This is a genomic window from Enterobacter hormaechei ATCC 49162 (assembly GCF_001875655.1).
Classification (GTDB): Bacteria; Pseudomonadota; Gammaproteobacteria; order Enterobacterales; family Enterobacteriaceae; genus Enterobacter; species Enterobacter hormaechei.
The window spans coordinates 967,597-1,021,504 of the sequence record NZ_MKEQ01000001.1; the positions used below are offsets into that span (position 1 = coordinate 967,597).

Here is a 53,908-nt window from a genome sequence, read left to right on the forward strand (position 1 = left end):
CGCCTTTTCTGTGGCGTGGTTATTTTTATTTGGTCAAAGAGGAAATTATATGAAACGTTTGCCCTTGCTGGCAGCATTACCCTTGCTTTGCGCGTCACTGGCTTCCGCCGCGCCCCTGATGTCCGTGGGCTACTTCAATGGCGGTGGCGATGTTACCGCCGGACCGGGTGGCGATATCAATAAACTCGACGTCCGCCAGATTACTCACCTCAACTACTCGTTTGGTCTGGTCTATAACAACGAGAAAGACGAAACCAACGCCGCGCTGAAGGATCCGGCAAAACTGCATCAAATCTGGTTATCACCAAAGGTGGCATCCGACCTGGCCTTAATCCCCACCCTGCGTAAACAAAATCCGAACCTGAAAGTCCTGCTTTCCGTTGGCGGCTGGGGCGCGCGTGGTTTTTCTGGCGCAGCGGCAACCAAAGAGAGCCGTGCGGTGTTTATTCGCTCCGCGCAGGAGATCGTCAATAAATACGGCCTGGACGGGATCGATTTGGACTGGGAATATCCGGTCAACGGCGCGTGGGGACTGGTCGATAGCACCCCTGCCGACAGGGATAACTTCACAGCGCTGTTAAAAGAGATGCGTGACGCGTTTGGTAAGAAAAAGCTGGTCACGATCGCGGTGGGCGCGAATGCGGAAAGTCCGAAAAGCTGGGTGGATGTGAAAGCCATTGCCCCTCTGCTCGACTACATCAACCTGATGACCTACGACATGGCATACGGGACTCAGTACTTTAACGCGAATCTGTATGACTCCAGTGCCTGGCCGACGGTGGCTGCCGCGGACAAATACAGCGTCGATTTTGTGGTGAACAACTACCTGGCCGCCGGGCTTAAGCCGCAGCAGATGAACCTCGGGATCGGTTTTTATGGCCGCGTACCGAAGCGTGCCGTTGAACCGGGCATCGACTGGAGCAAACCGGACGCGCAAAACAATCCGGTGACACAGCCCTATTTTGGACCGCAGGAGATCGGCCTGTTTAAATCGCTTGGCTATGATCTGACCAAAGACACCTACGTGAAATACAACGATATCGTCCGCAAATTGCTGAACGATCCGCAGAAACGCTTTACCGAGCACTGGGACGATCAGGCGAAGGTGCCGTGGCTGTCAGTGAAGTCTGCCGACGGGAAGGCGCTGTTTGCAATTTCGTATGAGAACCCGCGTTCCGTGGCAATCAAAGCGGATTACATCAAGGAGAAAGGTCTGGCCGGTGCCATGTTCTGGGAGTACGGGGCTGACGATGAAAACCAGCTCGCGAAACAGCTGGCGAAGTCGCTCGGGATCCCGCACTAAGGTGCCGGGTGGCGGCTTCGCCTTACCCGGCTTACATGGAACCTTTATTTGAAAGTCGCAATCGGCTTCGGCGTAATGCCGAAGTCTTCTTTTAGCTCACGCTTGCTTTTCATCACCATCTGACCGTTAGTGTCGATAGTCATATGCTGTGCGTCGGTATTGTTACGCGCCTGCCATAGCATCACCAGCTGCAAACTGTTCTCTTTTTGTTCAGGTGTGAGGGCCACACCGTCCGGCCATTTTCCCAGTTCAACGGCCGTCACCAGACGCTGATACACCTCCGGGGTCATGCCTGCAATCATGTCATCAATATTCATGATCTCTCCCTTTCAAAGGAATAATTTGCTGAATCGTTTTTTCAACCCTGGGTCTGGTCGCCGTTTTCGTCATCGGTAAAGCTCATGGAAGCCGAATTGACGCAGAAGCGCTCCCCCGTCGGCTGCGGGCCATCCGGGAAGACATGCCCGAGATGGGCGTCACAGTTCCCGCAGCGAATTTCGGTGCGCACCATGCCGTGCGAGGAGTCCGTCAGGTAACGGATCGCATCGTCGCTGACAGGCTCGTAAAAGCTTGGCCAGCCGCAGCCAGAATCATACTTAGTATGGGAGTTAAACAGCGGTGCATCACACACCAGGCAGTGGTAGACGCCTTCCCGTTTGTTGTGCAGCAAACGCCCGGAAAACGGCGGTTCTGTGCCGTGATTTTGCGTCACGTAAAACTGCATCTCTGTAAGGTTTTTTTTCAAATCGTCGGGGTTACGTTGGTTCGACATATGCTTACATCTCGCTGTTGAAACAGACATCTTTTAACCCAGATTCTAACAAAACATTAACACCCGCGCGTACACTTTTGTTCTAAACTTATGTGTCGCAAAAAGGCGGTCAGGCAATTGTGATCAATTTCACATTTTAATCCTGCGAGGCCTTTAAAATTCCGGGCGCAGCCCCCATGTGGTTGCTAGCTCAAAGGGAAAGTGAGGCGAGTCAGTCGCACAAACGTTAGTCACAGGATTGATTTGTCGCAATGATTGACACGATTCCGCTTGACGCTGCGTAAGGTTTTTGTAATTTTACAGGCAACCTTTTATTCACTAACAAATAGCTGGTGGAATATATGACTATCAAAGTAGGTATCAACGGTTTTGGCCGTATCGGCCGTATTGTTTTCCGTGCTGCTCAGAAACGTTCTGACATCGAAATCGTTGGTATCAACGATCTCCTGGACGCTGAATACATGGCGTACATGCTGAAGTACGACTCAACTCACGGTCGTTTCGACGGCACCGTTGAAGTGAAAGACGGCCACCTGGTTGTTAACGGCAAAACCATCCGCGTTACTGCTGAGAAAGACCCAGCTAACCTGAAATGGAACGAAATCGGTGTTGACGTTGTAGCTGAAGCTACCGGTATCTTCCTGACCGACGAAACTGCACGTAAACACATCACTGCGGGTGCGAAGAAAGTTGTTCTGACTGGTCCTTCCAAAGACAACACCCCAATGTTCGTTCGCGGTGCAAACTTCGAAACTTACGCTGGCCAGGACATCGTTTCCAACGCATCCTGCACCACCAACTGCCTGGCACCGCTGGCTAAAGTTATCAACGACAACTTCGGCATCATCGAAGGTCTGATGACTACCGTTCACGCGACCACTGCGACTCAGAAAACCGTTGATGGCCCGTCTCACAAAGACTGGCGCGGCGGCCGTGGCGCGGCTCAGAACATCATCCCATCTTCTACCGGTGCTGCTAAAGCAGTAGGTAAAGTACTGCCAGAACTGAATGGCAAACTGACTGGTATGGCGTTCCGCGTTCCAACTCCTAACGTATCCGTTGTTGACCTGACCGTTCGTCTGGAAAAAGCTGCTTCTTATGAAGAAATTAAGAAAGCAATCAAAGCTGCTTCCGAAGGCCCAATGAAAGGCGTTCTGGGTTACACCGAAGACGACGTTGTATCTACCGATTTCAACGGCGAAGTGTGCACTTCCGTGTTCGATGCTAAAGCAGGTATCGCACTGAACGACAACTTCGTGAAACTGGTTTCCTGGTACGACAACGAAACTGGCTACTCTAACAAAGTACTGGACCTGATCGCTCACATCTCCAAATAAGTTGAGATGAGTGCTTGATCCTAAAAGGCGACTTCGGTCGCCTTTTTTATTGTTTTCAGACAGAGGATTGCTTAATGATTAATAAAATTTTTGCACTTCCGGTAGTCGAACAACTTACCCCTGTGCTCTCCCGCCGTCAGATTGACGGTGCCGATATCATCGTCGTTGATCACCCGCGCGTTAAAGCTTCCGTCGCGCTTAATGGTGCCCACCTGCTCTCCTGGAAACCAGAAGGTGAAGAAGAAGGCCTGTGGCTGAGCGAAGCCACCTCGTTCAAAAAAGGGGCGGCGATCCGTGGTGGCGTACCCATCTGCTGGCCATGGTTTGGCCCGTCAGCGCAGCAGGGATTACCCTCTCACGGTTTCGCCCGTAATCAGCAGTGGACGCTCAAAGCCCACAACGAAGATGAAAACGGCGCGGTGTTGACCTTTGAACTTCAGGCAAATGATGAAACGCGCGCCCTGTGGCCGCACGAGTTCACGCTATATGCCCGCTTCAAGCTGGGTAAAACCTGCGAAATTGAACTGGAAGCGCACGGCGAATTCGAAACCACGTCCGCCCTGCACACCTATTTCAACGTAGGCGACATTCAGGCCGTTAAGGTGAGCGGCCTTGGCGATACCTTTATCGACAAAGTGGATAACGCGAAAGAAGGCAGACTGGACGACGGCGTGCAGACTTTCCCGGATCGTACCGACCGCGTGTACCTGCACCCGGAAGCCTGTAGCGTAATCCATGACGGCGCGCTGAACCGTGGCATCGAAGTGGTTCATCATCACCACAGCAACGTGGTGGGCTGGAACCCTGGCCCTGCCCTTTCCGTCAGCATGGCGGATATCCCGGATGACGGTTACAAGACCTTCGTGTGTGTGGAAACCGCGTGTGTGACTGCGCCGCAACAAACCAGCGAAGAAAAACCATCCCGCTTAGGCCAGACGATCAAGATTGTGAAGCGCTAATATTTTCTGCCGCATCATGAAAAAACAAACGGGGCGCAAGCGCCCCGTTTTAATGCATCACGTTCTGGTCAGAACTTGTAGGTCACGCCCACAGAGAAGATACCAGACCAGGACTTGTCGACCATCGGGCTGTCTTTCACTTCATCGCTCAGACGAATGTAACGGCCAGTACCGTATACATTCCAGTCACCGAGGAAGTTATACGAGGCGGTGAGTTCCAGGTACGGATCCCAGCCATCATCCGCGCTGTAGCTCTTCAGACCACTGCGGCGAGACTCCGCTTTAGACACGCCATAGTAGTAGTCGTTGTAATTCTCGCTGCTGTACTGCACACCGATACCCGGCGTCAGCGTCAGCGCACCGTTGGTATAGCGATAAAGCCACGCCAGATCCCAGATGAAGCCGTTGCTGTTGTCCAGGGTATCGCCCGCCAGCGCCGTGCGCAGGAAGCCATACTCGGTATTATGGACGTAAGAAAGCCCCGCCATCAGTGAGCTTCTGCGTTTGTCCAGCTGACGAAGCGCATTGCTGTCGCTGTCGCCTGGTTTAAAGTGCGTAGGATCGTAATAGGCCATGATGGAGAGCTTATCGGCCGTGTCGTTCCAGAGATAGTAGCCGCCGCCCAATCCACGGAACCAGAAGTTATCGCCTTCATAGGTGACAACGGGGATAGGATAAACGTCGCGGTCATACTGCTTGTACGGGCTGTTAATCACGCCAGCACCCGCGCCAACAGTCCACTGGCTCTCAGCCTGTACGGTGCTCGCTGCGGTAGCGGCAAAGATGCCCAATGCCAGAAGTTTGAGTTTGGTCACAATCCATTCTTTCCTGTAGTCAAATAATCAGCGGGTGAAGTGTAACCGCCATTCCCGTACATCCCAAAATTTTTTGCGCGCTAATCTATTTGATTAACCCGTTATTTTTCATTTTTCAGATGACATCCCGCTTTCATTTATGTGACCGATAAATGAAAAACCCGCTTTTCGCTTATAACCGCAGTGGAAATTTTTGGATGAGTTATTGATATGTCATTGAAAGTAGATTTTATCCGTATGCAAGTTTTGCAATTGCCATCTACGCTTTACTTTAAGAAGAGGTTTTGCTGAACACCCTGCGGTTCATAGCCTTCGACCTGGCACACAGGTTGCTGCTCTGGCAGTGCGGTGCGAAAAATTCTCTTCCGGGAGCCTCCACTACTCATACGAACGGCTCTTATCCTGTGCTAAAAAACGAAAGGACGGCATGCCATGAATATATTCGATCACTATCGCCAGCGCTACGAAGCTGCCAAGGACGAAGAGTTCACACTGCAGGAGTTTCTTACCATTTGTCGGCAAGATCGCAGTGCCTATGCCAATGCGGCAGAACGGCTATTGATGGCTATTGGTGAGCCAAACATGGTTGATACTGCCCTGGAGCCACGGCTTTCCCGTCTCTTTTCGAACCGGGTGGTCGCCCGCTACCCGGCGTTTGAGGAGTTCTATGGCATGGAAGATGCCATAGAGCAGATCGTCTCCTACCTGAAGCATGCCGCTCAGGGGCTGGAAGAGAAGAAACAGATCCTCTACCTGCTGGGGCCTGTCGGTGGGGGTAAATCTTCCCTCGCTGAACGGCTGAAAGCGCTGATGCAGCGCGTGCCAATCTATGTGCTGAGCGCCAACGGCGAGCGCAGCCCGGTCAATGACCACCCGCTGTGCCTGTTTAACCCGCAGGAGGATGCGCAAATTCTGGAAAAAGAGTTTGGCATTCCGCATCGCTATCTCGGTACGATCATGTCGCCGTGGGCGGCAAAACGTCTGCATGAGTTTGGTGGGGATATCACTAAATTCCGAGTTGTGAAAGTGTGGCCGTCTATCCTTGAGCAGATCGCCATTGCCAAAACTGAACCCGGTGACGAGAACAACCAGGATATCTCGGCGCTGGTGGGTAAAGTTGATATCCGTAAGCTGGAACATCACGCGCAAAACGATCCGGATGCCTACGGCTATTCCGGTGCGCTGTGCCGCGCCAACCAGGGGATTATGGAATTTGTCGAGATGTTTAAAGCACCGATCAAAGTGCTGCATCCGCTGCTGACCGCCACCCAGGAAGGCAACTACAACGGGACGGAAGGTATTTCTGCCCTGCCGTTTAACGGGATTATCCTCGCTCACTCGAACGAATCCGAATGGGTGACCTTCCGTAACAACAAAAACAATGAGGCGTTCCTTGACCGTGTGTATATCGTCAAAGTGCCTTATTGCCTGCGGATCTCCGAAGAGATCAAGATTTACGAAAAACTGCTCAACCACAGTGAGCTGGTGCATGCACCTTGCGCACCGGGAACCCTGGAAACGCTGTCGCGCTTCTCGATCCTGTCGCGCCTGAAAGAGCCGGAAAACTCCAGCATCTACTCGAAAATGCGCGTCTATGACGGTGAAAGCCTGAAAGATACCGACCCGAAAGCGAAATCGTATCAGGAATACCGCGATTATGCGGGGGTCGACGAAGGAATGAACGGTCTGTCGACGCGTTTCGCGTTTAAGATCCTCTCCCGCGTCTTTAACTTCGACCATGCGGAGGTGGCCGCCAACCCGGTGCATCTGTTCTATGTGCTGGAACAGCAAATTGAACGTGAGCAGTTCCCTCAGGAGCAGGCTGAACGCTATCTGGAGTTCCTGAAAGGCTATCTGATCCCGAAATATGCCGAGTTCATTGGCAAAGAGATCCAGACCGCCTACCTGGAATCCTATTCCGAATACGGGCAGAACATCTTCGACCGGTACGTCACTTACGCTGACTTCTGGATCCAGGATCAGGAGTACCGCGACCCGGATACCGGCCAGCTGTTTGACCGTGAATCCCTGAACGCGGAGCTGGAAAAAATTGAGAAGCCAGCCGGGATCAGCAACCCGAAAGACTTCCGAAACGAGATTGTGAACTTCGTGCTGCGCGCCAGAGCGCATAACAATGGCCGCAATCCGAACTGGACCAGCTACGAAAAACTGCGCACGGTTATAGAGAAGAAAATGTTCTCTAACACCGAAGAGCTGTTGCCGGTCATCTCGTTTAACGCCAAAACCTCAACCGACGAGCAGAAAAAGCACGACGATTTTGTCGACCGTATGATGGAGAAGGGCTATACCCGCAAACAGGTCCGCCTGCTCTGTGAATGGTATCTGCGCGTGCGTAAATCGTCTTAAAACAAGTGCCCGGTAGCGCCTGTGCCTGCCGGGCCAACAAAAACGCAAGTTGGCAAATGCAGTACGGGGGATATATGACCTGGTTTATTGACCGGCGTCTTAACGGCAAAAACAAGAGCACGGTGAATCGCCAGCGCTTCTTGCGCCGTTATAAAGCGCAAATTAAACAGTCGATCTCCGAGGCCATCAACAAACGCTCGGTGACCGACGTCGACAGCGGCGAATCCGTCTCCATCCCTAACGATGACATCAGCGAACCGATGTTTCATCAGGGGCGTGGCGGCCTTCGCCATCGCGTGCACCCAGGTAATGACCACTTCGTCCAGAATGACAGAATCGAGCGGCCACAAGGCGGAGGCGGCGGTTCTGGCAGCGGTCAGGGGCAGGCCAGCCAGGACGGAGAAGGCCAGGATGAGTTCGTCTTCCAGATCTCAAAAGACGAATATCTCGACCTGCTGTTTGAGGATCTGGCCCTGCCGAATCTGAGAAAGAATCAGCACCGCCAGCTCAACGAATACAAAACCCATCGCGCGGGCTATACCGCTAACGGGGTGCCCGCCAACATCAGCGTGGTGCGTTCTCTGCAAAATTCGCTGGCGCGACGCACGGCAATGACGGCAGGTAAGCGGCGCGAACTGCGCGAGCTGGAAACCAGCCTGAAAGTGGTGGAAAACACCGAACCGGCGCAACTGCTGGAAGAGGAGCGCCTGCGTAAAGAGATTGCCGAACTGCGGACGAAGATCGACCGGGTGCCGTTTATCGACACCTTCGACCTGCGCTACAAGAACTACGAAAAACGTCCGGAGCCTTCCAGCCAGGCGGTGATGTTCTGCCTGATGGACGTGTCAGGCTCAATGGATCAGGCCACCAAGGATATGGCTAAGCGTTTTTATATTCTGCTCTATCTGTTCCTGAGCAGAACATATAAGAACGTGGAGGTGGTCTACATTCGCCATCACACTCAGGCAAAAGAGGTGGATGAACATGAGTTCTTCTACTCGCAGGAGACCGGTGGCACCATCGTGTCGAGCGCTCTCAAGCTGATGGATGAGGTGGTGAAGGAGCGCTACGATCCGGCGCAGTGGAATATCTACGCCGCGCAGGCATCGGATGGCGATAACTGGGCGGATGACTCGCCGCTGTGTCATGAAATTCTGGCGAAGAAGATCCTGCCGGTGGTGCGTTATTACAGTTACATTGAAATTACCCGTCGCGCCCACCAGACGCTGTGGCGTGAGTATGAGCATCTGCAAGCGATGTTCGATAACTTTGCGATGCAGCACATTCGCGACCAGGATGACATCTATCCGGTCTTCCGGGAACTGTTCCAGAAGCAGAGTTCGACAACCTCCAATTAAATGTTATTAATCAGCCAGTTAACTATGTTTTTCTGGCTGATTTTATTGCATTTCCATCCTCATTTTTCTCCATGTTTTTCATTCACTTAAATTTTATTTTGGGGAATGCGATTTTGAAGAAGTGATTATGCAAAACTTCCTTTGAGCTTTAGGATGCCATCATGGGATGGAGGTTAAAATTCTCTCGTTCCGACCAAACCACACAAAAAACCAGCCGCTTATGGCTGGTTATTTGTCAGTGAAGCATGGGGAACTTTCTATATTGCAGGGCAATCATCATCTAATGCACGATTGATGAAGAACGTCACCCTACCCAGCACTTCCACTTCTTCAAGCGCTGATCCCTCAATCGCTTCACCATCATCCGTAATTAGCGCCTTGCCAATGAGTTTTGCAAACTGCGTGTGGCCGTCGCACAAAATTAACAATACATCTCCTGGCCTTTTTTTCATGGCTGGCTCAATGACTGCAAACCCAACATCTGTTTCAAGCACCCTGCTTTCGGCCCCTATGTTGCACAGAACGGATGGAGAAAGTTGGCGTTCGACGTAATCGGTAGCAGGTGATGCAAATCCCATCAGAGGACCCTCCCCATGTTTCTCAGGATCCAGTACCGGTTATCACTACCGTTTGTCGTCTTGTCAGCGAAGCCTGGCTGATTGCGCTCTATCCATGCATTGGCGTCGGCTCGGGTGAAGTGCCAGTTAAAACCACGCAACTTTTCTATAAAGCTGTCTGTTCTCAGGTAGCGGTAGCCCTTTGGGTTAAGCTCTATGGCCGCAACAAAGGCGGCCTGAATATCTGAAATTCGGGGCATAATCTGCACTCCCTTTATTACTGTGTTTATATACAGTAGTTTCAAATGGAATGCAGATCAATTTGGGTTCGCCTATTAATTTTTAAGGCTGAATGTCCCCAGGCTGCTCTGTCAGTTCAAGAGAAGCTTCGGAAGCTCTTGTTTTCCAGATGCTATCCTTTGGCATATCGAGGCGAACGTCGATCCAGCTATTGGCAGGAACATCTATAGGAGCCCCTTTCGTTTTAACAATTTCGCCTTCTTCGCTGAGTATGTATTTCCGCTTAAAAAGCCGAATCGTCAGCCCACCGCTTTCTGTCTGCTCTGCTTCAACAACACCCAGTTCCCCCATACCGCCAGGGTCCATTGGCGGCAGCAGCTGCCAGCCTTCTGATGCCAGGCCATCCGAACCGGTAAGAATATATACCCCAACTTCCAGCCGAGAGATTTTGATCCCTTCAGCCTCGGCGTTCGCCGTACCGCACCCGCACCAGACAAAACCTGGTTCATCTATATCAGTGCGTTGACATTCCTCCTGGCTTTTCACAATACGGGCAACCGGTGAAGCAGCCTTAAGAGTTCCATCGCTGGCTTTGGTGGTATTACCATCATCGTAAACTTTTCGCCAGGCATTGAAACTGAGAGCCTCTCGAGTGCGCCAAAAGAAACCAATTTGCCCCCTGGCTGCAAACTGTGCAGCATAACCTGCATCGGTATGGTGAGATGCATTTATTCCAAAAAATAATGTATTTTGAGCTGGAGCGTCGGTCTGACTGGAAACGAATGAGGATCTACCTTGCCTTGCAATATCTCCCCAGGAAATTGAGTTTACACCTCCAGCGCCAAGACCCCATGCACCGTTAATCAACGTAACCCCGACTGTGGTGTCAATTGTGGAGGATTGAGCCTCTTTCGTTGCGCTACTTCCCAAACCGAGGTTTGTGCGAGCGTCAGCAGCATTCTTTGCAGCTGTTCCGCCCTGGCTGATACTGAGTGCGGTAGTCAGACCGCTTAGGCTGGTTATATCATTGTTAGCCCCTTTTTTAGCCAGTGACTTCTGACCCGGCACGGTAAGGGCAGTGCCGTTGATAGTAATGGTGACATCAGATGTCCCGTTCATTACATCAGCGAACCCGCTCATGTAGCGCTGGTACATCGTGAAGGTTTCAGCGATATCCTGCGCCAGCCCATCCACGCTCAGACTGTCACTCAGAAGAATGGCAAACCGGGTTCCAGCGGGAACAGTTGGGTTAGCTGCTGGCGTTACGGTGAGACTTGTTGCGCTGCCGATGGTGGTAATCTGAAATACCTGCACAGGGCTGGTCATTGCAATAACGGTACAGCCGTTACGAATAAGAGAACCAGCAGCAGTGAAGTTTGTGCCGGTACCTGTAAGGGTGTTTCCGCTGATGGCGATAGTGCCAGTAGTATAAATCATGTTTTCTCCAGGCAATAAAAAACCCCGCCGGAGCGGGGTTTGTTCAAAACTGAATGGGTTAGTGGCAGGTGGTGCTGGTGAACGTGTTGGCGCTCACCCAGGTCCAGTTAAAGGGATAACCGGCGCGGTACTGTGTCTGATTGTTTTGTTTACGGACTCCGTAGATCTGGACGCTGCTTTCTTGTCCACCGACCAGGGCTGTTCCGGTGCATACGGGTTGCTGCTTCTCAATAACGCCAGCGCAACCGGAGAGCAATACCGCTACCGCCAGGCAAAGAATCATATTTTTCATAGTGGTTATATCCCAGGGCATTCATGAAACTACACAATAACAATATGAATCAATGGGATATAATTGATTTGATAGATCAATTATTCAAAATTGATCGCTAAAAACGATCAATCATAATTGGCGCAGTTAATGGCCATAATCACGTTCCTCAGATTCGAATAAGCGACGTTCTGAAGGTTGCCGCCGGGGGTTGTCTGCGGCCTGGCGAATATCCGCGTATTGCTTCCCTCAAGTTTTGCCATGCTCTTGTATATGGCCGAGTAGGGCTGCGGTTGACCGCCAGCCGATACAACCCCGGTAATTAGTCCCAGCATGGCAGGCATGCAGGCCCACTTCCCCGCCAGAGTTGTATTGATGTTGTATCCTGAGCTGGCATCCACCCCGGCGGTACCGAGGGTGACAACATCGCTCAGCGTGCGCGTTTCGTTTGTTAAAATCAGCGTCCCTGATGCATCCCACACAGCCAGCCCGTAGTCTGGCTTTGTCTGCGGGAAAATAGAGAAAAAATAAACGTACGCTGTGCCGGTTGCATTCGGTCTGAGAAAATCAATCGTGATGGTGTTCCCGCTTATCGTCTGAGTGATTTCGACCTCAACCGTGCAATGAACGAAGGCGACAACAGGCTGGCCTGCGGGGAATGTGTGCGTCACTTTGGTATTGAACCCCGATGTTCCCTGAAGTGCCGCTGTCTTTCTCGCCTGAAGAGCGATTGGCGAGCTGTTCGCGGTCACCCATACTTCCCCGCTCGTGGTCGTCAGTAAAACGCCATACTCCGCCATTTATGCCCTCTCGATCTGGAAAATGAGATAAGCCGCTGCCGCAGGCTCAGTCCCTGCTGAGTAGTCGGTATCGCCTGCTGCTGACACTGTTGCTGTTCCCCCTGAAATGGTGATCTTCCTCCGACTCGTACCAAACTGATCGCCGTTCATGCTCTGAAAATAGGTCAGCCTGCAACCCGGTGGAAGCGCTACGGTGTAAGAGCCTGTTTTCTGGTTCTGGGCCAGCTGGAGATAGCCACAAACGCTGACAGGCTTAACGCCATAGTTATTTACATTGCCTGAGGCGTCCCATGTCTGAACACCATATTCCGCCATCCAGTCCTCCTGAAAAAAAAGAGGCCCCGTAAGAGACCTCCCGTTACCATGTTCCCGTGATTCTCCCGATCTGCACCCTCAACACATTGTTGGCATCCTTGACACTGATCGTTTGATTAGTCTGCTTCATGGCTCCCTCACCAGCTGTCGAACCGTAGTTCTCAAACGTACCTCCCTTATCCAGCCTCCATCCGACTGAGCCAGCGACATAGTTATTGGACTGGATGTAGTGGCCAATCTTGGCGTTGCCGATGGTGCCGTCCTGAATGAGGGTTTCCCGGATAAACACCTGCCCGTTCTGGATAACGAACGGCAGTGTAACCGCTCCCCCCGCCTGCGCCATGACGGCGAAGCGATCCGCCAGGAACAGCACCTGCGACTGCATGCCCGATGGAGTGTTTTCTACACCGATCCCCATTCCGGCGGCATACTGCTTTCCATTCGCGTCCACGGCAACCTTGATGCTGTACATCGCCTTCAGGTCGCCGTTGACGTTCGCAATGGCCTGCGCGTTGGTGGTGATCGCTGAAGTGTGCCCGTTGATGGTCGCCGTGATGCCGTTTATCTGCGTGGCGGTGGCCTGCTGGTAATCCGAGAACGTCTGATTCAGGCTGTTGATGGATGCCTTGTTGCCGTTCACGTCAGTCTGCAAACTTAGCAGCGAACGTGCTGTTGCCTCCCTGTCGCTTGCCATGACGTTATCAATACGATCGATACCGGCCTTGCTGTCACCGTACTGCGCGCTGAGTCTCACCTGCTGATCAACCTGCGCCAGCGTACTCGTTATTAGCGCGATAGCGTTATTCTGAATGCCGCCGCTGGCAGTATCGGTTCTTGCTCCCAGCTCCTCCAGGCGGGATGCCATTGATGAAGTCGTGTCGGTGACAACCTGTCGCAACGTGGTGATATCAGCAGTGTTTTGTGAGCTGGCTTGTTCAGCTGCATCTGCCTTACCTGATGCAGCGTCAGCTTTACTCGAAGCCGAATCAGCTTTATCAGAAATGACCTGAGTGCTCGCAGTGAGCTGATCAACAGCAGTAGCCCTTGCCTGAGCTTCATCTGACAGAGCCTGCCTTACCTCGGTAACTCCCGCCTCGTTCTGCGCAGTTTTTGCCTCAAGACGGGTAACATCCGTTACGCGCGCCTCCGTTTCAGTAGCGATCACCTCCCGGAGCTGTTCGAAGGTCGCAGAGTTAGCGCCCTGCTGGGCTGTCTGCCGCACGACAACATCAGCAATAGCAAGCGCGTTGCCGATGATTGCTTCTGCTGTCTGCTTATTCGATCCAACCGCCGCTGCAAGACCGTTTGCATTCTCTTTGATTGCATCAGCCAGTTCTGCGAACTTTTCACTGCTCTCCACCGCGCTCTCGATCAGGTCTTTGAACGTATCAGTCTCTTTAATCTCCTCCAGGATTGCATCGGTGATATCGGATACATCAATGCTGGCCTGCCCGCGCACAAAGTCTGTGTACCCTGATTCGTTTCCGCTGCGGTCCACCAGCTGCGCGCGGTACCAGAAAATTTGCCCTGCCTTAAGGCCCATCTGCTGATACTTGCGCTGCGGATAGGGTACGTCTGCCAGCAGCATCGCATCGTCTTCTGTCCCGGTCAGGCTGTACTGAATTTCCGTCTTCAGCGTGTCGTCGGTGTTCGCCGGGAATCCCCAGCTCAGCTCAATACCGAAAACCACATTATCAGAAGCGATGAATCCGACCGGTTTCGGCGGATTGCCCACTTTACCCGTAAGATTCACTTCTGATGATGTCGCCCAGACTGATGAAACGTCGCTGGCGTTCACCGCCCTGACGCGGACCAGATAGCGACCCGAGTAGATACCCTGCACTTCAAAACCGAGAGAAGACGTTCGGGGCACGCTTACCCAGTTTCCGCTGTCACGCCGCCATTCCGCCTCGTACGCAACTGCACCCTGAACAGCATCCCAGGCAACGCGCATGGTGGTAATCGCAATGTTCTGGTTAACCGTAGAGTAACTGTCTACGACAATATTTCCTGGTGGAGCCTGAACCCCAGGTGGAATGACACTGACTGGCCGCTCGTCAAGTCTTGCGCCGGTATCAACGGCGGAATAGATGTCAGGGTTGTAAGTCGTCCCGGTGACTTCGAAAGTGCCGTCGTTGTTGTCCCGCGTTCCCGTAACACGGAAAAGCGCTATAAACAGATCGTCAGAGTCCACACCCCAGTTACATTCAGCCTCCGGCGTTTCGCTGTAGGGTGTAGTGACAGTGACTGTGTTTCCGTTAACGGCCTGGACGGTTCTGGCCTGAGCTGTGCCTGATGGAAGATTCAAAAACAGCCGGTTCCCGGCCTTCACATCAGCGGCGCGATCGAGGGTTATGTTGCGGCCGTTAACCGCACTCACCCTGCCGCCGATAGTTCTTCCGGCCAGCTCGTTAGCAGCCACGCCGATCACCTCCCCGACAGGTGGAACGTCCATGCCCGTGCTGAAGGTCACCACCTCGCCGATACCGTTAGTGAGCAGCGCCCAGCGCCCCCGCCGGTTTGCCTCTGACTGCCTGGTGCAGCCGATCGCAGTCATTTCTAGCTGACGATAATCGAAGCGCATGGCCAGATCGTTATCGTAAACAGGCTCAGGCGTGTCTTTATAGTGGTTGGCTGGGTCTGACCAGTTCACCAGCGCGGCAGTGTTTCGGGTGGTTTCACTCGGATCCGCAAAGGTAAATTTTCCTTCAACAACGCTGGCGTGGTTATAGATGTGCCACACATCCCGTGGCATATCAGCCAGGACATACATCTTATTGTCGCCCCAGTACGTCATGCCGCGAAATATACCCGCCAGATCACGAAGTACAGTCCAGGCGTCATTACGGTCCTGGATATAAACGTTGCAACGAAAACGAGGCTCCGTCCCACTTCCGCCCTTGCCATCTGGTACCAGTTGATCGCAATACTGGGCGATGCGATAAAGTTCCCATTTGTCTATCTGAGTCGCATCGATTCTTTGACCCAGCCCGAAGCGCTCGTTCAGAATGATGTCGTAATAAATCCAGGCAGGGTTATCCGTCCACGCCCATTTAAATACGCCCTCCCATTTACCAGAATAAGTGCGGGTTTCGGGATCATAAGTATCAGGTACACGGATGATTCGCCCTTTCGGATTGCACACAACCTGAGGAATGCCATTAGGGAACTGCTTTGCGTCAAACTCAACATACAGCAGCGCTGTGTTAACGTAGCGAAGTTTGGCGTCAATAATTTCAGTAACGGCCACAACGCGCATGGTGTCGACGATATTCACGCTCGTGGAATCCGGCGTGATTCTGCGAACCCGCAACTGCCATCCAGTCGAGGCTTTCGGAAGATTGACGCGGTGACTGCGCTCATAAAGCGACGTGGTTTTGTCATCAACAGCACCGTTAACCACCGTTTCATACGGCCCGCCATCGACCGACAGATCGATAGCATACTCGACGCGGGTGCCGACTTTATCACCGTTGTTTTTCTGGAGTAAAAGAGTTGGCCATCCCAGGCGAATTCGCAGCGCAGAGAGCTGCGTGTTGGATACCGCGCGCACGTACGGCACAGCCTGTTTCAGCTCGTATGAAACCTGAAGTTCGTTTTCAATGCCGGGGAAGCCCTGAATGTAGTCCTGGTCCTGAGTACCGGAACGGAACTCATATTTCACATTATTGAAGTTATAACTTCCGTCGGCGTTCTGAAGAGGCGTGTAGGAAGATGAGTCACCAAGAAAAATGTTTTTACCATCAAGCCCGCCAGCGAACTCACCCTCTCCAAGCGCAATCAGCACCTTTGCCCTTGCAATGGACTGAATGCTGTCCGGTGCTTCAACGGGTGTTCGGGTCTGATTGCTGCCACCTTTACCGCGGCCTTTGATGATTGTCGTCGTCATATCGCGTCCATAAAAAAGCCACCGTCAGGTGGCTTGCAGTACGTGGTTTGGTTTATTGCTGATCTTCTGCATAAACCCCGGCGGATATAATGGCGCCGCCAATTTCCCGTTGCCCATAAAGCAGGGGAACGGGATTGCCAGATGCCGTCGTGTTAACGGGACCACCAAACGCATAAGAGGGTTTGTTATCAGGTTCCTGACGCATTCGCAGACCTGAAACCTGAGGAGAGAGCATTTGCACTACACCGCCAACGGCCATAGAACCAGCTGCGGCATAGAGTGCCATTTGTGTGCTTGCTGCCCATCCTATTGGGTTCCACCAGGTAAAGGCTGCAATTGCGGCGGCAGTAACAATTTGAAAGAGGCCCGCCCTTTTACTACCGCGTATGACAGGGATAATACGGATCTCATCGCCAGGCCCAAGAAGATCAAACTCTTCCTTGCCTATGTTTATTTGGTTTCGGAAGATGACAAAATCCAGCCCTTTCGCTCTGGTCTCGCGCAGGTAAGCATCAAATCCATCAATGGTGTTAGAAAGCGCCCTGAAAACTTCGCTGGCGGACGTTAGTGCACGGCGATGTGTCCTGCCAAATCGCTGAGCCATTGAGCCGCTGAGTTTGATAACGGTTTTTCTTTCCATTACATCAAATCCTTATAACGCAGAATTTTGATGGTACGATCACGGTAATAGCCACCGTAGGGAATACGCTGGCTTAGCTGGCCATACATGTGATGCAGTAGCATGTTGCCATCAAGCAAAATCCCGGCATGGTTAGGGACGGTGGACTGAACCTGCATGATAACCATGTCACCTGGCTGAGCGGGACCGTCGTACTCACGGAAACCGCATTCCTGCCAGTTATCCATATAGAGGTTTTCACCCTGCTCCCACCAGTGGCGATCTACGCTGTAGTTGGGCAGTTCAATGCCGTGCTCGATGCGGAAATAGTCCATGATGAGAGACCAGCAGTCTGCATACCCGAGTACAAACTGGCGCCCTGTGAGGGGTCGGTCTCCGCGAGGCATGACGGTCCGAATGTCGCCCTCCGGCCACGATGCAATAATCCACGGCAGTTCCGTGGCATCACACATCAGCATGTCGAGCTCGCTCGGCTGAGTTGTTGCCCCGTCGCCGGGATGGCTGTGGACGATCGCCACCACAGTGCCCTGCTCTTCGGCGGCCGCATAATCCTCAGGATTAAGTTCAAATTGCTCAGTCGGCGACTCAGAATTATTTTTGCAGGGGATGTACTTCTCCACCCGTCCCTTCTGGATAACCACGCCACAGCACTCTTCAGGGAAGGATGCGGCGGCATGTGCCAGAATGGCGCTAACTGTTTTGTCGCGCATAACTATCCTCTCAGAAGTGAAGCTCCAGGAAACCCGCCATAATCCAGCTGTTCATTTTCTCCGAAGCGAGGTTTACAGCCTGTTGACAGCAGTCCGGAGCAAACATCCTGTGAAGGATCGTCCACCCGGTTGCCGTCTTTATCGAACCAGCCGTTTTGCCCGGCGTAGGTGCAGCCGTTCCCCGTTTTGTACCAGCCCCGCATGCACCACGTGCACATTGGCTGAATTTGCCGAGTCGGAATGAGTTGCCCGCGCAAATCGGCTGGACTGGAAAGCTCAAACTCTACGGTTTCATCGTCTGATCCTGATTTACGGTCGATGTAATAAACCTGTTTGCGCTCCTCGTTGGGATTCGCAGTTGGGTTCCCGTCAGGAAAATTTCTTGCGTCCAGGTAGTGGGCGAAGGTGTCATGGATGATCACCTTTGCCTTAGCCATCCCCTGAAACCTTCGGCACAGCGCGCCAATCGTACCGCTGATGTTTGCCACGGTGAGAGACGGCCGTGAACTCTGGCCGTCACTGCTTACAGATATGCCGGTCAGTTCATACGGCCACGCGCCATACTCCTGCCCCTGCCACCACACCGACTTCGGCTCAAGTTTTGACTCGTCGCCGCCTGCGGCGATGATTTCCGCCTCGGTATGCGGGATTGTCTCGTTGTGAAAGCGAAGAATACCCGCACCGAACGCTGAGCCGTCCACCTCGATCAGGCGGACGCGCTTACCCGGTTCCAGTTTCTGGACATCAGATGAAATACTCATGGATGGTATGCCTGTATGAATGTGCTGCTGAGGGTGTATTTTTTGTTGCCGTGGGTAGATATCTGGAAGGATTCCGCGCGCCATAAACCTGAAGGCTCAAGCGGCGGCTTCCAGATAAATGACTTCCACCCGGCATGTCTGTTCAGAAAGTTTTTAATGGTCTGAATGTAAGCCTCGTCACCGGTAAAGCTCACGCTCCACTGAGGTGTTACCGGGTTGATACCGTCCCCGGCCACCTGCGCATAGCCATCGCCAAACTGTGCCTTTCGGGTACGAAAATTTGTATCAACCTGAGAGGCAACCTTTGGGCACCAGCTGAAGGTTTCGACTGCCATGGTTAAACTCCCTTGATTAATCGCCACAGAGGCGAGCCCGGCATGCTGGCCTGTTCGTTAATGACACCAGTGATGGCATCCTTAAGCTGCCTGCCTGCTGCTCCGGCAGTACCCTGACTGGACGCCTGTGGAGATCCGCCCTGAATATTGATATCGCCGAAGTTAACTGAAGGCACACCGCCAGAGACCTGTGGCATCCCCACTGCGCGAACAGCAAGATCACCATTAGGTGCCCGCGTGAGTGGCATAATGGCTTCAGGACCTGCCTCGCCGAAAATGCCCGCACCTTTGGCAAAAGCAAACAGCTGAGGCGTCTGAAAAACGCCATTGCTGTAAGCGCTCAGGGACGGAGAGTCGTAAACATTACCCTTCGCATTAAAGGTAAAGTTCGCGCCGGCATTCTGAATAGCGGTACCGCTGCTGGCGGTTGCGGCTGACGAGGCGCCAAAACTGAACAGTGATCCAATTGAGCTGACGCCATTAGCAACAGCCATGTTCACCAGAACGTTCTGGATGATCTTCAGTACGCTCACGCCCCAGTCCTTCCAGCTGTCAACGTTGCCATTGAGCATGTCGGTGATCGTGGTGACCGCGCCACCCATGGCCTGCTTCATGCCGTCAGCGGCCATGGAAGAATAATCAGTAGCTTCGTCCACCCAGTTCGCATAACCCTCAGACAGTCCCGTCATCCAGTCGTCACGCTGCGCATCAGAAGCTGCGTAATATCCCTCCTGGTCGCGCAGGCGCTCTTCGAGGTAGCGCTTATTAAGTGCCAGCCCCTGCTGATAGAACGTCTCGTCGATTTCACCAGCCTGACGCTGGCGGAGAAGATCGGTATTCTTCTGCTCAAACTCCTTACGCAGATTGAACTGCTCCTGAAGTCTTTCACGGAACCTGGTTCCCTGCCCGTAGCCCAGCAGTTGCGCTTCATTGGCTGCGCGGGCGCTGGCGTTACTGTCAGCAAGGTTGGCTTCGTAATTTCGCAGTTGCTCACGCAATTTAACCTGGTCAATCAGCGCAGCATTCTGCAATACCGTCTTTTTCTGGGCTTCTGTCAGAGAAGCAAGCTCCCCCTGGCTGACCTGGTATTTAACCTTCGCCAGTTCAGTATTCTGGCCTTGCAGGGCAATCTGCTCTTTTTGCTGCTTGATAAGGCGCTTATACACATCCTCGGTTTTCTCGCCTTCGGTTTTACCGCCCTTCGCCTTAGGTTTGTTGGCCTCATTATTCCGCCATTCAGCAAGGCCGTTATTAATCAACTCCTGACGGCCTGTCTGGAATTGCGGATCACTGGTTAACCCCAGGTCATCGGCTGCATAACTCAGACGCAGGCGCTCTTTTGCTTCACCCTTCAGGCGTGACAACTCCAGATCCCGGCGGCTCTTTTCGAGGGCATCAGTTTGCTTTTTGTCGAGGTCGGCCTGAGGAAGTCTGAGCGGGACGTTAGCCAGCCCCTGACGCGCCATAAGGAGCTGATTACCCAGTCCCAACAGGCGGTTAAATTCAGTATGCTGACCATTCATCATGATCATCGACTGATAAGCCGCATTCTGCCGCCAGGCTTGTTCGCGTATTAAATCATTACGCCGCCGCTCAATTTCTTCGAGAGTCTGCTGGATGCCGCGAGACTTATCTCGCATACCATTTAACTTCCCCTCTTCAACAGCGAGCTGATCTGTGGCGATGGCAATAGCTCTTAAAATATCCGCATCGTTAACGCTAGTTATACCTGGCTGTCCACGGGCTGAGTTCAACTTATCAATTTCATCTTTTAAATTTCGGACTTTTTTGGCTTGCTCATCAATCAGACGATTTTGCTCTACCAGAGCACCAACAGTCCTCCCCCTATTATCGTCTGTTTCAGACAAAGACATGCGGGAAGTTTTTTCTCGTATCTCGTCGATTTGACTGGCATATTCCTGAGCAGAACGCCGAGCCTGCTCCTGATTCTGATACATCGCATACCAAGCTCCTGCTCCCAGCATCACCAGACCCGGCACGCCGCCAATCAGGCCAAGCGCACCACTCATCAGGCGAGTGCCGACAGATGTTACGCTATTGAGATTGCTTTGAGTCGAAACACGATTTGAGATGTTACGGTTTAAAGCAGCCTGAGCGGCAGCCAGACGCCTTTCAGCGACAGCCTGAGTGTCGGCATTTTTAGCTGCTACCAGCCCTGCCTGCGCGCGTTCAAGTGCTGTTCTGGCTCGCACCTTTTCCGTAGCTGTACCACTGGCAAGAGCGGTAGTCAGTCTGGTATGGGCCGCAGTGACATTTGCTTCAGCCGCCGCGACCTTTTCTTGCTGAGCCGCCTGAACATCTGCACTTCTTGAACTCTGTACTGCTTGCTGAGCCCGATAAACTTCAGCCCTGGAAGCCGCAACAGCAGACTGCGCCGCTTTATCCTGCGCGACTGCAAGGGCAACCTCTGATTTCGCAGCTGAAATTAGCGCACCTGTTGCACTCGTGGCACTGGTTACAACTCCGCTTAGGTAGCGTGCCAGTCCCACGCCAACAAGCGCCCCAGCGACTGTTGTAATTGTTGACATATTGTCAGCAACGTCACTAAGCGCGCCGCTCACTGCTGATGAAGTAAAAGAATCAAGCGTCTGGGCAACATTATCCAATCCGCCAGACAACGCATCAGTAGCACCGGTTGCCTGGTTTACACCGCCCACCCAGGCCATGAATGAGTTAGTTACTTTTTGAAGGGATCCGGAAACCGTTTGTGGCATGCTGGCAAATTCGCCCTGCAACGCTTCTAACTGGCTCATCAAAGCTGGGACAACCTTATCAATCGTAAGCTGTCCCTGGTCAGCCATGCTCTTGAGGTCTTTACGGGCCACGCCCATTCCCGCAGCCAGAGCGCGGATTACCCGATCACCGGCTTCGTTAACGGCATTAAATTCTTCACCACGAAGAACGCCTTGTGCGAGCGCCTGGCTGAACTGAGTAATAACAGAGCTCGCCTCCTGAGTGTTAGCCCCGGAAATTTTTAGGCCGGTAGAGACAGCTTCGGTAATTTTCAGAACTTCGTCAGAGCTATAGCCGTACTCGCGCATTGAGGCGGCTGCTCGGGAAAAAAGGTTTGCGTTATCTGAAAATGCCGTGCCGGTTCTTTGGCTGATTTCCATTAACTGACGCTGTGAAGCGGCAAAATCATCAGCAGAAGATGATGCCTGTTTAAGACGAGCGTTTACGGAGTTCCACTCATCAGCAATCTGCACAATTTTACCCGTTGCAAAAGCTGCCGTAGCTGCGGCAGCAGCCCTTCCAGCAGATGCAAATCCGGCAGTCAAATCAGAGAGCGCCCTTTCGCTCTCTCTGGCAGCAGCAGCGGCCTGCCGACCGCCATTCTGCATGGTGCGGTAATAATCCTGCCCCATGCGTGAGGCGCGGGAAATTTCCGTCTGGAATGACTGCGAGTTAGCGGAAATTTTGATTATTAACTCACGTAATGTTGCCATCAATTTTCTCCAGGCGAAAAAAAAGCCCATCAACGGGCTTTTTGTTGTGATATAAACCTCATGGCTTGTCTAAAAATTCTCTCAGAGCTTCCGATTTATTGCATGAATCTTTATTAATCGTCATCCCTGCCTCTTTTTGCTTTTGACAGAAATAGTAGTAATCATCGTTTGTTTTTATATAGCCCATGATTTTAAAAAAAGCCTTTTTACACAATTCAGGATTTGCATGATCAGAGCAAATCGTAGACGTATAGCTTTGCAACTCATTTGGTTCTAATGGAGCCAGTGTTTGAGTTGCATTTGAAACACAACTGAAACCAAAAAATAATACAAATAAGACTAGTTTTTTCATTGCCTTCACCAAAATCATTAAAAAACAATCCTATTATTTTGCAGTTCATTTGTCACTGAGTTGCAGCTGTAAGTGCAGCTTCAAGCCCTGCAAACGGGTCCTTCGGTTCTGATTGCTCATCGCCACCCCATCGCAGGATCGCATCGTCCAGCGGTACTTTTGCCCCCTGCGAGCCGTAGATGGCAGAGACGAGCTGGGCGGCCTGAATGTCACCACGAATATCGCCAACCGGACTTTGCCTGTCGTACTCAATCCACATCAGAAGCTCGCTTGCCGTCATATTCTGCCGAAGCTCTGAGAGCGTGCGCCCCATCCGGAGCGCAAGCGACATCAGAAACTTTACGCCGGGGGTTGAGACTTTTCCCGCGCTTCGTCCGCGTTGTTGATCAGGTCAAGCGCCTGTTTGAGCAGGCGTGAATGGACGGGGCCGTAGATTTCACGTACCTGCTCTTCTTCGTCTACGCTGAATACCGGTTGCTTATCGGTGTCGCACAGGACGTCAATGAAGAGCACCACGTCAGCGCAAAGATTACGGTGTGCCTTTTCCGATACCGACACATTTTCATCATCAGCACCCGCTTTCACCACTTCCTGCCAGCGCAGCCAGGCTTCACCTGACGGCTCACGGAGAACCACTTTGACGCCCTCCCACTCAGGAACGGCGACCGTCTTATGACGAAAACCCGACATCTTAGCCAGGGCGAGATTTTTAATATTCTTCATGAGACCTCTCAGGAGCCAGACTCGATGTTTTCAGGCTTACCTTTCAGGCGCAGGGAGAACGTTGCCGCCACTACGCCGTTGGTACCTGAAGACCAGGTGTGCTGGCGGATTTCAGCCAGGAACTTAAAGCCCTTGCCGGACGGGAAGATAACCTGGAAAGCGTAGGTCGTATCGTTGTCATAGGCCTCACGCAAGGCGTCCTGCGCCGGATTCTTGTAGAAGTTTCCGGACAGAGAGATTTCTGACGGAGAAGGCAGGCCGTTGATGTTCTCCTGCTCGGTGGAGCAAAGCGTTGTTACGTCGATATCCTGCTTCTGCCCACCGGTGAACTGAATTTCTTTGATGGTGCAACTCAGATCGAGGAAGGTTGCGGAATCCATCGTTTCTTTGGTGGCTGGCAGGGAGGAAATAAGGATCTTCGTCAGCTGCGATTTTTCATAAAGTGCAGACATAGCTGTCTCCTGGAAAAAGAAAACCCGCCATCAGGCGGGTTCGTTGGGTGAATTAATTGTCAGGGGGTAACTTTAAAATCCAGGGTGGCACGGTAGAGCCGATAATCTGGCTCGTACCCGGGGATTTTTACCACCTCTGTAGGGGTTAACGGCTCAAGCGAAGCGAGCACCAAATCTCTCAGGGATCGTGATTCAGCGATCGAAGTGGAATACACATCGACCTGAACGGAAACCCTGCTCTCTGCCTGGCCACACAGTACGTCAGCGGAAACATCATCGACGATGGAAAAGATAATCCAGGGTGGAGAGACAGACGGTTTCCCGTCACTACCTAATGGCGCAACATAGGGGTATACCCGTCCTTCTGCCAGGGGAGAAAGCAAGGCGTAGATATTATCTTCATTCACTTGCTCAATACCTCATCAATAGCCTGATTCATCCTGGCAATGGCGACGCTGGCGGCCTCTTCCTCGCGCGTATCGTAAGCGGGTCGCACAAAAGGATGCGCAGGCATGTTCGCAGTGCCAAGCTCCACAAAGCGCCAGTAAAAGGCGTTTCTCGGGTTATTCGCCTTCATCGTGTTATCGCTGTTGCCGGTGCGCGGGTTAACGCCACGAATATGGACGCCGGAAGAAATTTCCCCGCGGCGGCGGCTTTTTTGAGTAACCACCACCACGTTTTTTTTCAGTTTTCCGGTGCGTACCGGTGCACGTGCGATCACTTCTTCCTTAAGCACTTCCGCGCCGGCGCGCGTGGCATCACGAAGAACCTTATTGTTTTCAGCGCGGCTAAGCGCCTCCAGATCCTTTGCTATGTCATTTAACCCGGAAAAATCGAGGCTCGTCTCAATCATTTTTCAGCTCCCGTTTTGCAAAGAATTTCCAGGCGAGTGCCGGTCGAATTTGCTACCGGAGGACCGATGATATTTAGCACCTGGCCTTTATACGGCCCGCTTAGCACTTCCAGACGAGAAGAGGCGTTCAGGTCAGCCCTGAAGCGCATCCATACGCGAATAGTTGCCTGCGCCGTCTCCACGCCGCCTGACAGCTGCTCTCTGCCGCTGATCCCCTTCACCTCGGCAGAAATCGGCCTGCCACCACTCCACGATTCAACCGGCTGGCCAGATGGATCACGCGAGGTTGTGAAGGTGAGAATTTTTACCCGGTGCCTGAATCGTCCCGGTTCCATCAGGAGCCCTCCTCTGATTCGGCTTTACCGCGCCAGTTGCGATGAATGAACATCATGCGTTCGGCGGCTGCATTCTCATAAAGCTGCACTTCGCTTTGTGCCGTCCGGTGTTCAAACATGTCAGCAAAGACAAGCAGAACGGCGCCCTTAACGGCGGCAGGAATATCAGCCGCAACCTTCCATGCTGGTTCATCGCACCAGCGTATGCAGTAGTCAAAAGCGGCCTGGGCGTACAGCGTGATCAGCTCGTCCCTGTCGTCTTCCTCAAACTCAATCTGCTGCTTAAACAGACTGAGGGAAATTACATCCAGAACATCTATCGCCATACGTTAAAAGGGCGGGTTTCCCCGCCCCCTCCATCATGAGCCAGAAGAGAAGGTGCCCTTGATGATTGCTGTCGGGCGATAATGCGCCAGCGCCAGACGCTCTTCGCACAGGATGGTCAGCATGTTTTTCACGAAGTTATCGCGGTCTTCACGGCTGACTTCCACGGTGGCATCCATGCGATCCCAGACCTGTGAGGCCATATCGAAACCACCTACGGTAAAGGTGCCGGCGGCCTGCGCCTTAGTCGGAACCACTGGCAGGCCCCACATGATGTTACTGGTGAAAGCCTGAGGACCACCGAAGATATAGCGGCCTTCATTGTCTTTCAGCAACGCGATGTTGTGCCAGTCGCGCGGGTTCAGGACGATACCGGAAGCGCTGAACTCAGACTCGGTCACCTGATAAATAGCGTGAGCGATAATGTCAGCGCGGGTGTCGCCGGTGGCATTCAGCGAGGTGTCATAGGCCGTTGCCACTTTGTTCAGCCCTTCCAGGTTATCCCCGGTACCGTCGCCGTTCAGCAGCTGGCCCTCTTCCTTCAGTGCCAGGCCGTACATGAGGCGGTTGTTAATGTAGGACTGAAGCATTGGCGCATCATCCATCACCTGACGTGATGCCTGCACCCAGTGCGCGATGGTCTTCACGTTCGCTGTTTGTTTGCTGAAGGTGATATCCGATTCTGGCTTCAGCGCTTTCTCTGCCACCACGTCGGCGTTATTGGTAAACACCTCTTCACGCACATATTCCAGAGCGTTACTGGAAATGCGGCCCTGAGCCAGCAGATCACGAATGGTAAGACGGCGCAGGCCTGGCATGATGATGCCTGGGATCTGCATCGGCTGGATCAGTGAGCCAGCCGAATCAGCGTCACTGCCTAATGACTTGTTAAACGTTTTCGCGCCGAAGGTGCCCTGTTTACCGTCCCATGACTTAATAAGCTCTTCAGCAGCCCGTTCAGAGAAGGATTTCTTCTCACCAGGATTCTCAGCGCCGGATGCCAGTTTCTGTTCCAGATCGAAGAGGCGAGTGCCGGATTTGGTCAGCTCTTCCTGTACTTTCATCAGGTCGGACTGCAACTGTTTAGAAACCTGCCCCGTGCTTTCGATTTCTGCTTTCTGCGCATCGAAAAGCTGGGTCATTTTCTGCTGGGATTCTTCGATAGCTTTTTGAATGAGAGCGAGTTCTGACATAATTATTTACCTAAGTTAGAAGGGAAAGATTGGATGCTCTGAAGCAGAGCTTTGATTTGTGCTTCGTTTCCGTCGCCCTCGGACTCGCTCCGAATCGCTGACTTAAACCGGGCAATTAGCCCAACTGCCTGTGATTTGGTGAGGCCGACTGAATCCCTCAGCCAGTTCTCCACATCACGGATCGTTTCAATGCCGTCGACACTTTTCATGGCTGCAATGCCGGCCTGTTCGTTGGCCGGGAAAGTGCAGACGCTTATTTCACGCAGTGCCTGGACATTCTTGAAAATTCGACCGGTGGGAATGGTGGTGTAATCATCTTTTGCAACGGAAAAGCCAACCGACATGCCCTCAACCGTACCGTGCTGCATTGCAGCTTTAAGATCAGTGGCCCCGCTGTGCCCTGGCGTTAGTTGACCGCGCACATACAGCCCTTTTTGGTCTTCTTCCAGGTTGTCCCATTTTCCAACTGGCAGTTCCCACGTCCTGTGGTTAAAAAACATCGCCACTTTTCGGGTCTGGTTTGCCAGTGCGTTTTTAAACGCCCCGGGAAGAATGATGTCGCCATCGGAATCAGTGTTATTAAAGACAGAGGCATATCCTTCAAAGATCCCCTGCTTTCCGTCACCGGTGAATTTGATTTCTGTCTCGTCGAAAGAGAGCGTTTTTACAATTTCAGGCATTACGGCCCCCATAAAAATTAAGCCCCGTCATTACGGGGCTCTTTGTTGGTTCCTAAGTCGGTGATCGGCACGTATTGCGCCTGTCGCATTGCCACATCGCCACCAGGTAATGGAGGCATGTTGTCAGTTCGACGCATCTCGTTAATGGTGCGGAGCCCAGATTCGCCCATTGCCTTCATAAAGGCTGCGCGGGATGCAGAATCGCCCCTTAACAGACCATCAAGATTATGCTCAGCGTGAATCCGGCCAACATCCTTAGCCGGGATAAGCCAACGCTGAATGCTGTTTTCCCACCGGGAGATATAGGGCTGTAGTGTGTACTGTAGAAACCCGAGATTTTGCTGCTCGATGCCTGAGCCCCAGCTCGTTGACTTCTCCACATCGCCGACAAGGTGAGGCGGTACGCCAAAGAATCGCGCCAGCTCGCTAACCTGGAATTTTCGGGACGCCATCATCTCGGCATCCTGTGGCGTTACGCCGATAGGTGAGGTGGTAAATCCTGCTTCCAGAATCCAGAGCCTTTTTTTTACAGGCCCGCCGGCGATCTCTTTAAAGTTCTCTTCAAGCTGATTTCGCTGTGGTTCGGTTAGAACTCTGTCTCCGGTCATGAGAATTTGCGGAGACTTGGCGCCATTAGCAAAGAAATCACGTTGCTGATCCTCCATCGCCACCGCCACCCCTGCCGATTTACAGGCAAAAGCAATTGGTGACAGGCCGACCAGCCCGGTGAATCCGAAGCCTTTAAGGTGAAAAATCTCTCTCTGCGAAAAGTCGGCGTATTCGCTGTCTCGCTGATAGCGATAAACCACTTTTTTTCCGACAAGTTTCACATCCATACTGGCTGATTGAAGCGGGAGAAGGCTTATCACGTCACCCGCACTGTTGCGGTCAATCAGTGCATACGCGTTACCGAAGAAACAGAGCTGCATTGTCATGGCCTCCCTGAATTCCTGAGCGGTCATGTACTGATTCGGTGAGTAGCGCAGCAGTCGCGCCAGTGGATTGCTCAAATCCACTTTTTTACGGTTGTCATTCTGGTCTGTTTCGAAGACATCAAGCGGTAAGCATGCCGTGAGCGTTGAAATCAGGCTCACGCAGCGCCACACAGTCGAAATTTGCAGTATCCGTTCATCGTTAATGGATGAATCGCCCAGGTGTCCGTGGGCCGAAACAGGCCCCGTCTGTGAGCCCTGATTTGGGGTGACTAAACGCCCGCCGACAAACCAGGACTGAAGCTTTGCCCACCAGCCGTTATTGGTTCGCAGGTCAATTGTGTATTTAGGTTCTTCCATCACATGCTCAGCGGTCGGAAAATGAAGTCATCGAAGTCACCACCTTGTTCGGTAACTTCCCCATTAGCAGCACCAACGGACATCGTCATTGCGACCATGCCATCAATACGGCCCGTTGCTTTGGATTTATCCAGCTTACGGTTGCCAGCGGCATCTTTTACGATCACCGCGTTCCAGGCACACATCGTTAATACCGGGTGCATGCCATGCCTCACCCGCCCGTTCAGCATCAGTGACTCAAGGGTGTCTACAGCTGGGCCCATATCCTTAAAACCCTGCCCAAATTCTACCAATGGAAGGTTCAGGCCGATGTCGTCAGCTTCTTTCCTGAACTGATCAATTCGCCAGCGGTCGAAGGCCATCGAGGTAATGTCGAAATCGCCAATAATTTCAGCGATGTCGGCAACCACGAATGAGTAATCGACGGAAGCACCTGGAGTGGTACGCAGAAGTCCCTCTCCTGCCCATACGTCATACGGTGCACGGTCTGTTTTTGACCTTGCTCCCAGCGTCTTTTCAGGTGTCCAGAAGAACGGGAAGATATCCCAGATGCCATCTTCTGCTTCACCAGCGATAACCAGCGCCGTTAAGTCATTCCTTGCTGAAAGATCCAGCCCCGCGTACCACTTCCTCGGCGTATTAACCGGCATGCCGCCGCACAGCTCCCACACGCTGCGGGAGATAAACGGTGATACGGTGGAAACGCGCTGGTTCAGGTTGAGGTTGCGGAATGTGTTCTCGAAGCTCGGCATTCGCGAGGCCATTTCAGCCTGGCGCGCCATGTCTTTTTCGGAACGGAAGGTTCCTAGCGCCGGGTTCGCGGCAAGCCAGGATTCTCGCTTACTGATATCAGCGTCTTTTGGCGCTTCGTAAACGTGGCAGACAATGTGCGGATCTTTCGATTTGACCGCATCATCAATCCAGATGCTTAACAGATCGGCGTCGTTCGCCGCCTGAGTGCTGATAACTATCAGTAGCGGATTCTCATGCGCGCCTTGGGCTGTGGTGATCGCATCGATAAAATCATCCTGCGGCCCCCTTACCTGCCCGGTTTCGTCCAGAATCGCCAGAACAGGCGACAGGCCGTGCGTGGTTTTACCCTCAGCAGATAACGCCTTATATTCGACATTACACGGCAGCCCGATCAGCTTTTTGCCGCTGGGCGTGATGTGCACAATCTCCTGCAACTTCGGGTTCAGGTTGACCATCTTCACCGCCAGGTTGAAAACGATGGATGCCTGTTCCCGGCTCAAAGCGCCACTGACGATCTGGGTATTCTGTACCGCTTCTGGCCCCACCAGATGCGCCAGCAGGATGCCGGCTATCAGCCCCGTCTTGCCGTTTTTTCGGGCGATGCTCAGTATCGCTTTATCGGTACCGACTGGATTGTCGTAAACCGCCAGGATGAATTCTTTCTGGAAGGGGTCAAGCCGCATGGCCTTACCGAGAAGTTTGCCTTCCGGCACAATGCAAAAGCGCTCAATGAACGCTATTACACGCTCACCTCGCGTCATAGTCTGTTATCCGTGCTTGGGAAAGGCGATCAGGTTGTCGTCCTGGTCCTGATGCCCGTTTTTGGTATTCCGTGCATCACGATCGTTCTGATTACGTTTCTTCTGGTCGCGACTTTCGCCGTTGGTTGCGTGGGAATGGATCTGGAGGTCGCGGCGCTGAGCCAGGATAGTTCGTTGTAGCTCAACAATTTGCTTGCGGAGGTCTTTAATAAGGCCTTCGTCTCGCTCCTCCCCGCGTATACGCTCTTCTTTGCGTAAATCCTTGCGTAAAACGGTGATATAGAGCTGATTATTAGCAAGTTCTACGGCGGCCAGCAGGTCGGCAGGCGTCCAGCTGTCCAGAGCTTTCGATCTGATATTGTCATGCCAGAATGGTTCGGCTTTTTTCTCCAAACCTGCATGGGACGGCGGATCGATGGTGTCCACAGCTGCATTTTTCATGGCCTGAACCGCTGCCGCCGAACTGTCGGAACGGGTTCGTTTATCTGCCATATGTCAACACCTTAAAACTAAAAAAATCGGGTTAGCGTTAAAATCAAACTTTGGCGGCGGTCATTTGGGGCAAAGGTTTTGAAGATTTGATCCCCCCCCTGCCCTGATGCGATTCATTCTCATTTGATATCATTGCATTTGAAATGATTTCACATGATAGGTAATCGACTTGCCGCCGCCGCGCTATGCCGAATGTTTGTCTACCTGTTCGAGTTTCTGATCGCCTTTCCCGTACTCGGACCACACATGCCCTGAGACGGTCAGTGTCGGTACGTTCTCGCCCACGGTGTGGGAGAACTGGATAGACGTTACGTGCTTCATCTCCACGCCATCAATCGCCAGATGAACAAACTTACCGTCTCGGTATTCAATGATGAGGTCTTTCATTACGTGCTCCAGTGAGACGCAGGATCGAGCGGGTAGCCGTTGGCATCACAGCCTATTACCGCGCCGCTCTTCTCCATTCTCTGTTTCGTTGAGTCATGATGCGCTTTGCACAGTGGCTGCCAGTTTTCTTTACTCCAGAACAGGAGCTGTGCTTTCGATATGGCCAGCGGGTTACCTGACTTAAGCGCATCTTTGAGTTTGTGGGGCTCGATATGGTCAACCACCGTTGCTGGGGTTATGCGCCCCTGCTGCTCGCACATCACACACAGTGGGTGCTGCTGGAGAAAACGCAGACGGGCCTTATCCCATCGGCTGCCATATACACGGGGCTCTTTGTTCATGCCAGTCTCCATGCACTGCGGCGTTCTGTCCTCGGCTCATTGTCAGGGTGACGCTCAACCGCCGGCATGTCGGCGTGATCCACCAGCGAGTAACACGGATAAATTACCCTGCCACCGAACGCCTCACCGACGGCGTAATCAGCTGCCAGCGTTTTATTCCATGCGCTGAGCATGCGCGCCAGCCTGCCCTGAGGAGGGCTATAACATACCCCGTGAATCAGCTTGCTTAATACGATGTGGTCACCGCAGACGCGATCCGCATCCACCAGCATTCCGGCTATCTCTTTCTGATACTGCGGCGGTCGGCCCGTACCGAGATAAAAGCTCAGCATGTCATCAGGGAAGCGCACCAGCCAGTCAGTTACCTTTTCGGTGAATCCCTGCACCGGTAGCGCGTCGTCTTCCAGCACGACTACCCGGCAAGGTTGCTCAGCAGCCCATTCAAGCGCGCGTCGGTGATTCCAGTTCGCGCCGTGGTTACCGTCATCAATAAGCAGATGGGCATCCAGCATCGCAGCGAGACGTTGTGCATGACCCATCCGGGTGTGGTGACCAACAACAACAAACCTCACTTGTGGCGAAACCATGCAACCTCCTTCCCGAATCCATCTGTTTTAAAGATGGTGTGCACCTTAGGACCGGTAACGATGCGATCTCCGAAAGACTTTGCAGCCATACCGAAAGCACCCATATCCACCAGCGTTGCGGGTGCTGTCTCCATCTTCCAGAAGCGATGGCTCTCTATCCGGTAGTAAAGGCGGATGATCCGGTGTGCAAACTCCATGACGTCTTCACGGCTGCCACCAAGCAGACCAGCATTAAGCAAAGGTTCGTCGCGGTGCTGCTTCAGAAATTGTTGGTATGCACTGCCGTGGTGATTGACCGTCATCCATTCGTCGGCATACGTCTTGTGCTCTGAGCCAACGTAAATTTTACCCGGCTCCATTTCTGCCCAGGGCTCTCGCAACATTTCGACGTCAGTACCGTCCGTACACCAGACAAGGTGGTACTCAGGATGCGAACGTAGAAATTGATAAATGTGAAGCCAGCGAGCAAAGTAAGGGCTCATGCCCACCAGCGGGACTTCAACCAGATCGGCACCAGTTGGCGACTCTTTTAATTCGTCAGCCAGGACAATCGGCAACGCGCCGGATATAGAGTCCGCCCAAACCTGAAGAGCCTGCGGGTCAGGCTTCATTTTTCCGCCGCGCTGTGGGTCTGGCTGACTCGTAAGCAGCGTCGTAATCACCAGATTCGGATTGGTACTGTATGAAGCGAATCCGGTATAACCACTATCCCGCCGGCCGTTGAATATTCCGACGTTTCGTTTCACCAGTGCTTCACGGTCAGGCCGGGGAATAGAGCGCGTCCCCTCTTCATGCTCATCCATGGAGTGAATCAGCTTTTCAGAGCCGACCACATCAGCGAACGCCCAGGTCGATAACCCGGCGTTGTGAATGCGCAGCGCCAGATCGGGATGTTCGTACATGCCGCGACCGTATACCCGATCGAAACCGCCAACCTTCTCGATAGCGCTGCGGTGGTAATACAGCATCACGCCGCGCTGCCCGGTGTATGCGATGTGCTTATCATCCCTGTACAGGATCGCCATATCCTTCAGCTTATTCGTTCCTGCCAGATCGAGAAACTGGTAAGCAAGGTGCGGTTCGGGTGATTCGATGTATGGCAAGTGCCAGTTATCAGCGATGGGCCAGGCGTCATCGTCCCACAGGAAGAGATGCTCACACCCGGCGTCCATCAGCGCGGTTAAACTGGCGTTCTTCGATGCAACAATGCCGAGTGATGTTTCATGGCGAAGCAGCTGCACGCCGTTAGGCACTACTGCGGCAGGTTTCGAACCATCATCTACAACCACCACCAGCGCGCCGGCTGGCAGGTGCCTCAGATGCTGTTCGAGTGAACGTTTTAAAACGTCTGCGCGCTGATGTGTCGAAATGGCAATGCCAATCCGTGACGCTGAAGCGCAGGCAGGCACAAACGGGACACCATCAATAGTGACCTGCATTTGATTTCCTTTTAGACGTGAGCCTGTCGCACAGCAAAGCCGCCGAAAGTTATCGGTTTGCCCAGGCTCACAGCTGAAAGACTTTCTTTGATGTGCGCGTGCGATGCGCTTAATGTGATTTATTGAGAAAAACGAACCTGCTTCAAATTTCCAAATAAAAACTCATTAATATCAATGTATAAAAATCCGCGAGGATGTATTTTAAAACGCCAAACACTAATAATCAGAGGAATCAAAATGCCTGAACTCGTCAATCCAACAGACTCGTTGAATAGTTTTCAACACGCTTTATCCAATGGCCTGATTAGACTCTCACCGTGTGTAGTTCATCCTGAAATGAAGGTACTTATGGACGATGCGGAAGGCACGCCAAGGATTACTTACGCTTTCGTTCAGGGAGATATTGTTAAAGGTGTTGCCATATACGTCCCAGCAGATCCATATGAAGGGAAGCCCTGTTTTGGCGTGGGTTATGCCGTAGCCGATAAATTTAAAAGGCAGGGAATTGCCACTAAGCTTCTCAAAGCCAGCATTGAAGAAATGCAATATGGCTTTAGAAACTCCTGCAACGAATTCTACGTAGAGGCTATTGTTGGCGTTGATAATCAGGCATCTAACAAACTAGCTTCTGAAGTTTTATCTGCTACGCCCAAGCCGGGGAAAGATTCTCACTCAGGTAAGCCTATCAATCAGTACATGAAGCTATTCAGCACCACAAAATAATGCTGTTCGGGCGCATTTCATTGCGCCCATTTAGGTTTGCAGTTCGCCTGCCACGCTTTGTTATGCGCCAGGATGTCTTTCTTCGTCTGGCGGTCCAGCATATCCCAGTCGTGCTCTGTGCCGTAGATGGGTTTAACCCAGTCGCAAGCCGTGTCCACCAACTCAACCCTTACGGGTCCAGTTGTCCCGCAACTCGCGATCAGCATCGTCATCAGGCATGTGATTAACAGTCTGCTGGACATTACTGGCCTCTTTAGTGACTTCTGCTTTACGTTCTGCCGCCGCAACTGCCGCCGCTGCGTTCTCTTCGGTGCGCTGCTGCCTGGCTTTTGCCTCTGCCTTTCCACTGCCGCGAATATTGCCAGCAACAAAACCGCTGAATGCGACGGCCACCAGCGCAGCAATACCGCCCAAAATCATTTCGATGATGCTCATAGACACCTCACACCAGAACAGATTTCGCCAGGTTAAACAGCGCGCGGCGTTTATCCAGCCCGTTTCTGCCACCATTGATAAGAAGCGTCACGCGCTCAACGTCGCCGGAATGAAGCAGGCAACCACGGGAGGCATAGAACCATGCAGCTGAGCGCGCGGCGTATTCATCCTGTTCAAGCAGCTCCGGGTGGGTAATAAGGTCCAGTTTTAGAGCAAGACCACAACTGCGATAGTTGCTCAGTCCGGTAACCTGTTTCAGCCCACGACCGCGATATTTCCAGCCATCACCAGCGACCTGATTGCCAAGGTGTTCTTTTCCCCACTCACCACCGTATACCAGATTGGCGATCGCTTTCTGGTTTGCCGGTTGCGTTGCCGTTCTGCCAAGTGCGGCGGATTGCTGTTGAGTGATGCGGTGGCTGCCGAACGTCGGTACCAGGTTTTCAACCGCGTAATTCAGGTTCTCCACCAGTCGGGTAAATCTGGTGCTTTCATGCCCCATCTGGGCAATAAACATGGCCTGATCAAGCGGTGCGGTGATGCCGTATTCCTTCATGGCGGCGTCGATATGCGGAAACCAGCGCGTAGCTAACCCGGCGCTGATACCAGCCGCCCTCTGAAATTGTGATTGATTCACGTTGTGCTTTCCCCTGCTATTCTTGCGATGTTGCCACGTGCTCGCCATACGGCTATGCAGACAACAAGGTTGACGACCAACTCTCCGTAGTCGACCTGCACGTAATCACCATGCCAGATGCGGAAAGCGGTAAACGCTGGAGCGAGGATCAGCCCATACGCCAGAAACTCCATCAGACGGCGGCGCCGTAAGCTCCGCTTCCTGAAGAACATCAGGCGTATGGTTATAAGGATGCATGCAACAGCGTTAATGTTCAGGATCAGTGTTTGCCACGTCATTCTTCCCCCTTCAATCCGGGTAAGTCTCCTGTCTTCGAGCGCTTGAGAACGCGAAGCAGGACGGTGACAGAAACCGTTGAGGCCGCCAGCGCGCCAATGGCTGGCGATACTTTCACGGCAACTGGCGGAGAAAGGTGACTTAATGCCGCATTGATAAGCGCTGCGATGATTTCAGATGCTGTTCCGGCGCAGTAAACCCCACCGATAAACGAAATAAGCGCGAACAGTATCTGCTTCCAGAGCTTGTGATCTTCACTGCTAAGTACGTAAAGAGCGGCCCCAGCAAGTGAGCAAAGCATTACAGCTGGGGTAGCTTCTGGAAACATCGTGGCGAAGGTGATTCCGGTAGTTCCGGCAGCAACACCAGCAGTTGCCGTAGCAGATATCGGTTCTGCGGACATTTAGCCCCCTCTTATTGCCGTGAGTCCTCTCAAAATGAGGGGAATAAAAAAAGCCGCTGGTTAGCGGCTTTTAGGTTTATTATCTGTAAAACTCTAGAACTGCAATCCCAGGAGGTAATATTAGTTTTATCGGCTCAACATCTTTCCAAAACATTCTAAATTCGTCCTGCCAAGAGTCTTCATCAGACTTAAGGAAATGATTCCGATTATGGCTTTTGGTATATTTGCAAAAATCCATTTCGCCCTTCGAGCCAACATGCGCATCAATTAACGTTTTAAGCAATTCTACATTTAGTACTCTAACACATGCTTTTTTCTCAAGCTTTTTTGCGATGAATCTACTTCTTCTATTGGCAAAACATACTACTAGACCATCCTCAGTCCATTTATTAACTTTGGCGTCCCTCACTATTTCGACTCCATCTACAGTGAGACTCACATTGCAATTGATAATATTGTCACCCAAGAAAATAGCATTAGAATAGGGTCGAAAATCAAATGTTGAAGTGTCAATAAGGTTTTCATCAGGAGTGAAGATACCTTTCCTTTCTTGATCCTTGTATTTACTAGTCTTGAAGAAAGGAACCTCACCACCATAAACCCAAGCGTCCACATGCGAATGCTCGGATAAGTATAGATATTTTTCCATCGGCATCATTCCATTAGTGTTTTATGAAATAGTGCCAAAAAATAAATGTTTTATCGAGTGGAAATTAAAAAACCCGCAACTGTGGCGGGTTTGTGTTTTGTTCTGTTGCTCAGCACGCTTTACTGTCCCGAGCCTATCACAATTTAAGCACTTTCTTGCTCACTCTGCAACTTAAATCTGTCGCCATTTGTGCCAAACGCGTCACAAAGTGGTGCGTACAGGATCGATTCTGCAAGACTAATCCATGTATCAATGCGACGGCGGCATGTGATAAAGGTCCAGTCGGGGTGTTTTGAATTAAGCTCTCTAGCCATCTGGAGTTTGCTTTTACGCAGACGATGACGATCAACAATCACGCCATACAGCCCACGGTATTCTTCGTTCATTAATACCGCTGCAATAACGCCGTCAATCATTAGCCCCTCCTCGTCTGAGCAGAACGCCAGGCCAGTTTTGTTTTTACTGTCGAGGATTTCACGCAGGTATGCTTCCAGCTCGGGTTTAGTGATGCCGGATTTCTTCATGCGGCGCAGCGCATCGTTGATGGCGGATTTGGTTATTTTCCCGGATGCCAGCAGCTGGTTGAACATGTTTCCGCCCGAGCCACCACCGATATAAGACCAGCGGCCCCACATGCGGAGCTTTCCCTGTACCCAGATACTTTCGAGAGTGCGAAGGCGAACCAACTCGCCGTATTTGCCTACTTCTGAAGGATTGATCATTTGCGTCTCCACTTACGCCAGTACGCCGATTGCCAGCGCACGATCTAAAAACCGAAACAGCAGCGTTAACTGGTCGCCGTATTTCGCTTCAAATGCCACAGGATCAGCGTGTAACTCGTCGTGATGTGCTCTGCACAGCGGTATCACAAACAGGTCATGCGCTTTGGTACCCATTCCACCCTGCCCGTGGCCTATCAGGTGGTGTGGGTCGTCTGCCGGGTTATTGCAGCAACTGCACTGCTGCGACTTCACCCAGCGGGTGTATTTCTCGTTTTCCCAGCGTCGTCGCTTTGGCCTCAGCATGAAAGATTCCGGCGTTTCAGGATCGACCCTCACCGCCACTATCTTTTTTGCCTTCTCCTGAAAGACTTGCGTAGCCGATAATGACGGGACAATGTCGCTTTCCCTCATCACTGAACTGTGCTGTTCTGGCTTGATTCTGAGTGCTTTACTCGCCACTGATTCAGGAACAAGGTCAGCCAGATCATTACGTACCATCCACCAGCAGAACTCAGGAAGCGAAAGAGTGTGGTCAGGGCTGAAACCTAAATCAATATTTACCCTTTCCAGCAGCCATTTTACCAGGTTCTGCATGGCAATTCCTGCCAGTCTTTCAGTGGTTTGCTCACGTAAATGGTTATCACACGACCAGCAAAGACGAATGCTCCCCGGAGCGTGGCGCATTACCGTAAAGTCACTGGCATGCCAGTCAGTGTGAGGCCACTGGCATTCAAATTTTCTCTCCAGCCAGGCATCAAGGCTACTCAATCCACCGGCTCGCTGAATGACCCTCTCGTTAACGAAAATAGCCTGCATATTGGCATCGTCAGTCAGGGGCTGGTGGGCTTCAGGGATTAATCCAGATGGCAGATGTTGTATGGCTTCGGATGGTGGCTCAATAACTACCCTTCCCTGACGGAATAGCCAGAGCAGTTCGGTACCAGGGCGGAACAAAACCACCCCGGACATCGGCGCAATTTCAGGCGTCAGTATGGCTCTCACGCAATTTGCCCCTTAGCGACATATTCTGCCCAAAGTCCACCTATCCAGCGCACCCCTTTCGCCGTGAAACGAGACTGATTGAACGCATAGTTGGTCTGGTTGGTGGTCCCGGTCTTAACTTCAAATCGGCCTGCTTCGATGTGTTTACTCTTCGGAGTAAGCACGCGGTTCAGGCGGTACATGATGCCGTTCTCAATGAGGAACATCGCGAACTCGGGTTCTTTGGCGTTAAGGAGCTTGGCAACCTGCCGGAATGTCATTGACCCGGTGGCTTTGACGTAGCGATCAACAAATTCAGCCTTTGGTGCGGCAATTGCCAGCTCTTCACTCAGACGTTGCTTCTGTTCAGCAAGATCAGCGGCGAGCCGGAGTGCTTCAGGGAGTGTTTGGGGAACAATCATCCCGGCCCCGCTCTCCAGTTCCTGCCAGCGATCAACAAGACGTGCGGTAAACTCCGGGCACAGCTGCGCGACGATCACATAGCTGTCTCGCTTGTTAACTTCGTAGTAATGGTAAGTCTGCTGGTTCTGAGGATGGGTGTACTGCATTGCAGCATACCCCCCAATAACGCCGGATTTCATCAGTCGCTCGATGGTTACACAGACATTGCTGTGACGTGAATCGACCAGCTCCGCAATTTCACGACTGGACATCGTTATCTGCTGACCTATCGCGGCGGCATGGTGCGCAGGGCACGTTACGGTGATGTTCATCTGATTCATGCTCTTCTCCACTTATCAGGCGGCTGCACCCGCCAGAGGTTCATGTTTCTTGATGGATATTTCTACACGTCCACCCGGTACCTTCGGCCCCCACTCCACCAGCATTTTCTGCACCTGGCTGTCATCCTCCCAAATGCCTGCATGCGTGAGCGCGTCAAACAACGCCTTGTTGTAGTTGTCGATGTCGCGGCGGCGGGCATCTGGCGGAAATTCGATCATGACTCGACTCCATAACGCCCGTTCAGGCGTCCGATTACGCTGTTGAACATCACCAGGCTTACACCCATCGGTTTAACCTTCTCGTGGTACTCCTTCAGGATCGGAGGCACTACGACATTCCAGCTTGGCTTTGGCTTCTGCTTTAGGGCTTTTTTGATGGCATCAGAGCATTGACGGGCTACATCACGCACAGCGTTTTCCTGCTCGGTTGATAGCTTCTTCACACAACCTCCAAGTAAGCCCGGATGAATTCAGCCGCAGCCTGTGCGTTTATGGCGTTACCGTAGCCTTTGAGTCGGCCGATGCGGTTGCTGCTTGCCACTCTTGCCACCCCGGGCTCGACTCGTCCCAAGCGCGCGGTAGCCCCATCAACCAGCGGGAATGTGCCGGGTTCAACTGGACGCCATTTGCCATCTCGACATAAGAGCCAGTCCGCATCTCGCCAAAAACCGTTAACCTCAAGGGGCCGCATGTGTACGCCTGCCTCGGTAGCTGGTCCAGCCTGTCCTTCCCATCCCGCAGCGCTGTCATCCCTGACGAGTCCTTCCAGTCGCGGGACGTTGGTGTTACCCAGCCGGTTAGCGCTGCTGCCATCGAGAACGGCATCCCGCCCTGTGCGTAGCGTTTCTCCCTCATCGCTGATTCCGTGGTTGGAGTAGGCCATGCAGCCAGCACCGCAAAATCTTGAAGGTTTGGCTGACGTCCTGCCTCCTTCCGCGCCATTACCTTTAGCCAGTCCTGATAACAATTTTTGACATTGCTCGCTAATGGACTCGGCCACCCAATAAGCTCGTTCTCTGATGTGCGGCGCGCCGATGCTCGCTGACGTAAACGGCACAAGCCCGAAGGCGTATCCCATTCCTTCCAGGTCTGATTGAACAAGGTCGAACCACACATTTGCGTTACCTGCTGCAACCTGTTCGCCAAAGACATGCTGAGGTCTGCGCTCGCTGATGAGGTGGAAGAAGTGGGGCCAAAGGTGCCGCTCGTCAGCAAACCCATCTCCTTTGCCTGCCGCGCTGAAAGGCTGGCACGGGCAGGAACCGGTCCAGACTGGTTTATCGTCAGGCCATCCGGCGAGCCGCAGGGAATGAGACCAGACGCCAATTCCGGCGAAGAAGTGGCACTGCGTGAATCCTCGCAGATCGTCAGGTGTGACATCTTCAATACTCCTTTCATCAACTTCGCCAGGTGCAATGTGACCGCTAGCGATCAAGTTACGCAGCCACTGAGCTGCATAGGGATCAATTTCGTTGTAATAAGCCGAGGATTTCATGCTTCACGCTCCTGGGATTTGCCCATTGGAACGGCAACTGCCGGTATAAGCTCAACAGCTGGTGATTCAGATTGATTTCCCCAGTGGTCCCAGCCAGGCGCACCGCAACGGCTGAATAGTTCGATGCGCGGAACGTCACCATATAGTTTTTCCAGACGGAAACGCGCCTCTGCTGGCTTCTGGCTGTGCTCACCGAGTGGACTGTAGATAACCTGCTTGATGCTGGCGCACTTGCGTTCAAGTCCATTCCCCCTGGTGGCGATTAGCAGGTCTTCGGTATTGGCTCGGGTGTAGTTCCCGCCGTTCATGCGTGTTTGTACGTTCAGCAGGTCGAGGAAGTCGTAAAAATCCTCCACACGCCCTGCCTGAAGTGCTTTGTTGATATGCTGCTCTGCCAGTGGGTTGAACTTTACCCAGGTAAAGCCCTTCATCGTGCGGACTTTAAAGCCCCACGCTTCAGCCAGCTCGATAGCTTCTCGGGTGTGCGTACCGGTAAACCACATAGCCAGAACTGCATCATCGGCAGCCAGGTCCCAAACCGGTAAGCGCTTCATGTCGATCAGTTTCATCGTGTCGTAGTGATCTTCTGCTGCACCGTTACTGGCTTTGTTGTCATAAAGCCAAGCTGGGTCAGCGTAAATCAGTGAGTATTTCATCAGACATTCCTCGCTCGGCCAGCAAGACACCATGCATCAGAGGGTGCTTTAACTTTCGGCGCCATGCTCAGGCAACGCTGACGCTCAATCAGTATCTTCAACCGCTGCTCTTCGTTCTTAGAGCGATTGAAGGCATCCATCAGAACTGTGGCCGCACGCTGGTAGAGCCCTTTTTCAAACAGGCCTTGAGCCTTATCCATCATCCTGGTTACAGCTGGATTCGGCGCTTCTTCCTGTTCCGATACAACTGGTGTATCTGCCCGGTTAATTTTCAGTGCAGAACGCCCCTCGCTAACGTCACCAGCCGGCGCTTTGGCAAAATACTGGTAGCACTTACCGTTATGCTGCCGTGTTGCGCGATTCAATTTGACCAGATGGCATACACCGCGCTGAACAGCATGAAGGCGGTATTGAGGCATTGAAGCTGCAATCTGTTTGTTAGTTAACCCAGGGTTTTCAGCGATGAAAATTTGAATATCTTTCAGAAGGCTCATGAGTTCGCTCCTCTGAAACCTGCCGGGACTTTGCTGTAGTCGGTATTCTGGAAGCTGGATTTGAAGATTCCATCCTCACGCTCCCACTTCCCGTTAACACGCGCTGGCCTTCCGGCATTCGCCCAGTTGGTAGCGGACTTCAGGTAAGCTGGAAACTTCGTTGGCTGGAAAAGTGTCTGCGGGCGCAGGTAGGCCGCCATTGTTAAATCGTCGCTCCACTTGGCGTTGCAGTAGTCCACCACCAGCGACAGATCTTCAACGGTGAAGCCCTCCCCGATTCGGGCGCGAATGTTTTGCAGCGAGGTTGTTGAAACCTGATAACGCGAACTGGTCACCTGGTTCAGATGGGTTAAAACCTGTTTAGCCTGATCGGTGATCAACACATCACGGTCTGGTTGCGGCGCAACCGGACAAATAGGTTTATTAGTCTGCTTGTTTAACTCTGTATTAAAGTCTGTATAGAGATAGGATTCCGTACTTTCGCGGCTCCCAAGATTCCTGTTATTCGCGGATTGAGAAACGCAGCTTCGCGGTTTTGATTCCGCATCTTCACGTTTTCCATTTCGTACTTTTGCGGAATCGTTATTTTCTGGAAAGATTAATGAGATTAGAGCATCGCCGTCGATGCGATAATGCTTGGTTGGCGTGCCATTGACCTTTCGAGAACACGTCTCGATCACGCCAGGCAGATACTTGTTTACCAACTTTTTAACCAGCCGCTCTGTCTGGTCTTCAGTTAATTCGCCCGCCTCAGCTCCAAGCTCCTTGTGAGTTTTATAGAACCAGCCGTCTTCATCCCCAAATGCTGACCAGAATACGAGGTTATTAAGAACTGCTGCCAGCGCATGAGCCTGCTGGTCTTCTTTAAAGAACAGCAGGTACGGCCTGGGAAGAACAATGACGTTCTTCTGGCCTGACATTGACTGGACGATGTCAAAGATTCTGCTCATGGTCGTCCTTTAACTCTGTAAATTTACGCTGGAATTGCTCAAGAGGGCTGAAGCACTCATGATCGTACCCTTCGCGAAGGTATATAACGCGTCGGGTCTCGGGCTCCCATCTGATGACGCGCACCGGGACGCCATAGTGATCTCTGAAACGCCGGTTAAGTTCTCGCATAGCACTCTCCCCTTCCGACGCCAGACACCCACAATTGCCATAGCCCTGCTGTGGTTACATGGAACCCAGCGGCCTGATACCATCCGCTCATACCGAAACGACGAGGTTCCAACAACGGGAATACCACGTAGTTGCGGGAGACGGTTGTTTACCGTTACACTGTTCATGCGTTAGTTTCTCCACTGATACGACACGCCAAGGGGCCCGGAGCTGCACACTCGCGGGCCTCACCCATTTCTGGAAGGCAATAAACACGGGAAATAAGGTTCAGGAATGTCATGAGAGTGACCCTGAACTGATATGCGATATCGTTAAGACTTTGCCACTCGCTCCGGTCAACTACACCATCTTCAATGTAATGGCGGTAAGCATTGACCAGCTCACCAAGCCTCCCCACCAGCTCGGCCAGTTTCAGGCCAATCTCTTCGTTTTCATCATCAGGCACGGCGCCGGGAACGTGAATTCCGTTATCGGTTTCACGAGAGAACGCGTCAGCGATGTAACTTACGCCAGCGGCGCTCTGAAGCACCATTGCCCAGCCCATCGGAAAGATCTGGTCGCCACCAGCACGAAGGCGGTTAAAGAGTGAATTCTGGGTTTCGTCCAGAATCTCCGCCGCTTCAGCGTATCCGCCTGGCAACGCGGCAATCGTCTTCCTGATTGCGGCCACCAGCCAGGCGGGCTGCTTCTCAACTTTCCATTCAGGTTCTATACCCACGGTCATACCCTCTTTTCTGTGGTTTCTATCAAACTGCTGAATCTGTAGGCTTTTGGGGACGACTAATCGCCTTGATCAATTCCTTTGAGAATTTTCCCTCGGAGGCTAAAGCGATTTTTTCCGCATAGTTAGTCTCGCCAGTAAAATCTGTACGAGGCAGACATCCTTTTTTCATCCACTTGTAGATGGAACGAGCACTACATCCGCACGCAGAAGAGATGGTAATGACACCAATCTCCTTGATTGCTTCGGTAAGAGTTGGGAGTTTTTCCTCTTGCATATGAACCTCACTTTATGAACCTAAAGTACATATTATGACGGAACTGATAGTTCACGCAAGTACACCTATTATTGAACTCATGGTTCAGGAAGAAAGAGCGCGACAAGACTTCTCCAAAAGGCTAGCGCTGGCCTGTGAAAAAGCTGGTTTTCAGACTCATGGTCGACAGGCAGAAATTGCCAAGAAAATGAAGCTAACACCTAAAGCTGTGAGTAAATGGTTTAACGGGGAAGCAATACCAAGGCGTGGAAAGTTGCAGGATCTGGCAGCTCTTCTTGGCACGTCTGCAACTTACCTGCTAGGTGATTCTTCTGAGGACGGAATTATCAAAAGACAAGCCAACATGAGCAGCGATGTTTACCGTATAGATGTTCTGGATCTTTCTGTCAGCGCAGGTCCCGGAAATTACATGCTTTCGGACTATGTTGAGGTGCTTTATGCCATCGAGTTCACCACCGAACACGCCCGCTCTCTCTTTGGTAATCGTCCGCAGCAAGACGTCAAGGTGATGACGGTAAGCGGGGACAGCATGGCCCCAACGCTAGTGTCAGGGGATAGGTTGTTCGTAGATATCTCAGTGCGACATTTCCAGACTGATGGCGTTTACTCTTTCGTGTACGGCAGAACTTTCCACGTCAAGCGTCTTCAGATGCAAGGTGACAAATTAGCAGTTCTGTCTGATAACCCAGCTTATGAGAAGTGGTACATCAAAGAAGAAAATCAGGACCAACTCTACGTAATGGGTAAGGCGCTGATTCATGAGTCAATCACGTACAATAGGCTCTGATTTATAGTTGTTAAGCATAAGCAGTGATGGCCTGTAGAAAACTCAGAAAAGACAGGCTTCCTTACCTATGGCAAGTGGTTATTTTTCTGATTTTTAAGACTAAGCACAACTTGCAACTGTTTTTTAGTTGCTATACTTCTTCGTATAGGATGTAATCACTATGAGCAGGAAGGAAAAACTTCGCTCAAGGCTCAACGCTCTTCCTAAAGATTTTACTTGGGATGAGCTTGTTACGCTTCTTGGACACTATGGCTTTAAGGTTATCAACGGTTCAGGGTCGCGCCGGAAATTTGTCAACGATGTAAAGCGTATCGTAGCCTTCCATTGCCCACACCCAGGCAATATTGTGAAAGGGTATGTGCTTGAAGAAGCCAAATCTCTTTTAGATGAGTTAGATAGCAATGAATAAGATGCTGAAATACAAGAATTATTGTGGAAGTGTAGAAACATCACTTGATGACATGGTTTTGCATGGAAAAATTGAGTGCATTGCAGATGTTGTTACTTATGAAGCAGACTCCCTTCCTGCCTTGAAGCGAGCCTTTGAGGAGGCAGTTGACGACTATCTGGAGACCTGTTCTGCCATAGGGAAACAACCTGAAAAAGCTATGAGCGGAACCTTTAACGTTAGGGTTGGAGAAAACCTGCATAAAGATGCTTATCTATCGGCTAAGAATCAAGGGCTTAACTTGAATGAGTTTGTAAAAAAAGCGATAGAAGAAAAACTGGCAATCAAAAAAGAAATCCATTTCCATTTTGAAAGAAAAAATGAATTCGTTTCTGAAACATTGGATTTCAGTAGAGAGCTTCGCCAGCCAGGAAACTGGCATCTCTCTGTAGGCAGGGGGATAAGACATTGATGTTGGAAAATTTTTATTTTGAAGGTTTTGAAGTTATTTCCTCTTCTTTCAAAGAAATCAACATCGGTGAAGAGGGATTCATTACTGTAAACACTCAGGACCCTGAAGTTAGTTACGAAAAGGTTGATGACTCAAATTCATTCAAGATAAGCATGCTGATCGAAGCTAAGGTTCGCGCATTCTCTGGACCGAGAAGGGAGGATCCCGATGAATCCGATTTAGCTTTCGAGTCCAATGCGGTGTTCACTACGTTTTTTTCCTTAAGCGATGCGGACGCTTTTGATGAGCAATTCGTTCAGGATAATTTATGGTATTTTGAACGTTTCAATGCGATTGCGCTCAAATTAGTAACCGAAAACATTCTAAAACATACATCTTTGAGTTACTTACCGATACCATGGATAGCTGGATAAATTATGAAACCCGACCTCGGTCGGGTTTTTTATTACTACCAACCCATGTTAAGATGTTTCCGATTGCAATCAAAGGAAACAAAAAATGAAAAAGATTTTAGCTTTAGTTATTGGGGTAATGATGTTGGCTGGGTGCAGCTCTCGCGTTGCGGATCTGACTGTAGCAAGTACTAAAAATTACAATCTCAACTCAAACAATTTCGTTAAAGGCGCGCGCGTTAAAGCAGAAGACTCTGCTCCAGTCGTGATTTTCCCGCTCGGGATTCCGAATGTGAAAACGGCCATTGATCGTGCTATTGAGAAGAACAGATGCTCTGTTGCTCTTTCAGACGTTGTTGTTACTCAATTCAACCACTCTTTCCTGTTCGGTAAATTCGGATTTATTGTAGAGGGAACCGAAGTTATTGACCGTGGGCAGCCGGGTTGTGAGAACGCGAACTAAATGAATTCCAGGCCATTGAGCCGGGTTTTTTGTGCCTACTTCACAGCCTGGCTACCTTCCCTCACTATCTCCGCAGCATCCCTGTTAACTCCCTTGCCGATCACATTGCCTGTCTCTCTACGATAGAGTTCCAACTTCTCGATGATAGCTTCCTGCGTCACTGGCTGGCCTGAGAGCGACAAATCCATAACCGCCCTGCCCATGGCATGAACAATCATACTTACCCTTTCATCGTCCAAATCCATTAATGCGCTCCTTTCTGATGTTTATTTAATCATAACATCATTATCTGATAAAAATAAATAACCCGAAAAATCAATACATTATTGCATTGCAATCATTAAATGTACTTCTGGTACTTTACATAATTGAACTATTGGTACATATTAATTTCATTAGCTACTAACAGTTAGCAGTACGGCATATGGCACATGTGCCGCAGCGGTCCGGGGATTCCTTGCATTACTTTTTCCAGATCCAGCGGGTAGCCGGAATGTGCAAGCCAGGCAAGTACGACAGCCAGAGACGTTTCACCAGCGTGGCGATAAGGTGACAGCCCAGACGATATCTGAGTGGCTATAAAAACAGATGGGAGCCGGTGGAATCCCGGCACACAACATGAAAGCGCACTCCATCAACTATCAGTTGTGGATGGCAGGTAAATAAACGAACGGAGTGCGCTTCCAGTTGTGTTAACCGTAGTAGCTGTACCAGATGCTGTGTGTAGTCTTGGCGGTCGGCAGTTTTGAATGTCCTTAATGTCGACCGCCCCTTTTCACAACTGAAAGCGCGTTCTGCGTTCAACTTGAGAGGCCGTAGTCGTTAAATCAACTCAGGAGAACGCGCTCCCAATTGTGGAGAAGCTAACTGGCGGTGGCAGCCGCCCGTTTCACTAAGTGCCCTGGTTGGGTGCTTATTAAAACGAAACCCCATTATTTTTTGTCGCCAGTCGGCGAGGGATTCGTGCAACCAAAATTCAGCGCTGTGCAGAGCGCGTATAACACGGAGAAACTATCCATGACGAACACACAGAACGTCACCGAGTTACAACCACGCATGACCCGGGAGCAGCTGATCGACGCAGCGCGTAAGGCAGCCCCTCTCCTTCCGCCAGCTTATCGCGGCATTATGACCGAACTGGCTAACCGCCTGGACTATACCAGCGTCGCGCTTTGCCAAGCGATGGCGCAGCGTAGAGAACTGGCTGTTCAGAACGCTACTCTGCGTGAAGATGTCGCAAGCTGGGCCAAAGAGTGTGACCGCATTGTTGAACGCTACACGAAGACCAGAACCAATATGCATTTACTGGAAGCCCAGCGAGAACTGCGTGAGCTGTCACCCATCGTCATTTCCCAAAATAACGAGGTGGCTCTCTGATGGCTAACTCATTCAAGCAAATGACACGTGACGGGACCATCAAGCGCACCGATACCGGGATGTTCATCAGCCTTGACCAAATCCATGTGCGTGAAGGTTTCAACAAACGCGATGATGATGAACGTACCCGCCAGGCAGATGATGACCTCTTCAACTACCTGATGAACGGTGGCTCCGTTCCCCCGCTGGAGGTTATCGCCCGTGATGAAGGTGGAGTGTGGGTTGTTGAAGGCCACCGTCGGCGTCGCTGCTATGCGCGCTGTGCAGAAGCAGGTAAGCCAGTAGACCGCATCCACATCATGCCGTTCAATGGTAGCGATGTTCAGCGCCTGGCGCGCATCATGACCAGTAACAACCAGCTCCCGCTATCCGATATGGAACAGGCTGCTGTTATTCAGGAGCTTCATAATGCCTTCAACCAGACCACCAGCGAGATAGCAAAGCTGGTTAATAAGTCTGTCCCAACTGTCGAAAAGCTTCTGCTTCTTAGCACAGCCAATCACGACGTTCAGAAAGAAGTTAAGTCCGGGACCGTGTCTGTAGATGTGGCCGTTGACCGAGTAAAAGAGTTTGGCGAAAAGGCCGGTGAGGTTCTTCAGAAGGATAAAGCTTCTGCTGCTGCCAAAGGTAAGAAGAAAGTCACCCGCAGCGTTATAGCGCCAGAAATTAGCGTTAAGAAAGCGCGTCGCCTTGTAGAGCTGATCAGCCTGGCGGGTATAAGCGACACAGGTGTTATCTATCTCGAAGGATTGGTCCATGCAGAAGTCGTGGAGATTGTCGACGAGCACAAAGCTATCGCCGTTCAGCGTCATGGAGAAGCATCATGAGCACACTTACCAAAGAATGGCTCCTGAAGACAATCGCGGAGCTTGAAGAAGAGCGCGATGCTGTGCCTGGCGCAGTAAACGAAGATGCAGTGATGGCGCTTGAGGCGATGAAACGGGCTCTGGCATCGCTCGAAGCGGAACCCGTGGCGTTCAGGTCAAAGCTAAAGCCACCATCTGCTATCGGTAGCGAGAGCTGGGGTTATACGGATCATCGCCAGCCAGATGCTTTCGAACTTGAGAGCTGTGTGATTGAGCGACTCTACACCGCCCCGCCAGCTCCGTTTGTACCTGATGAGATAAACGTGCTGCAAGCCGCTAATTTGGTGTTGACGTTAGGTGTTTTGGACAACGGTATTCCGACCGTCGCTATGAAAGTATGGAACTCCTGCCGCGCCGCCATGCTTCAGGGGGCCGAACAAACAAACTACCGCGCTATCGTTGAGCGGATAGCTGAAATAATTCATGGCATAGTGACTGATATCGATCTGCTTACGGTAACAGTTAAGAGCATGAAGGATAAATTGCAGAAATAAACACCGGGTGCAGCCGGTTAAGTGGAGAGAAACGCATGGGGCAGTTAGTGACACTTCATGAGTGGGCATCTGGTCCTAATGGATTCAAATATCCATTAAGCAACTCAGCATTAAACAAAATAGCAAAGACCAAACAGACTTATCCGCCAGCCTTAAAGCAAGGTCGACGCTGGGTTATAGATGAAGATGCTCGTTTTGTTGGCATGGTTGGCAGTGTTGATATTTCGTCATCATTATCAGACAAGGCCCGCCAGTTAGTGGAGAAAGCAATAAATGGCAGCTCGCCCCAGAAAACATAATGTCAAAATACCCAACCTTTACTGTAAGTTAGATAAGCGTACTTCGAAAATTTATTGGCAATATCGCCACCCTGTAACAGGTTCATTTATTGGATTCGGAACAGATGATGAAGCGGCAAAAGCTGCTGCAATCGAGATGAACCGTATAACCGCAGAACAAGAAACTCAGCAATCTTATGCTCTGATTGATATGGCAATGAAGAGCTCAGGGAAAAAGGATCAAGGTATACGTGTTTCTGAGTGGATTAAAAAATACATCGAAATTCAGATGGAAAGGTTGCGTGACGGTGAGATAAAAAACCCTACTGTAAAATCCAGACGATTATGTTCTCAGATTCTCGCAGATAGAGTGCCAAACCTTCGCCTGAAGGATGTTGATACAAGACTCATTGCAAAAATTATTGATGAATATAAGGCAGAGGGAAAGCACAGAATGGGCCAACTGATAAGAAGCGTACTGAACGACGTGTTCAAAGAGGCGCAGCATGCTGGCGAGGTTGATCCTGGCTACAACCCAGCCTTAGCTGTAAAAAATCCAATAGCCAAAGTGAAACGAAGCAGACTTAGCATTGAACAATGGAAATTGATTTTTGAAAGCGCAGGCTCTTTGCCGCCTTGCGCTCAAAATTCTATGCTTTTGGCTTTAGTAACCGGGCAAAGGATAGGTGACATAGTCGAGATGAAGTTTAGTGACATTTGGGATAATCACCTTCATGTTACCCAAAATAAAACCGGAATGAAGTTAGCTATCCCCTTAAATTTAAGGTGCGATGCAATCGGGTTGACTCTGGCTGATGTTATTAGTAAGTGTCGAGATAGAGTAGTAAGCCCTTATCTGATCCACCATGTTAAGCATCACGCTTACGGTAAAGCGGGATCTCACGTTCCAGAAAAAACGATATCAAGATATTTTAAGGAGGCAAGAGATAAAGCAAATATTACCTGGCCTAAGGATTGCACTGCCCTTCCGCCGTTTCATGAACAGCGCTCGCTTTCATCAAGAACATACAAAGCTCAGGGTATAGATGTCAAAACTCTTTTAGGACATAAAACCGAAGCAATGAGCGTAATGTATGGAGATGATCGTGGTCTAGAATGGAAAAAAGTTGTGATTTAAACAGGGAGTTTTGGGGAATTATTTTGGGGATGTTTTGGGGAAAGAGTTTTATAATTTAAATTCAATCACTTAGATTTTAGCGAATTGCTCCAGAAACAGTCGTCCACCAGCAACGCATAACCCAACAGCCAGCGCGCCCGCTGGCTGTTTTCTTTTAGCCCTCCCCGTCCCGTGCTAATGTAGCAGGCTACGTATTGGCAAATCACAGGTGAAATCGTTATGTCTGATGACGTGACCGGGACGACGACCCATCAGCAGCTAATCAGCTTATTAACCGAGCAAGGGGCGCGCTTTCGCGTGGTGGCGCATGAGGCCGTTGGGAAATGCGAAGCGGTCAGTGAAATTCGCGGGACCGATCTCCGACAGGGTGCAAAAGCGCTGGTCTGTAAGGTAAAAGGCAACGGCGTTAAGAAACATGTTCTGGCAATTCTCGCCGCCGATCGGCAGGCCGATCTGAGCCTGCTGGCGAGCCATTTCGGTGCGCTAAAGGCCTCTCTCGCCAGCCCGGCTGAAGTGGATGCCCTTACCGGCTGCGTTTTTGGCGCCATTCCTCCCTTCAGCTTTCATCCGGATCTGACGCTGGTCGCCGATCCGCTGCTGTTTGAGCGTTTCGACGAGATCGCGTTTAACGCTGGCCTGCTGGAAAAGTCGGTGATTATGGATACCCAGGACTATCTGCGTATCGCCCGTCCTGAACTGGTGCCGTTCCGTAAACAATAAATACAGCGGCTGGCTCACGGTCAGCCGTTTTCCAGCAGCAGCACGGAAGCAATCAAAATAATCGCGATGATAAAAAACGACGAGGCGATTATCAGCGTTTCGACAAACATAGGATCGTTCATGATGCCCTCTGCTTTGCCCATTTCCCTCTTTTTTACCCCCATACAATGACAGTGAAATGACAATGGCGCGTGCGCGAAATGACGTTTTTTTCGCTGAAACGATTCGCTGTTAACTATCCTCCACCGCGTAAAGTCACTGTTTAAATATTTTATTTGTTACCGGTATCACGAAAAGAAATTTACGTAACCCCAATGCCAGATCTCGCAATTGTGAACCTTTTCATCGTAGTTAACCCTGTTAAACGGAGCACCGCATAAATAAACCTTACACTGGCAAGGTGATGACAATGACCGAGATAATTACCCGTAAAGAAAAAATCAGTTATGGGTTAGGCGATATGGCCAGCCATATTGGGCTGGATAACGTCATTATTTTTCTGACGTTTTACTATACGGACGTGGTGGGGCTTCCTGCCGCCTTCGTGGGCACCATGTTTCTTCTGGCGAGAACCGCCGATGCCATCATAGATCCGGCAATGGGCTATATCGCAGACAGGACGCGCACCCGCTGGGGCAAATTCCGTCCGTGGATGTTGTGGCTGGCGCTGCCCTTTGGCGCAAGCTGTCTGCTCACCTACGCCGTACCGGCGTCGCTCGATCTGCACGGTAAAATGATTTTCGCCACCGTCAGCTATACCCTGATGATGCTGATGTATACCGCGATCAATATTCCCTATTGCTCCATGGGTGCGGTGATTACGCCAGATAACGATGCGCGAATTTCTCTCCAGTCTTATCGCTTTTTCCTGGCCACGCTGGGCGGCGCGCTGTCGACATTCTTTATGATGCCGCTGGCAGAGTTTTTAGGCGGCGACGATAAATTACTGGGCTACCGCTGGGCGATGGCCATTATGGCGACCGTCGCGGTCGTCATGTTCTGGATCTGTTTCGCCAATACGCGTGAACGTATTAAGGCTCCCGCCACCCACAATAATTATCTTGCGGAACTGCGGGATTTATTACGAAACGATCAATGGCGAGTTGTCGCTGTCCTGGTATTAACCAACATCGGTTTTGGCGTTATTCGCCTTGGCGCAATGATGTATTTCGTCACTTATTATCTCGGTAGCGCAAGCTATTTTATGTGGATGCTCGGCGCGCATATTCTGGGGAAAGCCGCAGGCAGCGCGCTGGCCAAACGGCTGACGCAGAACGTCAGCAAAGTGCAGATGTTTGGATACTGTTCCGTACTGGCGGGGGTGCTCAGCATTGCCCTGTTCTTTGCGCCTAAGTCGGTGCTGATTCTGGTGCCCATGACGTTCATCGTCTCCACCCTTTACCAGGCCACCACCACGCTGATGTGGGTGATGATGGCGGACGTCGCCGACTACGGCGAATGGAAACAGGGCAAACGCATGGATGGCGTGATCTTCTCCACCTTCCTCGCCGTACTCAAGCTGGGGATGGCGATCAGCGGCGCGATTGTTGGCTGGACGCTGGGCTTAAGCGGCTATGTTGCCAATGCCCCGGAACAGACCACCACGGCCATGTACTGCATCATCGCCCTCTTCACCGTCGTGCCTGGCGTCTTGTCCCTCTGCGCATTTGCCACGCTGCGCTGGTACCGGCTCGATGACAGCACCATGCAATCCATCCATCTCGCCAAACACCCCGTTTAGAAGGACGCGTTATCCATGAGTGAGCTGATTCAGCATTCCAACAGTATTGAATGGCGTTTTGAACGCCAGATCCTGCGTATTGAACCGTGGGGGGAAAACAGCCTGCGCGTCAGGGCTACCTGCTCCCCGACGTTCGATGAAGCCTTGCAGGCACTGTTGCCCGCCGCCCCTTGTCAGGCAGAGATTGCCGCCGAAGCGGAAAGCCTGACGCTGCGCAACGGCAATATTACCGCGACGCTGAACCTTAAAGGTCAGCTGGCCTTTTACAATCAACGCGGTGAGCTGCTGCTGGAGGAGATGTGGCGCCAGCGTTCAACGGTGGGTATTGGTGCCAGCGAGAAGAGTCAGGATAAATATGTCAGCGCCCTGAAGCTCGATGGCCGCGAATTTAAGCCGCTGACGGGCGGAAAATATCAGCTTACCGTCCGGTTTGAATCGCGTCCGGATGAACGTATCTACGGCATGGGTCAGTATCAACAGCCGTGGCTGGATCTGAAAGGCTGTACGCTGGAACTGGCGCAGCGCAACTCCCAGGCCAGCGTGCCCTTTATGCAATCCAGCCTTGGTTATGGCCTGCTATGGAACAACCCGTCAATTGGTGAAGCCAGCTTTGCAAAAAATCAGACGGAATGGCGCGCCCGCGTGACGGGAGAAATGGACTACTGGATCACCGCCGCTGACACGGTGGCGGATATCACCCGTCAGTACGTGAAAGCCACCGGTACTCCGCCACCCGCCCCGGCGTTTATCAGCGGGCTGTGGCAGTGCAAATTGCGATACCGCACCCAGCAGGAGGTGCTGGAGGTCGCACGGGAGTATCGCCGCCGTAATCTGCCGCTCTCAGTGATGGTCATCGACTTTTTCCACTGGCCGAACCAGGGCACCTGGTGCTTCGATCCCGTGGACTGGCCCGATCCAAAAGGGATGGTCGACGAACTGCGCGAAATGGGCATTGCGCTGATGGTGTCGGTGTGGCCAACGGTTGAAGCCCGCAGCCCCCTCTACCCGCTGATGAAAGCCAAAGGCTGGCTGGTCAGCAGTGAACGTGGCGTGCAGGTCAACCTCGATTTTATGGGCAATACCACCTTCTTTGATGCGACCCATCCTGAGGCGCGCAAATTCGTCTGGGATACGGTAAAGAAAAATTACTACGACGTGGGCATT

The 53,908-nt window shown here is 51.7% G+C and carries 69 protein-coding genes and 2 pseudogenes (1 of these 71 cut by a window edge); 19 read left to right on the forward strand and 52 right to left on the reverse strand.

The genetic code is table 11. From position 1 onward, the window contains the following. The first annotated feature begins 49 nt into the window (after positions 1-49). A complete protein-coding gene (chiD, locus tag BH712_RS04825) occupies positions 50-1,303 on the forward strand; it encodes a chitinase ChiD (RefSeq protein WP_006809132.1) in 1,254 nt (417 codons plus the stop codon). 44 nt (positions 1,304-1,347) lie between these two features. Here chiD and BH712_RS04830 read toward each other — a convergent pair whose 3' ends face one another. Then, positions 1,348-1,620 (reverse strand): YeaC family protein, encoded by a 273-nt coding sequence (locus tag BH712_RS04830; RefSeq protein WP_006809134.1) that lies wholly within the window; start codon positions 1,618-1,620, stop codon positions 1,348-1,350. A 41-nt stretch (positions 1,621-1,661) separates the two neighbouring features. Then, the gene (gene msrB / locus BH712_RS04835; protein ID WP_006809135.1) at positions 1,662-2,075 is read right to left on the reverse strand and encodes a peptide-methionine (R)-S-oxide reductase MsrB; all 414 of its coding nucleotides are present in this window, start codon (positions 2,073-2,075) and stop codon (positions 1,662-1,664) included. Positions 2,076-2,416: 341 nt separating this feature from the next. Here msrB and gapA point away from each other — a divergent pair, with 341 nt between their 5' ends. Further along, positions 2,417-3,412, forward strand: coding sequence for a glyceraldehyde-3-phosphate dehydrogenase (gene gapA / locus BH712_RS04840; protein WP_006809136.1), 996 nt, complete (start codon positions 2,417-2,419; stop codon positions 3,410-3,412). Between the two features lie 74 nt (positions 3,413-3,486). Then, positions 3,487-4,371 (forward strand): D-hexose-6-phosphate mutarotase, encoded by an 885-nt coding sequence (locus tag BH712_RS04845; RefSeq protein WP_006809138.1) that lies wholly within the window; start codon positions 3,487-3,489, stop codon positions 4,369-4,371. 68 nt (positions 4,372-4,439) lie between these two features. Here the strand turns inward: BH712_RS04845 and BH712_RS04850 are convergent, their stop codons facing one another. Continuing rightward, positions 4,440-5,186: a MipA/OmpV family protein gene (locus tag BH712_RS04850; protein ID WP_006809139.1), complete on the reverse strand. Its 747-nt coding sequence runs from the start codon at positions 5,184-5,186 to the stop codon at positions 4,440-4,442. Between the two features lie 432 nt (positions 5,187-5,618). Between BH712_RS04850 and yeaG the strand changes: the two genes are divergently transcribed. Beyond that, positions 5,619-7,553 carry a protein kinase YeaG gene (gene yeaG / locus BH712_RS04855; protein WP_006809140.1) on the forward strand — a complete coding sequence of 645 codons (1,935 nt, stop codon included), beginning with the start codon at positions 5,619-5,621 and terminating at the stop codon, positions 7,551-7,553. A 74-nt stretch (positions 7,554-7,627) separates the two neighbouring features. Continuing rightward, positions 7,628-8,911: a YeaH/YhbH family protein gene (locus BH712_RS04860; protein WP_032673519.1), complete on the forward strand. Its 1,284-nt coding sequence runs from the start codon at positions 7,628-7,630 to the stop codon at positions 8,909-8,911. A 257-nt stretch (positions 8,912-9,168) separates the two neighbouring features. Here BH712_RS04860 and BH712_RS04865 read toward each other — a convergent pair whose 3' ends face one another. The 29 genes and pseudogenes from BH712_RS04865 to BH712_RS05005 form a co-directional block, all read right to left on the reverse strand. Further along, positions 9,169-9,489, reverse strand: coding sequence for a hypothetical protein (locus BH712_RS04865; RefSeq protein WP_006809142.1), 321 nt, complete (start codon positions 9,487-9,489; stop codon positions 9,169-9,171). Continuing rightward, on the reverse strand, positions 9,489-9,728 hold the full coding sequence (locus BH712_RS25090) for a hypothetical protein (RefSeq protein ID WP_032673520.1): 240 nt from the start codon (positions 9,726-9,728) through the stop codon (positions 9,489-9,491). Before BH712_RS25090 ends, BH712_RS04865 begins: the two co-directional genes overlap by 1 nt. An 82-nt stretch (positions 9,729-9,810) precedes the next feature. Then, positions 9,811-11,145: a phage tail fiber protein gene (locus BH712_RS04875; protein WP_057059057.1), complete on the reverse strand. Its 1,335-nt coding sequence runs from the start codon at positions 11,143-11,145 to the stop codon at positions 9,811-9,813. A 58-nt stretch (positions 11,146-11,203) separates the two neighbouring features. After that, positions 11,204-11,437 carry a phage exclusion lipoprotein Cor gene (cor, locus tag BH712_RS04880; RefSeq protein ID WP_032634343.1) on the reverse strand — a complete coding sequence of 78 codons (234 nt, stop codon included), beginning with the start codon at positions 11,435-11,437 and terminating at the stop codon, positions 11,204-11,206. A 107-nt stretch (positions 11,438-11,544) separates the two neighbouring features. Beyond that, on the reverse strand, positions 11,545-12,216 hold the full coding sequence (locus BH712_RS04885; protein ID WP_006809145.1) for a hypothetical protein: 672 nt from the start codon (positions 12,214-12,216) through the stop codon (positions 11,545-11,547). Beyond that, positions 12,217-12,531, reverse strand: coding sequence for a hypothetical protein (locus BH712_RS04890; RefSeq protein ID WP_006809146.1), 315 nt, complete (start codon positions 12,529-12,531; stop codon positions 12,217-12,219). It abuts the gene before it with no gap. Between the two features lie 43 nt (positions 12,532-12,574). Then, on the reverse strand, positions 12,575-16,420 hold the full coding sequence (locus BH712_RS04895) for a TipJ family phage tail tip protein (protein WP_006809147.1): 3,846 nt from the start codon (positions 16,418-16,420) through the stop codon (positions 12,575-12,577). Between the two features lie 52 nt (positions 16,421-16,472). Next, on the reverse strand, positions 16,473-17,060 hold the full coding sequence (locus BH712_RS04900; protein ID WP_006809148.1) for a tail assembly protein: 588 nt from the start codon (positions 17,058-17,060) through the stop codon (positions 16,473-16,475). Further along, positions 17,060-17,770 carry a C40 family peptidase gene (locus BH712_RS04905; RefSeq protein ID WP_006809149.1) on the reverse strand — a complete coding sequence of 237 codons (711 nt, stop codon included), beginning with the start codon at positions 17,768-17,770 and terminating at the stop codon, positions 17,060-17,062. The genes BH712_RS04900 and BH712_RS04905 overlap by 1 nt, the downstream gene beginning before the upstream one ends. A 2-nt stretch (positions 17,771-17,772) precedes the next feature. Further along, entirely contained in the window at positions 17,773-18,531 is a 759-nt protein-coding gene (locus BH712_RS04910) for a phage minor tail protein L (protein WP_006809150.1), read from the reverse strand. Then, entirely contained in the window at positions 18,528-18,866 is a 339-nt protein-coding gene (locus tag BH712_RS04915) for a phage tail protein (RefSeq protein WP_006809151.1), read from the reverse strand. Before BH712_RS04915 ends, BH712_RS04910 begins: the two co-directional genes overlap by 4 nt. Positions 18,867-18,868: 2 nt before the next feature. Further along, on the reverse strand, positions 18,869-22,333 hold the full coding sequence (locus BH712_RS04920; protein WP_006809152.1) for a phage tail tape measure protein: 3,465 nt from the start codon (positions 22,331-22,333) through the stop codon (positions 18,869-18,871). A gap of 58 nt (positions 22,334-22,391) precedes the next feature. Continuing rightward, positions 22,392-22,685, reverse strand: coding sequence for a hypothetical protein (locus tag BH712_RS04925; protein ID WP_071850065.1), 294 nt, complete (start codon positions 22,683-22,685; stop codon positions 22,392-22,394). A 52-nt stretch (positions 22,686-22,737) separates the two neighbouring features. Then, on the reverse strand, positions 22,738-23,016 hold the full coding sequence (locus tag BH712_RS04930; RefSeq protein ID WP_006809154.1) for a phage tail assembly protein T: 279 nt from the start codon (positions 23,014-23,016) through the stop codon (positions 22,738-22,740). A gap of 8 nt (positions 23,017-23,024) precedes the next feature. Then, the gene (locus tag BH712_RS04935; RefSeq protein ID WP_001549114.1) at positions 23,025-23,408 is read right to left on the reverse strand and encodes a phage tail assembly chaperone; all 384 of its coding nucleotides are present in this window, start codon (positions 23,406-23,408) and stop codon (positions 23,025-23,027) included. 32 nt (positions 23,409-23,440) lie between these two features. Continuing rightward, positions 23,441-23,860, reverse strand: a pseudogene (locus tag BH712_RS04940) (phage tail tube protein); the annotation flags it as partial. Positions 23,861-23,919: 59 nt separating this feature from the next. Beyond that, entirely contained in the window at positions 23,920-24,267 is a 348-nt protein-coding gene (gp17, locus tag BH712_RS04945) for a tail completion protein gp17 (protein WP_006809156.1), read from the reverse strand. Continuing rightward, positions 24,264-24,713, reverse strand: a complete 450-nt coding sequence (locus tag BH712_RS04950) for an HK97-gp10 family putative phage morphogenesis protein (RefSeq protein ID WP_006809157.1) — start codon at positions 24,711-24,713, stop codon at positions 24,264-24,266. Before BH712_RS04950 ends, gp17 begins: the two co-directional genes overlap by 4 nt. Continuing rightward, complete coding sequence (locus BH712_RS04955; protein ID WP_006809158.1) at positions 24,710-25,048, reverse strand: phage head closure protein; 339 nt, start codon at positions 25,046-25,048, stop codon at positions 24,710-24,712. The genes BH712_RS04950 and BH712_RS04955 overlap by 4 nt, the downstream gene beginning before the upstream one ends. After that, positions 25,048-25,374: a head-tail connector protein gene (locus BH712_RS04960; protein WP_006809159.1), complete on the reverse strand. Its 327-nt coding sequence runs from the start codon at positions 25,372-25,374 to the stop codon at positions 25,048-25,050. The genes BH712_RS04955 and BH712_RS04960 overlap by 1 nt, the downstream gene beginning before the upstream one ends. A 33-nt stretch (positions 25,375-25,407) precedes the next feature. Further along, the gene (locus BH712_RS04965) at positions 25,408-26,565 is read right to left on the reverse strand and encodes a phage major capsid protein (RefSeq protein ID WP_006809160.1); all 1,158 of its coding nucleotides are present in this window, start codon (positions 26,563-26,565) and stop codon (positions 25,408-25,410) included. Between the two features lie 2 nt (positions 26,566-26,567). After that, on the reverse strand, positions 26,568-27,245 hold the full coding sequence (locus tag BH712_RS04970; RefSeq protein ID WP_032673522.1) for an HK97 family phage prohead protease: 678 nt from the start codon (positions 27,243-27,245) through the stop codon (positions 26,568-26,570). Between the two features lie 17 nt (positions 27,246-27,262). Next, entirely contained in the window at positions 27,263-28,537 is a 1,275-nt protein-coding gene (locus BH712_RS04975; RefSeq protein WP_006809162.1) for a phage portal protein, read from the reverse strand. Further along, complete coding sequence (locus BH712_RS04980) at positions 28,537-30,051, reverse strand: terminase large subunit (RefSeq protein ID WP_006809163.1); 1,515 nt, start codon at positions 30,049-30,051, stop codon at positions 28,537-28,539. Before BH712_RS04980 ends, BH712_RS04975 begins: the two co-directional genes overlap by 1 nt. 6 nt (positions 30,052-30,057) lie before the next feature. Then, complete coding sequence (locus BH712_RS04985) at positions 30,058-30,543, reverse strand: terminase (RefSeq protein ID WP_006809164.1); 486 nt, start codon at positions 30,541-30,543, stop codon at positions 30,058-30,060. A 183-nt stretch (positions 30,544-30,726) separates the two neighbouring features. Continuing rightward, the gene (locus BH712_RS04990; RefSeq protein ID WP_006809165.1) at positions 30,727-30,930 is read right to left on the reverse strand and encodes a hypothetical protein; all 204 of its coding nucleotides are present in this window, start codon (positions 30,928-30,930) and stop codon (positions 30,727-30,729) included. Next, positions 30,930-31,271, reverse strand: a complete 342-nt coding sequence (locus tag BH712_RS04995; protein ID WP_001031354.1) for an HNH endonuclease signature motif containing protein — start codon at positions 31,269-31,271, stop codon at positions 30,930-30,932. The genes BH712_RS04990 and BH712_RS04995 overlap by 1 nt, the downstream gene beginning before the upstream one ends. Then, positions 31,268-31,858, reverse strand: coding sequence for a hypothetical protein (locus tag BH712_RS05000; RefSeq protein ID WP_006809167.1), 591 nt, complete (start codon positions 31,856-31,858; stop codon positions 31,268-31,270). The genes BH712_RS04995 and BH712_RS05000 overlap by 4 nt, the downstream gene beginning before the upstream one ends. Then, on the reverse strand, positions 31,840-33,297 hold the full coding sequence (locus BH712_RS05005; protein ID WP_006809168.1) for a glycosyltransferase family 2 protein: 1,458 nt from the start codon (positions 33,295-33,297) through the stop codon (positions 31,840-31,842). The genes BH712_RS05000 and BH712_RS05005 overlap by 19 nt, the downstream gene beginning before the upstream one ends. Before the next feature lie 237 nt (positions 33,298-33,534). On the opposite strand from BH712_RS05005, the gene BH712_RS05010 reads away from it, so the two are divergent. Then, the gene (locus tag BH712_RS05010; protein WP_032673523.1) at positions 33,535-34,020 is read left to right on the forward strand and encodes a GNAT family N-acetyltransferase; all 486 of its coding nucleotides are present in this window, start codon (positions 33,535-33,537) and stop codon (positions 34,018-34,020) included. A gap of 17 nt (positions 34,021-34,037) precedes the next feature. On the opposite strand, the gene BH712_RS05015 is transcribed toward BH712_RS05010, so the two are convergent. From BH712_RS05015 to BH712_RS05100, 18 genes and pseudogenes are all read right to left on the reverse strand, one after another. Continuing rightward, entirely contained in the window at positions 34,038-34,178 is a 141-nt protein-coding gene (locus tag BH712_RS05015) for a hypothetical protein (RefSeq protein WP_006809170.1), read from the reverse strand. Positions 34,179-34,182: 4 nt separating this feature from the next. Continuing rightward, positions 34,183-34,455: a hypothetical protein gene (locus BH712_RS05020; protein WP_006809171.1), complete on the reverse strand. Its 273-nt coding sequence runs from the start codon at positions 34,453-34,455 to the stop codon at positions 34,183-34,185. Positions 34,456-34,462: 7 nt separating this feature from the next. Further along, complete coding sequence (locus tag BH712_RS05025; RefSeq protein ID WP_069684186.1) at positions 34,463-35,092, reverse strand: glycoside hydrolase family 19 protein; 630 nt, start codon at positions 35,090-35,092, stop codon at positions 34,463-34,465. Continuing rightward, the gene (locus BH712_RS05030) at positions 35,089-35,370 is read right to left on the reverse strand and encodes a phage holin family protein (RefSeq protein WP_000220248.1); all 282 of its coding nucleotides are present in this window, start codon (positions 35,368-35,370) and stop codon (positions 35,089-35,091) included. The genes BH712_RS05025 and BH712_RS05030 overlap by 4 nt, the downstream gene beginning before the upstream one ends. Beyond that, positions 35,367-35,771 carry a putative holin gene (locus BH712_RS05035; RefSeq protein WP_006809173.1) on the reverse strand — a complete coding sequence of 135 codons (405 nt, stop codon included), beginning with the start codon at positions 35,769-35,771 and terminating at the stop codon, positions 35,367-35,369. Before BH712_RS05035 ends, BH712_RS05030 begins: the two co-directional genes overlap by 4 nt. A 79-nt stretch (positions 35,772-35,850) precedes the next feature. Next, positions 35,851-36,420: a hypothetical protein gene (locus tag BH712_RS05040; RefSeq protein WP_032673525.1), complete on the reverse strand. Its 570-nt coding sequence runs from the start codon at positions 36,418-36,420 to the stop codon at positions 35,851-35,853. A gap of 143 nt (positions 36,421-36,563) precedes the next feature. Continuing rightward, positions 36,564-37,142 carry a DUF1133 family protein gene (locus BH712_RS05045; protein WP_032673526.1) on the reverse strand — a complete coding sequence of 193 codons (579 nt, stop codon included), beginning with the start codon at positions 37,140-37,142 and terminating at the stop codon, positions 36,564-36,566. A gap of 12 nt (positions 37,143-37,154) precedes the next feature. Beyond that, the gene (locus BH712_RS05050) at positions 37,155-38,144 is read right to left on the reverse strand and encodes a DUF968 domain-containing protein (RefSeq protein ID WP_032673527.1); all 990 of its coding nucleotides are present in this window, start codon (positions 38,142-38,144) and stop codon (positions 37,155-37,157) included. Beyond that, a complete protein-coding gene (locus BH712_RS05055; RefSeq protein ID WP_032673736.1) occupies positions 38,141-38,797 on the reverse strand; it encodes a phage antirepressor KilAC domain-containing protein in 657 nt (218 codons plus the stop codon). Before BH712_RS05055 ends, BH712_RS05050 begins: the two co-directional genes overlap by 4 nt. A gap of 84 nt (positions 38,798-38,881) precedes the next feature. Then, positions 38,882-39,079: pseudogene (locus BH712_RS05060) on the reverse strand (RusA family crossover junction endodeoxyribonuclease); the annotation flags it as partial. Positions 39,080-39,081: 2 nt separating this feature from the next. After that, a complete protein-coding gene (locus BH712_RS05065) occupies positions 39,082-39,309 on the reverse strand; it encodes a hypothetical protein (RefSeq protein WP_006809179.1) in 228 nt (75 codons plus the stop codon). Further along, on the reverse strand, positions 39,306-40,361 hold the full coding sequence (locus tag BH712_RS05070; protein ID WP_006809180.1) for a DNA cytosine methyltransferase: 1,056 nt from the start codon (positions 40,359-40,361) through the stop codon (positions 39,306-39,308). The genes BH712_RS05065 and BH712_RS05070 overlap by 4 nt, the downstream gene beginning before the upstream one ends. Further along, positions 40,358-41,017, reverse strand: a complete 660-nt coding sequence (locus BH712_RS05075; protein WP_006809181.1) for an MT-A70 family methyltransferase — start codon at positions 41,015-41,017, stop codon at positions 40,358-40,360. Before BH712_RS05075 ends, BH712_RS05070 begins: the two co-directional genes overlap by 4 nt. Continuing rightward, a complete protein-coding gene (locus tag BH712_RS05080) occupies positions 41,017-41,511 on the reverse strand; it encodes a hypothetical protein (RefSeq protein WP_006809182.1) in 495 nt (164 codons plus the stop codon). The genes BH712_RS05075 and BH712_RS05080 overlap by 1 nt, the downstream gene beginning before the upstream one ends. Then, positions 41,508-42,461: a conserved phage C-terminal domain-containing protein gene (locus BH712_RS05085; RefSeq protein ID WP_006809183.1), complete on the reverse strand. Its 954-nt coding sequence runs from the start codon at positions 42,459-42,461 to the stop codon at positions 41,508-41,510. The genes BH712_RS05080 and BH712_RS05085 overlap by 4 nt, the downstream gene beginning before the upstream one ends. Then, positions 42,445-42,630: a DUF4222 domain-containing protein gene (locus BH712_RS05090; RefSeq protein ID WP_032673528.1), complete on the reverse strand. Its 186-nt coding sequence runs from the start codon at positions 42,628-42,630 to the stop codon at positions 42,445-42,447. Before BH712_RS05090 ends, BH712_RS05085 begins: the two co-directional genes overlap by 17 nt. A 163-nt stretch (positions 42,631-42,793) precedes the next feature. Beyond that, positions 42,794-43,354 (reverse strand): YmfL family putative regulatory protein, encoded by a 561-nt coding sequence (locus BH712_RS05095; RefSeq protein ID WP_006809184.1) that lies wholly within the window; start codon positions 43,352-43,354, stop codon positions 42,794-42,796. A gap of 22 nt (positions 43,355-43,376) precedes the next feature. Then, entirely contained in the window at positions 43,377-43,628 is a 252-nt protein-coding gene (locus BH712_RS05100; RefSeq protein WP_006809185.1) for a hypothetical protein, read from the reverse strand. A 34-nt stretch (positions 43,629-43,662) separates the two neighbouring features. Between BH712_RS05100 and BH712_RS05105 the strand changes: the two genes are divergently transcribed. From BH712_RS05105 to BH712_RS05125, 5 genes are all read left to right on the forward strand, one after another. Further along, positions 43,663-44,415 (forward strand): XRE family transcriptional regulator, encoded by a 753-nt coding sequence (locus BH712_RS05105; protein WP_006809186.1) that lies wholly within the window; start codon positions 43,663-43,665, stop codon positions 44,413-44,415. 160 nt (positions 44,416-44,575) lie between these two features. Next, positions 44,576-44,824 (forward strand): type II toxin-antitoxin system HicA family toxin, encoded by a 249-nt coding sequence (locus BH712_RS05110; RefSeq protein ID WP_006809187.1) that lies wholly within the window; start codon positions 44,576-44,578, stop codon positions 44,822-44,824. Further along, complete coding sequence (locus tag BH712_RS05115) at positions 44,817-45,275, forward strand: type II toxin-antitoxin system HicB family antitoxin (protein WP_006809188.1); 459 nt, start codon at positions 44,817-44,819, stop codon at positions 45,273-45,275. Before BH712_RS05110 ends, BH712_RS05115 begins: the two co-directional genes overlap by 8 nt. After that, positions 45,275-45,688, forward strand: coding sequence for a hypothetical protein (locus BH712_RS05120; protein WP_006809189.1), 414 nt, complete (start codon positions 45,275-45,277; stop codon positions 45,686-45,688). Before BH712_RS05115 ends, BH712_RS05120 begins: the two co-directional genes overlap by 1 nt. Before the next feature lie 85 nt (positions 45,689-45,773). Further along, positions 45,774-46,130 (forward strand): putative periplasmic lipoprotein, encoded by a 357-nt coding sequence (locus BH712_RS05125; RefSeq protein WP_006809190.1) that lies wholly within the window; start codon positions 45,774-45,776, stop codon positions 46,128-46,130. Positions 46,131-46,165: 35 nt separating this feature from the next. Here the strand turns inward: BH712_RS05125 and BH712_RS05130 are convergent, their stop codons facing one another. Further along, on the reverse strand, positions 46,166-46,375 hold the full coding sequence (locus tag BH712_RS05130; protein WP_006809191.1) for a hypothetical protein: 210 nt from the start codon (positions 46,373-46,375) through the stop codon (positions 46,166-46,168). Between the two features lie 772 nt (positions 46,376-47,147). Between BH712_RS05130 and BH712_RS05135 the strand changes: the two genes are divergently transcribed. The 6 genes from BH712_RS05135 (at position 47,148) to BH712_RS05160 (ending at position 51,003) form a co-directional block, all read left to right on the forward strand. Beyond that, entirely contained in the window at positions 47,148-47,507 is a 360-nt protein-coding gene (locus BH712_RS05135; protein WP_230031879.1) for a hypothetical protein, read from the forward strand. Next, a complete protein-coding gene (locus BH712_RS05140; RefSeq protein ID WP_006809193.1) occupies positions 47,507-48,334 on the forward strand; it encodes a hypothetical protein in 828 nt (275 codons plus the stop codon). Before BH712_RS05135 ends, BH712_RS05140 begins: the two co-directional genes overlap by 1 nt. Then, a complete protein-coding gene (locus BH712_RS05145) occupies positions 48,331-48,867 on the forward strand; it encodes a hypothetical protein (protein ID WP_006809194.1) in 537 nt (178 codons plus the stop codon). Before BH712_RS05140 ends, BH712_RS05145 begins: the two co-directional genes overlap by 4 nt. Positions 48,868-48,902: 35 nt before the next feature. Then, entirely contained in the window at positions 48,903-49,166 is a 264-nt protein-coding gene (locus BH712_RS05150; protein WP_022650818.1) for an excisionase, read from the forward strand. Continuing rightward, positions 49,141-50,283, forward strand: a complete 1,143-nt coding sequence (locus tag BH712_RS05155; RefSeq protein WP_006809195.1) for a phage integrase Arm DNA-binding domain-containing protein — start codon at positions 49,141-49,143, stop codon at positions 50,281-50,283. Before BH712_RS05150 ends, BH712_RS05155 begins: the two co-directional genes overlap by 26 nt. Before the next feature lie 219 nt (positions 50,284-50,502). Beyond that, a complete protein-coding gene (locus BH712_RS05160) occupies positions 50,503-51,003 on the forward strand; it encodes a YbaK/prolyl-tRNA synthetase associated domain-containing protein (protein ID WP_006809196.1) in 501 nt (166 codons plus the stop codon). 20 nt (positions 51,004-51,023) lie between these two features. Here the strand turns inward: BH712_RS05160 and yoaI are convergent, their stop codons facing one another. Continuing rightward, on the reverse strand, positions 51,024-51,125 hold the full coding sequence (gene yoaI, locus BH712_RS25095; RefSeq protein WP_226865195.1) for a small membrane protein YoaI: 102 nt from the start codon (positions 51,123-51,125) through the stop codon (positions 51,024-51,026). Positions 51,126-51,412: 287 nt separating this feature from the next. On the opposite strand from yoaI, the gene BH712_RS05165 reads away from it, so the two are divergent. Together BH712_RS05165 and BH712_RS05170 are read left to right on the forward strand one after the other, a co-directional pair. Beyond that, positions 51,413-52,744 (forward strand): glycoside-pentoside-hexuronide (GPH):cation symporter, encoded by a 1,332-nt coding sequence (locus tag BH712_RS05165; protein ID WP_047353921.1) that lies wholly within the window; start codon positions 51,413-51,415, stop codon positions 52,742-52,744. Positions 52,745-52,759: 15 nt separating this feature from the next. Next, positions 52,760-53,908 carry the 5' portion of a glycoside hydrolase family 31 protein gene (locus BH712_RS05170; RefSeq protein WP_006809199.1) on the forward strand. The gene runs 888 nt beyond the window's last position, so the window shows 1,149 of its 2,037 coding nt (coding positions 1-1,149); its start codon is at positions 52,760-52,762; its stop codon lies off the right edge, out of view.

Excerpts from the sequence above, each read along its gene's own strand:
- BH712_RS05110 (WP_006809187.1), top strand. The coding sequence starts at position 44,576 with ATGAGCAGGAAGGAAAAACTTCGCTCAAGGCTCAACGCTCTTCCTAAA.
- BH712_RS04970 (WP_032673522.1), bottom strand. The coding sequence starts at position 27,245 with ATGCCTGAAATTGTAAAAACGCTCTCTTTCGACGAGACAGAAATCAAA.
- BH712_RS05100 (WP_006809185.1), bottom strand. The coding sequence starts at position 43,628 with ATGCAAGAGGAAAAACTCCCAACTCTTACCGAAGCAATCAAGGAGATT.
- BH712_RS05130 (WP_006809191.1), bottom strand. The coding sequence starts at position 46,375 with ATGGATTTGGACGATGAAAGGGTAAGTATGATTGTTCATGCCATGGGC.
- BH712_RS04955 (WP_006809158.1), bottom strand. The coding sequence starts at position 25,048 with ATGGAACCGGGACGATTCAGGCACCGGGTAAAAATTCTCACCTTCACA.
- chiD (WP_006809132.1), top strand. The coding sequence starts at position 50 with ATGAAACGTTTGCCCTTGCTGGCAGCATTACCCTTGCTTTGCGCGTCA.
- BH712_RS25090 (WP_032673520.1), bottom strand. The coding sequence starts at position 9,728 with ATGCCCCGAATTTCAGATATTCAGGCCGCCTTTGTTGCGGCCATAGAG.
- BH712_RS05155 (WP_006809195.1), top strand. The coding sequence starts at position 49,141 with ATGGCAGCTCGCCCCAGAAAACATAATGTCAAAATACCCAACCTTTAC.
- gapA (WP_006809136.1), top strand. The coding sequence starts at position 2,417 with ATGACTATCAAAGTAGGTATCAACGGTTTTGGCCGTATCGGCCGTATT.
- BH712_RS04905 (WP_006809149.1), bottom strand. The coding sequence starts at position 17,770 with ATGCGCGACAAAACAGTTAGCGCCATTCTGGCACATGCCGCCGCATCC.
- BH712_RS05045 (WP_032673526.1), bottom strand. The coding sequence starts at position 37,142 with ATGATCAATCCTTCAGAAGTAGGCAAATACGGCGAGTTGGTTCGCCTT.
- BH712_RS04890 (WP_006809146.1), bottom strand. The coding sequence starts at position 12,531 with ATGGCGGAATATGGTGTTCAGACATGGGACGCCTCAGGCAATGTAAAT.
- BH712_RS05035 (WP_006809173.1), bottom strand. The coding sequence starts at position 35,771 with ATGTCCGCAGAACCGATATCTGCTACGGCAACTGCTGGTGTTGCTGCC.
- yeaG (WP_006809140.1), top strand. The coding sequence starts at position 5,619 with ATGAATATATTCGATCACTATCGCCAGCGCTACGAAGCTGCCAAGGAC.
- BH712_RS04990 (WP_006809165.1), bottom strand. The coding sequence starts at position 30,930 with ATGAAAGACCTCATCATTGAATACCGAGACGGTAAGTTTGTTCATCTG.
- BH712_RS04860 (WP_032673519.1), top strand. The coding sequence starts at position 7,628 with ATGACCTGGTTTATTGACCGGCGTCTTAACGGCAAAAACAAGAGCACG.
- BH712_RS04995 (WP_001031354.1), bottom strand. The coding sequence starts at position 31,271 with ATGAACAAAGAGCCCCGTGTATATGGCAGCCGATGGGATAAGGCCCGT.
- BH712_RS05055 (WP_032673736.1), bottom strand. The coding sequence starts at position 38,797 with ATGTCCAGTCGTGAAATTGCGGAGCTGGTCGATTCACGTCACAGCAAT.
- BH712_RS05160 (WP_006809196.1), top strand. The coding sequence starts at position 50,503 with ATGTCTGATGACGTGACCGGGACGACGACCCATCAGCAGCTAATCAGC.
- BH712_RS04985 (WP_006809164.1), bottom strand. The coding sequence starts at position 30,543 with ATGGCAGATAAACGAACCCGTTCCGACAGTTCGGCGGCAGCGGTTCAG.
- BH712_RS05040 (WP_032673525.1), bottom strand. The coding sequence starts at position 36,420 with ATGGAAAAATATCTATACTTATCCGAGCATTCGCATGTGGACGCTTGG.
- BH712_RS05020 (WP_006809171.1), bottom strand. The coding sequence starts at position 34,455 with ATGAGCATCATCGAAATGATTTTGGGCGGTATTGCTGCGCTGGTGGCC.
- BH712_RS04845 (WP_006809138.1), top strand. The coding sequence starts at position 3,487 with ATGATTAATAAAATTTTTGCACTTCCGGTAGTCGAACAACTTACCCCT.
- BH712_RS05085 (WP_006809183.1), bottom strand. The coding sequence starts at position 42,461 with ATGAGCAGAATCTTTGACATCGTCCAGTCAATGTCAGGCCAGAAGAAC.
- BH712_RS05165 (WP_047353921.1), top strand. The coding sequence starts at position 51,413 with ATGACCGAGATAATTACCCGTAAAGAAAAAATCAGTTATGGGTTAGGC.
- BH712_RS05080 (WP_006809182.1), bottom strand. The coding sequence starts at position 41,511 with ATGAGCCTTCTGAAAGATATTCAAATTTTCATCGCTGAAAACCCTGGG.
- BH712_RS05140 (WP_006809193.1), top strand. The coding sequence starts at position 47,507 with ATGGCTAACTCATTCAAGCAAATGACACGTGACGGGACCATCAAGCGC.
- BH712_RS05075 (WP_006809181.1), bottom strand. The coding sequence starts at position 41,017 with ATGAAATACTCACTGATTTACGCTGACCCAGCTTGGCTTTATGACAAC.
- cor (WP_032634343.1), bottom strand. The coding sequence starts at position 11,437 with ATGAAAAATATGATTCTTTGCCTGGCGGTAGCGGTATTGCTCTCCGGT.
- BH712_RS05010 (WP_032673523.1), top strand. The coding sequence starts at position 33,535 with ATGCCTGAACTCGTCAATCCAACAGACTCGTTGAATAGTTTTCAACAC.
- BH712_RS05115 (WP_006809188.1), top strand. The coding sequence starts at position 44,817 with ATGAATAAGATGCTGAAATACAAGAATTATTGTGGAAGTGTAGAAACA.
- BH712_RS04965 (WP_006809160.1), bottom strand. The coding sequence starts at position 26,565 with ATGTCAGAACTCGCTCTCATTCAAAAAGCTATCGAAGAATCCCAGCAG.
- BH712_RS04830 (WP_006809134.1), bottom strand. The coding sequence starts at position 1,620 with ATGAATATTGATGACATGATTGCAGGCATGACCCCGGAGGTGTATCAG.
- BH712_RS05150 (WP_022650818.1), top strand. The coding sequence starts at position 48,903 with ATGGGGCAGTTAGTGACACTTCATGAGTGGGCATCTGGTCCTAATGGA.
- BH712_RS04885 (WP_006809145.1), bottom strand. The coding sequence starts at position 12,216 with ATGGCGGAGTATGGCGTTTTACTGACGACCACGAGCGGGGAAGTATGG.
- BH712_RS05090 (WP_032673528.1), bottom strand. The coding sequence starts at position 42,630 with ATGCGAGAACTTAACCGGCGTTTCAGAGATCACTATGGCGTCCCGGTG.
- BH712_RS05125 (WP_006809190.1), top strand. The coding sequence starts at position 45,774 with ATGAAAAAGATTTTAGCTTTAGTTATTGGGGTAATGATGTTGGCTGGG.
- BH712_RS04935 (WP_001549114.1), bottom strand. The coding sequence starts at position 23,408 with ATGAAGAATATTAAAAATCTCGCCCTGGCTAAGATGTCGGGTTTTCGT.
- BH712_RS05135 (WP_230031879.1), top strand. The coding sequence starts at position 47,148 with ATGACGAACACACAGAACGTCACCGAGTTACAACCACGCATGACCCGG.
- BH712_RS05095 (WP_006809184.1), bottom strand. The coding sequence starts at position 43,354 with ATGACCGTGGGTATAGAACCTGAATGGAAAGTTGAGAAGCAGCCCGCC.
- BH712_RS04915 (WP_006809151.1), bottom strand. The coding sequence starts at position 18,866 with ATGGCAGTCGAAACCTTCAGCTGGTGCCCAAAGGTTGCCTCTCAGGTT.
- BH712_RS05105 (WP_006809186.1), top strand. The coding sequence starts at position 43,663 with ATGACGGAACTGATAGTTCACGCAAGTACACCTATTATTGAACTCATG.
- yoaI (WP_226865195.1), bottom strand. The coding sequence starts at position 51,125 with ATGAACGATCCTATGTTTGTCGAAACGCTGATAATCGCCTCGTCGTTT.
- msrB (WP_006809135.1), bottom strand. The coding sequence starts at position 2,075 with ATGTCGAACCAACGTAACCCCGACGATTTGAAAAAAAACCTTACAGAG.
- BH712_RS04900 (WP_006809148.1), bottom strand. The coding sequence starts at position 17,060 with ATGGAAAGAAAAACCGTTATCAAACTCAGCGGCTCAATGGCTCAGCGA.
- BH712_RS05000 (WP_006809167.1), bottom strand. The coding sequence starts at position 31,858 with ATGGTTTCGCCACAAGTGAGGTTTGTTGTTGTTGGTCACCACACCCGG.
- BH712_RS05070 (WP_006809180.1), bottom strand. The coding sequence starts at position 40,361 with ATGAAATCCTCGGCTTATTACAACGAAATTGATCCCTATGCAGCTCAG.
- BH712_RS04960 (WP_006809159.1), bottom strand. The coding sequence starts at position 25,374 with ATGGCGATAGATGTTCTGGATGTAATTTCCCTCAGTCTGTTTAAGCAG.
- BH712_RS05145 (WP_006809194.1), top strand. The coding sequence starts at position 48,331 with ATGAGCACACTTACCAAAGAATGGCTCCTGAAGACAATCGCGGAGCTT.
- BH712_RS04895 (WP_006809147.1), bottom strand. The coding sequence starts at position 16,420 with ATGACGACGACAATCATCAAAGGCCGCGGTAAAGGTGGCAGCAATCAG.
- BH712_RS05120 (WP_006809189.1), top strand. The coding sequence starts at position 45,275 with ATGTTGGAAAATTTTTATTTTGAAGGTTTTGAAGTTATTTCCTCTTCT.
- BH712_RS04910 (WP_006809150.1), bottom strand. The coding sequence starts at position 18,531 with ATGAGTATTTCATCTGATGTCCAGAAACTGGAACCGGGTAAGCGCGTC.
- BH712_RS05005 (WP_006809168.1), bottom strand. The coding sequence starts at position 33,297 with ATGCAGGTCACTATTGATGGTGTCCCGTTTGTGCCTGCCTGCGCTTCA.
- BH712_RS04980 (WP_006809163.1), bottom strand. The coding sequence starts at position 30,051 with ATGACGCGAGGTGAGCGTGTAATAGCGTTCATTGAGCGCTTTTGCATT.
- BH712_RS05030 (WP_000220248.1), bottom strand. The coding sequence starts at position 35,370 with ATGACGTGGCAAACACTGATCCTGAACATTAACGCTGTTGCATGCATC.
- BH712_RS04975 (WP_006809162.1), bottom strand. The coding sequence starts at position 28,537 with ATGGAAGAACCTAAATACACAATTGACCTGCGAACCAATAACGGCTGG.
- BH712_RS04865 (WP_006809142.1), bottom strand. The coding sequence starts at position 9,489 with ATGGGATTTGCATCACCTGCTACCGATTACGTCGAACGCCAACTTTCT.
- BH712_RS04875 (WP_057059057.1), bottom strand. The coding sequence starts at position 11,145 with ATGATTTATACTACTGGCACTATCGCCATCAGCGGAAACACCCTTACA.
- BH712_RS04930 (WP_006809154.1), bottom strand. The coding sequence starts at position 23,016 with ATGTCGCTTGCGCTCCGGATGGGGCGCACGCTCTCAGAGCTTCGGCAG.
- BH712_RS04920 (WP_006809152.1), bottom strand. The coding sequence starts at position 22,333 with ATGGCAACATTACGTGAGTTAATAATCAAAATTTCCGCTAACTCGCAG.
- BH712_RS04950 (WP_006809157.1), bottom strand. The coding sequence starts at position 24,713 with ATGATTGAGACGAGCCTCGATTTTTCCGGGTTAAATGACATAGCAAAG.
- BH712_RS04925 (WP_071850065.1), bottom strand. The coding sequence starts at position 22,685 with ATGAAAAAACTAGTCTTATTTGTATTATTTTTTGGTTTCAGTTGTGTT.